This is a genomic window from Burkholderia anthina, assembly GCF_902498995.1.
Classification (GTDB): domain Bacteria; phylum Pseudomonadota; class Gammaproteobacteria; order Burkholderiales; family Burkholderiaceae; genus Burkholderia; species Burkholderia anthina.
Genome location: NZ_CABVLY010000007.1, coordinates 170,178 through 227,848 on the forward strand (window position 1 = coordinate 170,178; position 57,671 = coordinate 227,848).

At 67.4% G+C, this 57,671-nt stretch carries 45 protein-coding genes (2 of these 45 cut by a window edge); 15 read left to right on the top strand and 30 right to left on the bottom strand.

The genetic code is table 11. The features are described from left to right. A protein-coding gene (locus tag BME24068_RS11905; protein WP_174926171.1) for a peptidoglycan D,D-transpeptidase FtsI family protein crosses the window boundary here: on the top strand, window positions 1-487 show its 3' portion. It extends 1,409 nt beyond the left edge of the window; the window shows 487 of its 1,896 coding nt (coding positions 1,410-1,896); its start codon lies beyond the left edge, outside the window; the stop codon is at window positions 485-487. Between the two features lie 80 nt (window positions 488-567). On the opposite strand, the gene BME24068_RS11910 is transcribed toward BME24068_RS11905, so the two are convergent. The 5 genes from BME24068_RS11910 to BME24068_RS11930 form a co-directional block, all read right to left on the bottom strand. After that, complete coding sequence (locus BME24068_RS11910) at window positions 568-2,283, bottom strand: cation:proton antiporter domain-containing protein (protein WP_096498920.1); 1,716 nt, start codon at window positions 2,281-2,283, stop codon at window positions 568-570. A 154-nt stretch (window positions 2,284-2,437) separates the two neighbouring features. Next, window positions 2,438-3,844 (bottom strand): c-type cytochrome, encoded by a 1,407-nt coding sequence (locus tag BME24068_RS11915; protein WP_174926172.1) that lies wholly within the window; start codon window positions 3,842-3,844, stop codon window positions 2,438-2,440. Continuing rightward, the gene (locus BME24068_RS11920; protein ID WP_174926173.1) at window positions 3,841-5,619 is read right to left on the bottom strand and encodes a GMC family oxidoreductase; all 1,779 of its coding nucleotides are present in this window, start codon (window positions 5,617-5,619) and stop codon (window positions 3,841-3,843) included. Before BME24068_RS11920 ends, BME24068_RS11915 begins: the two co-directional genes overlap by 4 nt. Then, entirely contained in the window at window positions 5,619-6,359 is a 741-nt protein-coding gene (locus BME24068_RS11925) for a gluconate 2-dehydrogenase subunit 3 family protein (protein ID WP_096498926.1), read from the bottom strand. Before BME24068_RS11925 ends, BME24068_RS11920 begins: the two co-directional genes overlap by 1 nt. 601 nt (window positions 6,360-6,960) lie before the next feature. After that, on the bottom strand, window positions 6,961-7,377 hold the full coding sequence (locus BME24068_RS11930; RefSeq protein ID WP_096498928.1) for a DUF3995 domain-containing protein: 417 nt from the start codon (window positions 7,375-7,377) through the stop codon (window positions 6,961-6,963). A 362-nt stretch (window positions 7,378-7,739) separates the two neighbouring features. Here BME24068_RS11930 and ald point away from each other — a divergent pair, with 362 nt between their 5' ends. After that, window positions 7,740-8,855, top strand: coding sequence for an alanine dehydrogenase (gene ald / locus BME24068_RS11935; protein ID WP_174926174.1), 1,116 nt, complete (start codon window positions 7,740-7,742; stop codon window positions 8,853-8,855). A 21-nt stretch (window positions 8,856-8,876) separates the two neighbouring features. Here ald and polX read toward each other — a convergent pair whose 3' ends face one another. The 5 genes from polX to BME24068_RS11960 all read right to left on the bottom strand — a co-directional run bounded on the left by polX (window position 8,877) and on the right by BME24068_RS11960 (window position 15,034). Next, the gene (polX, locus tag BME24068_RS11940) at window positions 8,877-10,652 is read right to left on the bottom strand and encodes a DNA polymerase/3'-5' exonuclease PolX (RefSeq protein ID WP_174926175.1); all 1,776 of its coding nucleotides are present in this window, start codon (window positions 10,650-10,652) and stop codon (window positions 8,877-8,879) included. 164 nt (window positions 10,653-10,816) lie between these two features. Continuing rightward, on the bottom strand, window positions 10,817-11,209 hold the full coding sequence (locus BME24068_RS11945; RefSeq protein ID WP_096498932.1) for a TraR/DksA family transcriptional regulator: 393 nt from the start codon (window positions 11,207-11,209) through the stop codon (window positions 10,817-10,819). A 299-nt stretch (window positions 11,210-11,508) separates the two neighbouring features. Next, the gene (locus BME24068_RS11950; RefSeq protein ID WP_096498934.1) at window positions 11,509-12,681 is read right to left on the bottom strand and encodes a glycosyltransferase family 4 protein; all 1,173 of its coding nucleotides are present in this window, start codon (window positions 12,679-12,681) and stop codon (window positions 11,509-11,511) included. 146 nt (window positions 12,682-12,827) lie between these two features. After that, complete coding sequence (locus BME24068_RS11955) at window positions 12,828-14,219, bottom strand: undecaprenyl-phosphate glucose phosphotransferase (RefSeq protein ID WP_174926176.1); 1,392 nt, start codon at window positions 14,217-14,219, stop codon at window positions 12,828-12,830. Between the two features lie 32 nt (window positions 14,220-14,251). Next, window positions 14,252-15,034, bottom strand: a complete 783-nt coding sequence (locus tag BME24068_RS11960; RefSeq protein ID WP_096498936.1) for a Crp/Fnr family transcriptional regulator — start codon at window positions 15,032-15,034, stop codon at window positions 14,252-14,254. A 916-nt stretch (window positions 15,035-15,950) separates the two neighbouring features. Between BME24068_RS11960 and BME24068_RS11965 the strand changes: the two genes are divergently transcribed. The 6 genes from BME24068_RS11965 (at window position 15,951) to BME24068_RS11990 (ending at window position 22,844) form a co-directional block, all read left to right on the top strand. Further along, on the top strand, window positions 15,951-16,733 hold the full coding sequence (locus BME24068_RS11965) for a Crp/Fnr family transcriptional regulator (protein ID WP_174926177.1): 783 nt from the start codon (window positions 15,951-15,953) through the stop codon (window positions 16,731-16,733). Window positions 16,734-16,902: 169 nt separating this feature from the next. After that, the gene (locus BME24068_RS11970) at window positions 16,903-17,154 is read left to right on the top strand and encodes an acyl carrier protein (RefSeq protein WP_096498938.1); all 252 of its coding nucleotides are present in this window, start codon (window positions 16,903-16,905) and stop codon (window positions 17,152-17,154) included. Beyond that, window positions 17,151-18,347, top strand: a complete 1,197-nt coding sequence (locus BME24068_RS11975) for an acyl-CoA dehydrogenase family protein (protein ID WP_096498940.1) — start codon at window positions 17,151-17,153, stop codon at window positions 18,345-18,347. The genes BME24068_RS11970 and BME24068_RS11975 overlap by 4 nt, the downstream gene beginning before the upstream one ends. Further along, the gene (locus BME24068_RS11980; protein ID WP_096498942.1) at window positions 18,344-19,318 is read left to right on the top strand and encodes an amino acid--[acyl-carrier-protein] ligase; all 975 of its coding nucleotides are present in this window, start codon (window positions 18,344-18,346) and stop codon (window positions 19,316-19,318) included. The genes BME24068_RS11975 and BME24068_RS11980 overlap by 4 nt, the downstream gene beginning before the upstream one ends. Next, entirely contained in the window at window positions 19,315-20,370 is a 1,056-nt protein-coding gene (locus BME24068_RS11985; RefSeq protein WP_096499321.1) for a DUF1839 family protein, read from the top strand. Before BME24068_RS11980 ends, BME24068_RS11985 begins: the two co-directional genes overlap by 4 nt. Next, on the top strand, window positions 20,367-22,844 hold the full coding sequence (locus tag BME24068_RS11990) for a glycoside hydrolase family 2 protein (RefSeq protein ID WP_174926178.1): 2,478 nt from the start codon (window positions 20,367-20,369) through the stop codon (window positions 22,842-22,844). The genes BME24068_RS11985 and BME24068_RS11990 overlap by 4 nt, the downstream gene beginning before the upstream one ends. Window positions 22,845-22,895: 51 nt before the next feature. Here BME24068_RS11990 and BME24068_RS11995 read toward each other — a convergent pair whose 3' ends face one another. Together BME24068_RS11995 and BME24068_RS12000 are read right to left on the bottom strand one after the other, a co-directional pair. Beyond that, window positions 22,896-24,287 carry a sigma-54 dependent transcriptional regulator gene (locus tag BME24068_RS11995; protein ID WP_162826177.1) on the bottom strand — a complete coding sequence of 464 codons (1,392 nt, stop codon included), beginning with the start codon at window positions 24,285-24,287 and terminating at the stop codon, window positions 22,896-22,898. Window positions 24,288-24,977: 690 nt separating this feature from the next. Next, window positions 24,978-26,201 carry a glycosyltransferase family 4 protein gene (locus BME24068_RS12000; RefSeq protein WP_174926179.1) on the bottom strand — a complete coding sequence of 408 codons (1,224 nt, stop codon included), beginning with the start codon at window positions 26,199-26,201 and terminating at the stop codon, window positions 24,978-24,980. Window positions 26,202-26,425: 224 nt separating this feature from the next. On the opposite strand from BME24068_RS12000, the gene BME24068_RS12005 reads away from it, so the two are divergent. Together BME24068_RS12005 and BME24068_RS12010 are read left to right on the top strand one after the other, a co-directional pair. Then, window positions 26,426-27,088: a GNAT family protein gene (locus tag BME24068_RS12005; protein WP_338138582.1), complete on the top strand. Its 663-nt coding sequence runs from the start codon at window positions 26,426-26,428 to the stop codon at window positions 27,086-27,088. Further along, window positions 27,085-28,665: a mannose-1-phosphate guanylyltransferase/mannose-6-phosphate isomerase gene (locus BME24068_RS12010; RefSeq protein ID WP_096498952.1), complete on the top strand. Its 1,581-nt coding sequence runs from the start codon at window positions 27,085-27,087 to the stop codon at window positions 28,663-28,665. The genes BME24068_RS12005 and BME24068_RS12010 overlap by 4 nt, the downstream gene beginning before the upstream one ends. 49 nt (window positions 28,666-28,714) lie before the next feature. On the opposite strand, the gene BME24068_RS12015 is transcribed toward BME24068_RS12010, so the two are convergent. Then, window positions 28,715-29,977 (bottom strand): right-handed parallel beta-helix repeat-containing protein, encoded by a 1,263-nt coding sequence (locus BME24068_RS12015; protein ID WP_174926180.1) that lies wholly within the window; start codon window positions 29,975-29,977, stop codon window positions 28,715-28,717. A 598-nt stretch (window positions 29,978-30,575) separates the two neighbouring features. On the opposite strand from BME24068_RS12015, the gene BME24068_RS12020 reads away from it, so the two are divergent. Next, a complete protein-coding gene (locus tag BME24068_RS12020) occupies window positions 30,576-31,634 on the top strand; it encodes a glycosyltransferase family 2 protein (RefSeq protein ID WP_096498956.1) in 1,059 nt (352 codons plus the stop codon). Between the two features lie 58 nt (window positions 31,635-31,692). Here the strand turns inward: BME24068_RS12020 and BME24068_RS12025 are convergent, their stop codons facing one another. The 4 genes from BME24068_RS12025 to BME24068_RS12040 all read right to left on the bottom strand — a co-directional run bounded on the left by BME24068_RS12025 (window position 31,693) and on the right by BME24068_RS12040 (window position 37,838). Then, on the bottom strand, window positions 31,693-32,745 hold the full coding sequence (locus tag BME24068_RS12025) for an acyltransferase family protein (RefSeq protein WP_174926181.1): 1,053 nt from the start codon (window positions 32,743-32,745) through the stop codon (window positions 31,693-31,695). Between the two features lie 102 nt (window positions 32,746-32,847). Next, window positions 32,848-34,212: an oligosaccharide repeat unit polymerase gene (locus tag BME24068_RS12030; protein ID WP_174926182.1), complete on the bottom strand. Its 1,365-nt coding sequence runs from the start codon at window positions 34,210-34,212 to the stop codon at window positions 32,848-32,850. A gap of 64 nt (window positions 34,213-34,276) precedes the next feature. Then, window positions 34,277-36,541, bottom strand: a complete 2,265-nt coding sequence (locus BME24068_RS12035) for a polysaccharide biosynthesis tyrosine autokinase (protein WP_174926183.1) — start codon at window positions 36,539-36,541, stop codon at window positions 34,277-34,279. A gap of 58 nt (window positions 36,542-36,599) precedes the next feature. Then, window positions 36,600-37,838: a polysaccharide biosynthesis/export family protein gene (locus tag BME24068_RS12040; protein ID WP_174926184.1), complete on the bottom strand. Its 1,239-nt coding sequence runs from the start codon at window positions 37,836-37,838 to the stop codon at window positions 36,600-36,602. Window positions 37,839-37,897: 59 nt separating this feature from the next. Here BME24068_RS12040 and BME24068_RS12045 point away from each other — a divergent pair, with 59 nt between their 5' ends. Beyond that, window positions 37,898-38,392, top strand: a complete 495-nt coding sequence (locus tag BME24068_RS12045; protein WP_239007851.1) for a hypothetical protein — start codon at window positions 37,898-37,900, stop codon at window positions 38,390-38,392. 131 nt (window positions 38,393-38,523) lie between these two features. Here the strand turns inward: BME24068_RS12045 and BME24068_RS12050 are convergent, their stop codons facing one another. Continuing rightward, entirely contained in the window at window positions 38,524-40,380 is a 1,857-nt protein-coding gene (locus BME24068_RS12050) for an alpha/beta hydrolase (protein ID WP_174926185.1), read from the bottom strand. A gap of 594 nt (window positions 40,381-40,974) precedes the next feature. On the opposite strand from BME24068_RS12050, the gene BME24068_RS12055 reads away from it, so the two are divergent. Further along, window positions 40,975-42,234, top strand: a complete 1,260-nt coding sequence (locus BME24068_RS12055) for an oligosaccharide flippase family protein (RefSeq protein WP_096499323.1) — start codon at window positions 40,975-40,977, stop codon at window positions 42,232-42,234. A 492-nt stretch (window positions 42,235-42,726) separates the two neighbouring features. Then, entirely contained in the window at window positions 42,727-44,928 is a 2,202-nt protein-coding gene (locus BME24068_RS12060) for a glycoside hydrolase family 3 C-terminal domain-containing protein (RefSeq protein ID WP_174926186.1), read from the top strand. Between the two features lie 77 nt (window positions 44,929-45,005). Here BME24068_RS12060 and BME24068_RS12065 read toward each other — a convergent pair whose 3' ends face one another. Further along, window positions 45,006-46,253 carry an NAD(P)/FAD-dependent oxidoreductase gene (locus tag BME24068_RS12065; RefSeq protein ID WP_174926187.1) on the bottom strand — a complete coding sequence of 416 codons (1,248 nt, stop codon included), beginning with the start codon at window positions 46,251-46,253 and terminating at the stop codon, window positions 45,006-45,008. 110 nt (window positions 46,254-46,363) lie between these two features. On the opposite strand from BME24068_RS12065, the gene BME24068_RS12070 reads away from it, so the two are divergent. Further along, a complete protein-coding gene (locus BME24068_RS12070; protein ID WP_096498971.1) occupies window positions 46,364-47,083 on the top strand; it encodes a methyltransferase domain-containing protein in 720 nt (239 codons plus the stop codon). Window positions 47,084-47,127: 44 nt separating this feature from the next. On the opposite strand, the gene BME24068_RS12075 is transcribed toward BME24068_RS12070, so the two are convergent. The 11 genes in view from BME24068_RS12075 to BME24068_RS12125 are tightly spaced (at most 32 nt apart) and all read right to left on the bottom strand, a layout consistent with a single transcriptional unit that may run on beyond the window. Further along, window positions 47,128-47,562 (bottom strand): excinuclease ABC subunit A, encoded by a 435-nt coding sequence (locus tag BME24068_RS12075; RefSeq protein WP_096498973.1) that lies wholly within the window; start codon window positions 47,560-47,562, stop codon window positions 47,128-47,130. Between the two features lie 11 nt (window positions 47,563-47,573). Continuing rightward, a complete protein-coding gene (locus BME24068_RS12080) occupies window positions 47,574-47,996 on the bottom strand; it encodes a signal peptidase (RefSeq protein WP_096498975.1) in 423 nt (140 codons plus the stop codon). 32 nt (window positions 47,997-48,028) lie between these two features. After that, on the bottom strand, window positions 48,029-49,267 hold the full coding sequence (locus BME24068_RS12085) for a beta-ketoacyl-[acyl-carrier-protein] synthase family protein (RefSeq protein WP_174926188.1): 1,239 nt from the start codon (window positions 49,265-49,267) through the stop codon (window positions 48,029-48,031). Then, the gene (locus BME24068_RS12090; protein WP_096498979.1) at window positions 49,264-50,493 is read right to left on the bottom strand and encodes a beta-ketoacyl-ACP synthase; all 1,230 of its coding nucleotides are present in this window, start codon (window positions 50,491-50,493) and stop codon (window positions 49,264-49,266) included. Before BME24068_RS12090 ends, BME24068_RS12085 begins: the two co-directional genes overlap by 4 nt. Then, on the bottom strand, window positions 50,493-51,218 hold the full coding sequence (locus BME24068_RS12095) for a 3-ketoacyl-ACP reductase FabG2 (RefSeq protein WP_096498981.1): 726 nt from the start codon (window positions 51,216-51,218) through the stop codon (window positions 50,493-50,495). The genes BME24068_RS12090 and BME24068_RS12095 overlap by 1 nt, the downstream gene beginning before the upstream one ends. After that, window positions 51,215-51,718, bottom strand: a complete 504-nt coding sequence (locus BME24068_RS12100; RefSeq protein WP_096498983.1) for a hotdog family protein — start codon at window positions 51,716-51,718, stop codon at window positions 51,215-51,217. Before BME24068_RS12100 ends, BME24068_RS12095 begins: the two co-directional genes overlap by 4 nt. A gap of 1 nt (window position 51,719) precedes the next feature. Continuing rightward, entirely contained in the window at window positions 51,720-52,907 is a 1,188-nt protein-coding gene (locus BME24068_RS12105) for a beta-ketoacyl-[acyl-carrier-protein] synthase family protein (protein ID WP_174926225.1), read from the bottom strand. Further along, on the bottom strand, window positions 52,904-55,312 hold the full coding sequence (locus tag BME24068_RS12110) for an MMPL family transporter (RefSeq protein WP_174926226.1): 2,409 nt from the start codon (window positions 55,310-55,312) through the stop codon (window positions 52,904-52,906). Before BME24068_RS12110 ends, BME24068_RS12105 begins: the two co-directional genes overlap by 4 nt. Then, window positions 55,312-55,980: an outer membrane lipoprotein carrier protein LolA gene (locus tag BME24068_RS12115; protein WP_174926189.1), complete on the bottom strand. Its 669-nt coding sequence runs from the start codon at window positions 55,978-55,980 to the stop codon at window positions 55,312-55,314. Before BME24068_RS12115 ends, BME24068_RS12110 begins: the two co-directional genes overlap by 1 nt. Continuing rightward, window positions 55,971-56,399, bottom strand: a complete 429-nt coding sequence (locus BME24068_RS12120) for an acyl-CoA thioesterase (RefSeq protein ID WP_096498989.1) — start codon at window positions 56,397-56,399, stop codon at window positions 55,971-55,973. The genes BME24068_RS12115 and BME24068_RS12120 overlap by 10 nt, the downstream gene beginning before the upstream one ends. Further along, window positions 56,396-57,671: the 3' portion of an HAL/PAL/TAL family ammonia-lyase gene (locus tag BME24068_RS12125; protein ID WP_174926227.1), read on the bottom strand. It continues 335 nt past the right edge of the window; 1,276 of the gene's 1,611 nt are visible here — the last part of the coding sequence; its start codon lies beyond the right edge, outside the window — the gene reads right to left on this strand; the stop codon is at window positions 56,396-56,398. Before BME24068_RS12125 ends, BME24068_RS12120 begins: the two co-directional genes overlap by 4 nt.

Consider the following 57,671-nt stretch of genomic DNA (forward strand, 5'->3'; position numbering starts at 1 on the left):
GGCGGCGGCGATCCGCACGATGCTGGAGTCGGCAGTCGGCGAAGGCGGCACCGGGCGCCGGGCGCGCGTCGACGGCTACCGGATCGGCGGCAAGACGGGGACGGCGCGCAAGCAGGTCGGCGCGTCGTATGCGAAGGGCAAGTACCGCGCGCTGTTCGCGGGGATGGCGCCGATGAGCAATCCGCGCCTGATCGTCGCGGTGATGATCGACGAGCCGCGCGGCAAGGGCTACTACGGCGGCACGGTGGCCGGCCCGGTGTTCTCGTCGGTCACGAGCGGCTCGCTGCAGTTGCTCGGCGTGCCGCCCGATGCGCCGGTCGACCCCGAGCCGAACGCACAGGCCAAGGCAATCGTGCCGCACAAGACGGTCGCGGCGCCGAAGGCCGCCGTGCAACCGAAAACGGCAGCCGCGCAGAACGCGCCGGCTTCGATGAAGACGGCCGCGCAATCCGGCGCGGCCGTGCAGGCCAAGGCGGCGGCAAGCTGACGCCACCGGGCGGCGCTGCGCCATGCGCGTCATGTGCGCGGCGAAAGCATGCTGCGTTCGCCGCGCCGCCGCCCCGCCTGTCAGTGCGCAGCCGCCACCGGCTTCGCCATCCTGCCGAGCACGTGCTCGGTCATCCCGCGCGCGAGCTCGCTCTCGCCCGTGAACACGGTACCGACGCCCTCGCTCGACAGCAACGCGGCCTCGTCGCCGCTGTTCGTGCACAGCACGACCTCGAGCGCCGGATTCAGCGTGCGCGAGATCTCGACGATCTGCCGCACGTCGAATACATCCGGCAGCGTGACGACCAGCATCCCGGCGCGCGCGATATGCGCCTGGACCAGCACGATCGGCTCGATCGCATCGCCCGACACGGCCGCGACGCCGTCCGCGCGCAGCTTCTCGACGAGTTCGCGATTCTGCTCGACGACGACATAGGCGATCCCGCGCTCGTCCAGCGCGTGCGCGATCCGCGTGCCGACCTTCCCGTAACCGACGATCACGACCTGCCCCGTCAGGTGGGTCTGCGGCGTGGACATCGGCAGCGCGGCGAGCGGATCGTCGCGCGCCTCGAGCTTGCGCGCAAAGGCCGAATGCTTGCGAATCCAGGCGAGCGCCGGGTCGATCATCGCGAACAGCAGCGTGTTCATCGCGATCGAAATCAGCGCGACCGCGAGAATCAGGCTCTGCCCTTCGGCCGACAGCAGCCCGAGCGCGCGGCCGAGCCCCGCGAGGATGAACGAGAATTCGCCGATCTGCGCGAGGCCCGCGCCGACCGTCAGCGCGGTGTTCAGCGGGTAACGGAACGCGATCACGAGCGCGACCGCCGCAAGCGTCTTGCCGATCAGCACGATCGCCGCGACCTCGATCACGTGCAGCGGCTCGGTGAGCAGCACCTTCGGGTCGAACAGCATCCCGACCGAAATGAAGAACAGCACCGAGAACGCATCGCGCAGCGGCAGCGTCTCGTCGGCCGCGCGCCGGCTGAACTCCGACTCGCGCATCATCATCCCGGCGAAGAACGCGCCGAGCGCGAACGACACGTCGAACAATTTCGCCGCACCGAACGCGATGCCGACCGCGGCCGCGATCATGCACAGCGTGAACAGCTCGCGCGAGCCGGTGCGCGCGACGAGCCACAGGATCCGCGGAAACACGCGCTTGCCGACCACGAGCATCAGCGCGATGAACGCGGCGACCTTCAGCATCGTGATGCCGAGCGTGCTCCACACGCTGCCGCCGGCCGCGTGCACGTCGCCGGGCGGCGTGCCGCCGAGCAGCCCCGCGACGGGCGGCAGCAGCACGAGCACCAGCACCATCACGAGATCCTCGACGACGAGCCAGCCGACCGCGATGCGGCCGTTGACCGTCTCGACGAGCCCGCGCCCTTCGAGCGCGCGCAACAATACGACGGTGCTCGCGACCGACAGCGCGAGCCCGAACACGAGCGCCGCACCGAGGCTCCAGCCCCAGGTGAGCGCCAGCCCGCCGCCGAGCAGCGTCGCGACGGTAATCTGGACGATGGCGCCGGGCAGCGCGATCTTGCGCACGGCGAGCAGGTCGCCGAGCGAGAAATGCAGGCCCACGCCGAACATCAGCAGCATCACGCCGACTTCCGCGAGCTGCTGCGCGAGCGACAGATCGCCGACGAAACCGGGCGTGCCGGGGCCGATCACGATCCCGGCGAGCAGATAGCCGACCAGCGGCGGCATCTTCAGCAGCGACGCGAAGTAACCGAAAATCATCGCGAGACCGAAACCGGCCGCGAGCAGTGCAATCAGGCTGACGTCATGAGGCATCCCCCCTCCCGAGTTCTTGTAACTATTTAGTAAGGTTCAAGAAGCAAAGGATAAGGGATGACACGAAAAAAATGGCGCGCCGCCGCGAAAATTTCACGCGGTGGCGCGCCATTGCGGGGTGCAACCCCGGCCGGACGGGCAGCGCTGCGCGGCGTTAGCGCGCCGCCTGCGGGAACCGCGCGCCCGGCGGCGGCTCGGGCCGGGTCGACGGCACGCTCTTGCGCACCTTCGCGACCTGCGCGGCCGTAACCGGCGCGCCCGTGTTGCCCCAGCTCGTCCGCACGAAGTTCGACACGTCGGCGACTTCCTGGTCCGACAGGCGCCAGCCGAACGGCGGCATCGTGAAGGTCGACGGCGCCGTTCGCGTGCCCTCCAGCGCGCTGCCTTCCAGCACGACGTGGATCAGCGACGTGGGATCGCCCCCCTGCACGACCGGATTGCCCGCGAGCGCCGGGAACACGCGCGTGTAGCCGTGGCCGTCGCTGCGGTGGCAGGCCATGCAGTTGTCGCGATAGACGGCCGCGCCCGGCTTGCTCGCGTCGCCGCCTTGCAGCGCCTTCGCGGCGGCCGCGTCGTACACGTGCGGCTGTTCGCCCTGCACGCGCGGCGGCAACGTCTTCAGGTAGCGCGCGATCGCGGTCAGGTCCTCGTCATTCATGTGCTGCATGCTGTGGCCGACCACGTCCGTCATCCCGCCGAACGCGGCCGTGCGCAGCGTGCGGCCCGTCTTCAGGAACTGCACGATCTCGGTTTCGTTCCACGTGCCGAGCCCCGTGCGCTGTTCGCCGCGCAGGCTCGTCGGCACCCAGCCGTCGATCGCCGCGCCGCCCGCCAGGAAGTCGAGCCCGCCCGCGTCCGTCAGCGCGCGCTCCTGCATCGTCACCGCGCGCGGCGTGTGGCATGCGCCGCAATGGCCGAGACCCTGCACGAGATACGCGCCGCGTGCGATCACCGGGTCGCTGTACTGCGCCGCATCGAACGGCTTCGGCGTCGGCGCGAATAGCTTGCGCCAGAACGCCAGCGGCCAGCGCATCGACAGCGGCCACACGATGTCGACCTTGCGGTTCTCGTGCTCGACCGGCGCGACACCGTGCATGAAGTACGCGTACAGCGCCTTCACGTCGTCGTCGGACAGGCGCGCATAGGACGGGAACGGCATCGCCGGGTACATCGTGTCGCCGTTCTTGCGCACGCCCTCGCGCACCGCGCGGGTGAAGTCGTCGAGCGTCCAGCCGCCGAGGCCCGTCTTCGCGTCCGGTGTGATGTTGGTCGAGTAGATCGCGCCGATCGGCGTATCGAACTTCAGTCCGCCCGCGAACGGCTTGCCGCCGACCTCGGTGTGGCACGCGATGCAGTCGCCCGCGCGGGCGAGATATTCGCCGCGCTTGACGAGGTCCGCGTCGGCCGACCGGGCCGGTGCGGCCGCCGGGCCGGCCGCCGCCGGCGACGCCGGTTGCGCGAACGCCGACCCGCCGGCGAGACCGAACGCGGCCCATGCCGTACCGATCGCCAGTGCGCGCGACACGTGGCGCGCGGCGTAGTGGTTCACTGTCCTCTTCATGCGGTCACCAGCGGGGCGGGATTTTTCAGGTATTGCTCGCGAATCGCGCGGGCCGACCAGTAGGCCAGCGCCGCGACGATCCCGGTCGGGTTGTAGCCGATGCCCTGCGGCAGCGCCGAGGCGCCCATCACGAACACGTTGTGCACGTCCCAGCATTGCAGGTAGCGGTTCAGCACGCTCGTCTTCGGATCGGTGCCCATGATCGCGCCGCCGACCAGGTGAGTCGTCTGGTAGGCGCGCGAATCGAAATGCTTGCCGAACTCGCGCGTCGACACGCCGATCGACTTCGGCCCCATCGCCTCCGCGATCTTCTTCATCTGCCCCGTCACGTACTGCGCCATCTTGATGTCGTTGTCCTTCCAGTCGAAGGTCATCCGCAAGAGCGGCTGGCCGTACGAGTCGCGATAGGTCGGATCGAGATCGAGGTACACGTCGCGGTACGACATGTTCGAGCCGTGCGCGTCCATCGAGATCGTGTGCGCGTAGTTGTCCTTCACGGCCTTCTTCCACGCCGAACCCCACTGCGGCGTGCCGGCCGGCGTCGCGATGCCGCTGATCGGCTTCACGCCGGCCTGGTTCACCCACAGCGGCGAGCCGCCGACGAAGCCGAGCGGGCCGTGATCGAAGTTGTCGGCGTTGAAGTCGTCCACCGCGACGCCGTTGCCGCCCGCGCCGATGAACGGGTTCGTGAAGGTGTCCTTGTCGAAGAACGCCTTGATCGTCGACAGGTTCTGGTACGCGAAATTGCGGCCCACCACGCCTTCGCCCGAGATCGGGTCGTACGGCTTGCCGATGCCAGACAGCAGCAGCAGGTGCACGTTGTGATACTGGAACGCGGCGACGATCACGAGATCGGCCGGCTGATGCACTTCACGGCCGGCCGGGTCGACGTAAGTGACGCCCGTCGCGCGCTTCTTCGTATCGTCGAGATCGACGCGCAGCACGTGGCACTTCGAACGCAATTCGAAGTTCGGCACCTGCTTCAGCGCGGGCAGGATGTTCAGGTTCGGCGATGCCTTCGAATACATGTAGCACGCGTAGCCGCTGCAGTAGCCGCAGAAATTGCACGGCCCCATCTGCACGCCGTACGGGTTCGTGTACGGCCCCGACGTGTTCGCCGACGGCAGCCGGTACGGATGCAGCCCGAGCGATTGCGCGGCATCGAAGAAGCGCTGCGCCGAATACGTGTTGAGCTGCGCGGGCAGCGGGAAGTTGTCGCTGCGGTTCGCCTCGAACACGTTGCCGTCGCCGACCACCTTGCCGCCGACCTTGTATGCCTGGCCCGACGTGCCGAACACTTTCTCCGCGAAATCGAAATACGGCTCGAGCTCGTCGTAGCTGACGCCCGTGTCCTGAATCGTCATCCCGTCGGGGATGAACTTCTTGCCGTAGCGCTCTTCGTAGTGGCTGCGCAGGCGCAGTTCCTCCGGCGTGATCCGGAAGTGCACGCCCGACCAGTGCAGCCCGGCACCGCCGACGCCTTCGCCCGGCAGGAATGCCGCGAGCTGCCGGTACGGCAGCGCGGTGTCCTGCACGCCGTGGCGGATCGACACGGTCGTCTTCGACAGGTCGAGGAACAGCTTCTTGCGGATGTTGTAGGTCAGCTCGTCGATCGTGTTCGGATACGCGCCGTCCGGATAGGTGTCGCGATACTCGCCGCGCTCGAGCGCGACGACGTTCAAGCCCGCTTCGGTCAGTTCCTTCGCGAGAATCGCGCCGGTCCAGCCGAAGCCGACGATCACCGCATCGACATGCGGCTTCTTTTCTGCGGCCATCAGGTACGCTCCCCGTTGATCGAGACCGGGCCGTACGGATACGGCTTGCCACTCTGGTTGACGAAATCCATGAAGTCGGCGCGCGCGCCCGGGAACCCGATCATCTTCCACGCGGCCATGTCGTGATTGCCGCCGTGCACCGGATCGCAGAAGTAGCCTTCGCGCGTGTTCTGCAGCAACTGGCCGAAGAACACGGCGGACGGCACGTCGTCGATCTGCGCGCTGCCCTTCTCCAGCTCGCCGAGCACGGTGTCGCGGGTCGCGGCGTCGAGATCGGCGAACGCCTTGCCGTGGTTCTTTTCGCTATAGCGGTTGACCGCCGCGATGCCGAGCCGATAGATGTCGCGCGGCACGAGCTTCAGCTGATAGCCGAGCTCGGGCACGCCCTGCTGGAACGGCCCCTGCATGTACCAGGTCGCGCCGTTTGCGTACGGGGTTTCCATCTGGCGGTCGATGAATTCGGGCACGCCGGATTCGAGTGCGCCGGGGCCTTCGGCATCGGCCGGGATCAGCCGGTCGACGGCGGCCTGGACGAACGCCCACTCCTTCGCATCGAAGAAAGTCGGCTTGTACGGAGCGCGCTCGGCGCCGGCCGCCGCAGCCGATGCGTTGTCCGCCGTGGTGGCGGACGATGACGACGGGCGCAGATCGCAGCCGGCGACCGAAGCGATCGGCACGAGCGCGACCGACGTGCGCAGGAAGCGGCGACGCGAATTGGGTTTGTCTGGTGGCGTGGACATGTCGGATGTTGATCGTTGGGGAGCGTTCGAGCCCGCGCATTCCGGATGCGGCGTGCCCGCCACGATAGCCATGCCGCACGCGGCCGGCCGTCCTTGTTCTTGCTGTGCTGCGAACAACCTCGATACGGGCGCCGGCCGCGCGCTGCGCGGCCTAGCCGTCATGCAACCGCGCTGCGCCGGTTTCGGAGCGCCGCGCGGATCGACCTCTTCGCGGGTCTGAGCGGACAAATACGGCCTGTCGGCCCGTGCCCGCCCGCCTGACCCTGATTCAACTTAGACGCCGCGCGGGCCGACGGCAAGCGCAACGTGCACGACCCTCATTTCGGGCCCGGCGACGAGTGCCGCGAATTATAAATGGAACCGGTTCCAGTTCCAAAGGGCTGGATGCAATTCATTACATCGAAAATCGCAACAATCGGAAAGATGATTTGTGGAACGCACAAGAACGGTGCATTGGGCACGCCGGGCGCCGGGCGATTGAGCGCCGGTTTCGCGGCCCCGCGCTATTTCGCGGACGCGCGCGGCTTCACGTCACGGCACCGCGATGCCCGTTCCCGAGCCGCCCCGTTGCGTTACACGCCGACCGCGATCCGCGGGCCGCTCACCACGGCCACAGCATCGAGGCGATCGACAACGCGAGCGCCGCGCACAGCGGCGAGTAACAGAGGCTGTCCATCCGCGCGAAACGCGAGCCGCGAATCCGCTTGAAGAAGCCGACGTAGCGAAAATCGCCGACCGCGCGCACCGCGAAGATCAGTGCGAGCACAACGACCGCGAACGCGATCGCGCCGGGATACAGGTTCGGCCACAGCCAGCCGGCGCGCGACGCCACCGCGCATGCGCCGGCCAGCAATGCCGCCGCGACGGCGAGCGTGCCGGCCATGCTCGGCCGCAGCAGCGGCACGCCGTCCTGCTCCGGAACGGCCGCACGCTTGCCGAGCCGCCCGCCGAACGCCCAGTAGACGTGAACGAGTGCGATCGCGCAAAGCGTCGGCACGCTGAAATACGCGCCCATCATGTTGGTAAGGTCCGTTGTCTCATTGTGTCGCCGGGTCGTGGTGTGGCCGAGGTGTGGCCGACGAATGCCGGCGTGCGGCCCCGTTCCGCACGACACAAGACGATACCCAAACCCCACGCGACATGCATTGCGACGTCCGGTCGCAATACGCCATGCCACGTGTGGTGCGACGCAATGCGCGCGACCGTCGCGTCGGGCCGTCGCTTGACTTCGCTCCGCGCAACGCTACCCTTTTATTCCAGCACGGCAATCGATCCGTGCATGCGCCAGCGCCGCCCGCGTACCATCGTGCCGACATGCACGGTCGACCGATGGCAATGCGCATGCACGGCAACGATGACGAATACTCATGGAGGCGACTCATGCTGATCGGCGTGCCGAAAGAGATCAAGAATCACGAATATCGCGTCGGCCTCACCCCGGCCAGCGCACGCGAGCTCACGCGACATGGCCACCATGTGCTGGTGCAGCGCGGCGCGGGCACCGCGATCGGCCTGCTCGACGACGACTACACCGCCGCCGGTGCGGCCCTGTGCGACGATGCGAGCGAAATATTCGCGCGCGCCGACATGATCATCAAGGTCAAGGAGCCGCAGCCGGCCGAATGCGCGATGCTGCGGCGCGGGCAGATCCTCTATACGTACCTGCACCTCGCCCCCGATCCGGAGCAGGCAGCCGCGCTCGTGAAATCCGGCGCGGTCTGCATCGCATACGAAACCGTGACGGGGCCCGGCGGCGGCCTGCCGCTGCTCGCGCCGATGAGCGAGGTGGCCGGACGCATGTCGATCCAGGTTGCGGCAACGCATCTGGAAAGCCCGCGCGGCGGGCGCGGCGTGCTGATGGCCGGCGTGCCCGGCGTGCCGGCCGCGCACGTCGTGGTGCTGGGCGCCGGCGTGGTGGGCACCGGTGCGCTGCAGATGGCGGTCGGCCTCGGCGCGCGCGTCACCGCGCTCGACACGAACGTCGGACGGCTACGCCAGCTCGACCTGCTCTTCGCGAACCGCATCACGACCGTCTGCTCGAACGCGCACACGATCGACGAAGCCGTGCGCGACGCCGACGTCGTGATCGGCGCCGTGCTCGTGCCGGGCGCATCGGCGCCGCGCCTCGTCACGCGCGACATGATCGCGACGATGCGCACGGGCGCCGTGGTCGTAGACGTCGCGATCGACCAGGGCGGCTGCTTCGAAACCTCGCATGCGACGACCCACGCGCAGCCGACCTTCGTCGTCGACGGCGTCGTGCACTACTGCGTCGCGAACATGCCCGGCGCGGTCGCGCGCACGTCGACGTTCGCATTGAACAACGCGACGCTCGGCCACGCACTCGCGCTCGCCGACAAGGGCTGGAAACGCGCGATGAGCGACGATCCGCATCTGCGCGCGGGGCTGAACGTGTGCGACGGACACATCACGTACGAAGCCGTCGCGCTGGCGCTCGGCCTGCCGTACGTACCGGCCGAAGACGTGCTGCGCTGACATCGGCGCGCGTGCACGCCGTCACGTGCCCTTCGAGCGACTGTGCCTCGACGCGCCAGTCGCGCTGCTATCGCCCATCGTGCGTGCGAGCAGCGGCCGCAGTTGCGCGAGCGTGCGCGTGTTGAGCACGTCCTGCCGGGTCAGCCAGCCGCGCCGCGCCTGACCGATGCCGTAGGCAAGACGGTCGAGATCGTCCGCGCATCGCGCATCCGAGCCGATCGCCACTGCGACGCCGGCTTTTGCGGCCTCGCGACACCAGATGTCAGGAAGATCGAGCCGGCGCGGATCGCCGTCGAGTTCGACGAAGCAGCGGCGCGCGGCGGCCCCGGCGATCACGCGCGGCACGTCGAGTTCGCATGCGTCGCGCTCGCCGAGCAGCCGGCCGAGCGGATGCGCGAGAATCGTGAAATGCGGATGGTCCATCGCGCGCAGCATCCGCTCGGTCTGCGCATCGCCCGGCAAGTCGAAATGGTCATGCACCGCGCCGACGACGAGGTCGAGCCGGCCGAGCACGTCGTCGGGCACATCGAGGCTGCCGTCCTCGCGGATGCCAGCCTCGACGCCCTTCAGCAACACGAAGTCGTCGAACGATGCGTTGATGCGGTCGATCTCGTCGATCTGCCGCACGAGCCAGTCGCAACCGGCGCGGCCGCCCGCGGTGGCCGGCGCACGGTCGGTCACGGCCAGATAACCGAGCCCGCGCGAGCGCGCCGCCTCCGCCATCGTGCGCAGGGCGTCGCGACCGGCCGACGCGTCGGTATGCGCGTGCAGATCGCCATGAACGTGCTTGCGCTCGACGAGCGCGGGCAACGTGCCGGCGCGCGACACATCGATCTCGCCGCGATCCTCGCGCAGTTCGGGCGGCACCCAGTGCAGGCCGATCGCCTCGTACACGGATGCCTCCGTCGCGCCCGCAATCCGCTCGTCGCCGCGAAATACGCCGTATTCGTTGATCTTCAGCCCGCCGGCCTGCGCGAGCCGGCGCAGCGCGATGTTGTGCGCCTTCGATCCCGTGAAATAGACGAGCGCCGCACCGAACGCGTCGGCATCGACGACCCTCAGGTCGACCTGCAACCCGTTGCGCAGCACGACGCTCGAACGCGTCTTGCCGTTCGCGAGCACGCGCGCGACGTCGCCGTAGCCGGCGAACGCGTCCGCCACCGCGGCAGGATCGCGCGAGGTCACGAGGATGTCGAGATCGCCGACCGTTTCGCGGCCGCGCCGAAAACTGCCGGCCGGCACCGCTTCGCCGACACCGGGCACCGCACGCAACCGCTCGAGCAGCGGCATCAGCGATTGCGCGGCATCGGGCAGCAGGAATCGCTGCGGCTCGCGTTGCAGGCGGTCGTCGATCGCGTCGAGCAGATGCGCTTCGGTTTTCGCGCCGAAACCCGGCAGCGCGCGCACGTGCCCGCTTTTCGCTTCGGCGCGCAACTGTTCGAGCGAATCGACGTGCAATGCATCATGCAGCGCCTTCACGCGTTTCGCGCCGAGCCCCGGCACGTCGAGCAGTTCGACGATCGCGCCCGGCAAGGCATGGCGCAGCGTTTGCTGCAGTTCGCAGGTGCCCGTCGCCGCGATCTCGCGCAGCTTCGATGCGAGATCGGGGCCGATCGACGGAATCCGGCCGAGATCGCCGCCGTTCGCGATCAGCGTCGGGACGTCGCGCCCGTAGTCGGCGATCGTGCGGGCCGCGTTACGGTACGCGCGCACCCGGAACGGGTTGGCGCCCTGGATCTCGAGCATGTCGGCGATTTCGGCGAAGACGGCCGCGCACTCGGCATTGTGGATCGGCATGATCGGCGTGGCTCCCTTCCACGTGGATGGCGCCGTGCGCTGGCGCGACGACGTCTGCCCGCCCGGGGCCGCATGTCGACGGCGGCGGGCGCCCGTTGGTCATCCTGCACCGGCTCTGCGTATCGTGCGGCACGCGGCGCGCCGACATCGCGGCGCCGCCTGTGTCACAGCGACGCGCGCGGCGTCGTCGCGTAGCGACGCTCGTATACCGACTGGCAATGCGTGCAGCGCTCGGCGCTCGGTCGCGCGAGCAAACGCTCGTAGCCGACCGGCGCGTCGCAATCGATGCACTCGCCATAGCTGCCGTCGCGCATGCGCTGCTGCGCGCGCCCGATCGCGCGCAGCTCGGCCAGCTTCATCCCGATCAATGCGTGATCCATGTCGACGAACAGATCGGCGTTCGCCTCGTCGCCCTCGTCCGGCGCCGCGCCGGCGAGATCCGCGTAGGACTCCGACGCGCGCTGGTCCTCGCTGGTGCGAATCTCCGCGCGCAGCGCCTGCTCGCTTTCGGTCAGCCGCTGCTGCAGCGTCTGCCGTTGTTGTTGGTCGAGCGCCATCGCCGTCTCTCCTTTTCCGGGTTCCGCGCAATGAGGCATGCGGCGCGCGGTTGTCGCGCCGGTGTGCGGCGAGCACGCTTGATCCGCCTGTCGCACACCGGGGCGCCCGGCCGTACAGTGCAGCGGGCGCATTCGACGCAGGATAAACCCAATGGACCGGCGCGTGTTGATCGTCGTCAGCCGCATGAACGCCGACGGTGCGGTGCGGGATCCGGGGACGGACGCGAATACGCCATATACCGCCGCCGCGACGGCGCCGTCTTACAAACACCCGACCGGCTCGTCCGGTCGATGTGCCGTTACACGTCGGCGCGCACGATGTCGAGCAGCGCGCGCGCCGAGCGTTGCCAGCTGAAATGCTGCGCGCGCTCGCGGCCCGCCGTGCGCAGCCGCGCGCGCAGGTCGGCATCGTCCATCACGCGCGCGATCGCCGCGGCGATGTCCGGCGGCGAATACGCATCGCAAAAGAATGCGGCACCGCCACACACCTCCGGCAACGCGCCCTCGTGCGACACGATCACCGGGCAGCCGCACCGCATCGCTTCCAGCGGCGGCAGCCCGAAGCCTTCATAGAGCGACGGGAACACGAAGCAGCCGGCATGCTCGTACAGCGCCTTCAGTTCATGGTCGGTCACGTAGCCCGCCCACGTCACGTACGGATCGTCGGCGCGCAGGCCCGGCACGCTCCCGCCGAAGATCTTCGCATTGGCGCCCCCCGCGATCACGAAACGCAGCGTCGGATGCGACGCGCGCATCAATTGCATCGCTTCGAGTGCACGCACCAGGTTCTTGCCGGGCGCAAGCGAGCCGACGAACAGCACGTAGCCGTCCGTCTCGAGATTCAGGCGGGCGAGCACGCCGGGATCGGGATCGATCCTGTCGATATGGTCGACGGCCGCCGGGACGACCGTCAGGCGCGCAGGCGGTACGCCGAGCTTCGCGGCAAGGCGCGCGCGAGAGAAGTGCGAAATCGTGACGATGTGGCGAGCGCGTCGCTTGAGCACCGAGAACGCGAAGCGATACCACATCCGGAATACGACGGAGTAACCGGCGGGCAGATCGAAAATCGCCGCATCGTAGATCAGGACGAGTTGATCGCGCTTCGCGAGCGGCCCGACGTTGCACAGACTGAGCAGCATTCGACCGTGCGTCGCACGCGGCAGCGTCAACTGCTCCCAGAGCGAACCGCGCAAACCGCCGGCGACCTGCCTGCGCGCGCCGGCCGGCAACGCCGCCGGATCGTGATCCGCCGGCACGACCAGCGCCGGCGCATCGCCGGGGTTCGCGAGACGCGTGAGCTCGGCCGTCAGTTCATAGGCGACCCGCTGCACGCCCGTCATCCGCTGCGCGGTGAATTTTCCGTTGACCGCGATACCGCTCAGCCGCGCAACGCGCGCGGCCGCCCCGGCGCCCCGTTCCGCACGCCCGTCCTGCAGCGCGGTTTCACGACCTTCCCGAATCGACGTTGACATGATCACTCCGATGGCTGCGACGCAATCGCGCCGCCAGACACCCCGCGTCGCGGGATGCTCCTATGCCGTCAGTGTGTCGATCCGTGTCGATGCGGTCGGTACGTTCGACCGCACAATCTTTCGATTCGACGATCACTTCGTGATCCTCAGAATGCGTTGCGCCCGATGAAGCCGCGCACGATCGTCAGCAGGATGATCTTCATGTCGAACCAGAAGCTCCAGTTCTGCATGTAGAACAGATCGAACTTCACGCGCGCGGCCATCGCCTCGACCTTGCGCGTCTCGCCGCGATAACCGTTCACCTGCGCCCATCCCGTGATGCCCGGCCGCACGCGGTAGCGATACATGTAGCAGTCGATCAGTTGCCGATAGAAGTCGTCGTGTTCGATCGCATGCGGACGCGGGCCGACCACCGACATCTGGCCGAACAGCACGTTGAAGAACTGCGGCAGCTCATCGAGCGACGTGCGGCGCAGGAACGCGCCGACCGGCGTGATGCGCGCATCGTTGCGCGACGCCTGCCGCACGACGCCAGGTTGCGCGCGATGCGCGTGCATCGTCCTGAACTTGAGGATATGGAATTCGCGTCCGTCCGCGCCCTTGCGCCGCTGCCTGAACAACACGGGCCCCGGCGACGACAGCTTCACCGCGATCGCCAGCACCGCAAGCAACGGCAGCAGCGGAATCAGCACGGCGGTCGCGAACAGCCGGTCGAACGCGAACTTCGCCCACAGCTCCGGCGCCGAGCGCGGCGTGGTCGCGAGGTTGATCGCCGGCATGCCGAGCACGTCGGTCGCCGAGCGTTCGACGACGGCCATCTGCCGCACGTCGGGCAACAGCCGCAGCTCGACGAACTCGTCGCGCAACTCGCGCACGATGCGCTGGATACGCCACTCGTGCGACATCGGCAACGTGAGCCAGACTTCATCGATCTCGCCGCCGCGAATCATGCGGCGCAACTCGGCCCAGTCGCCGATCACCGGCACGCCGCCGATCGCGTCCGACGCAGTCGCGGCCGGCGCATCGTCGTCGAATACGCAGGCCGCCGCGAACGCGCCGTCCGGTTCGAACTGCATCCGTTCGATCGCCACGCGCCCGTATGCCGTCGCACCGACGACAGCGACCCGCCGCTGCCGTGCGCGCGGATCGCCGCGCCTCGACGTGAGCGCGCACAGCGCCAGCCTGCCGATCAGCAGCGCCGCGTCGCCGGACAGCACCGTGCGGGCAATCCAGCGTGTGGTCATCGTGCCGCCTCGATTCATGATCCACGTCGCACCGGCCGCCGTCAGCGTGCTCGCGCATACGATCGCCACCACCGTGCGCGTCAGCACGGGCTCGACGCGATACGTCGACGCCCCGCCGCGCACCGCTCGCAAGCCCCGCGGCAACAACCCGACCGTCAGCACGCACAGCAATGCGATCGCACCGCGCTGCGCATCCGACAAGTCGCGCCACGCCAACCCCATCGCGACCTGTGCGGCGAGTGCGCCGGCCAGCACCAGCACACCGTCGGCCGCGGCAATCGCGGCGCGACGCATTGCATTCGTTCCTCCGGACATCGAATGCATCGTCATGCACCGCGCGCGGAAAATCCGCCATGCATTTCAGGCATCCGGGACAGTACCGGCATCAGCCTCGCACTCTCGCGCGGGCCGAGCAAGCGGCGATAGTCCGCACGAATCAGCTCGTAGCACTCGCACGAATTGCGCTCGAGGCCCTCGCGATCGAGCACCGTGATGCGGCCGCGACGCTGCCGGATCAGCCCGGCTTCCTGCAGATTGCCGGCCGCTTCCGTCACGCCTTCGCGACGCACGCCGAGCATGTTCGCGATCGTCTGCTGCGTCACGGCCAGCTCGTCGCCGTCGATCCGGTCGTGCGCGAGCAGCAGCCAGCGGCTCAGTTGCTCGCTGACCGAGTGATGCCGGTTGCACAGCGCGCTGCGCGAAATCTGCGCCATCATCGCCTGGCAGTAGTTCAGCAGCAGCCGGTACGTCGCGGGCGAACGTTCGAACTCGGAGCGCATCACGCAGGCCGGCACGCGATAGGCCATGCCGCCGATGCGGACCTCGACCCGGTTCGATACCGTGGCGCCGCCGACGAGCGTCGCCAGGCCGACCGCGCCTTCCCGGCCGACCACCGCCACCTCGACCATCGCACCGTCCTCCATCAGGTGCTGCACCGACATCATGGCGGTGGTCGGGAAATGCAGGTGGCGCATGGGTTCACCGACCCGGTCCAGCATGCCGGCCTTGATCCTGACCAGTTCGAGGTGCGGTGCGATGGCGCGGACGCTGTCCTCCGGAAGTGCGGCAAGGATGGCGTTCGCCGAATAGCTCGAGTGAAGATGTAGCATGTCTGTATCCCTCTTTATTGTCCGCGGCGCAGGCGCCGCGTCTGTGGAACGCGTTATCGCGATGCGCGTCCTCAAGGTGATGCGGGTTGCGGCCACAACCCTGAATCCGATCGACCTTCGGCGTCTCGCCGCCGGATCGAATCGATCGCCTCGTTTCGACTCGCCGGCCCGAATAAGCGATTTACGTGCCAATACCTGCCTGTCCTTAATATATAAACGGCTTCCGTTTTAGAACGCTGAATAGCCGGCGGGAAACCGGCAAAAAACGTCTCATTTCCGGACACTCACCGATGCGGCGGACACCGCAGGTGAATCAACTGAACAATGCCGACATGCCCGGCGGCAGGCGCCTGTAGCGGCCTGCGAGTCTTATCGTTCAACGACTTACAGGATGTTTTCAATTGTTTCCGTGACGTTCCGCACGACGTCCGACGGCCATCTTGCATCTCGAATGAGCGTTTGAAACTGTCTCAAATTTGGATCGCGACATTAATTCACCGCTCTGTAATCAAACGCACACATCGCTTGCAGAGCACTGATTTCATTGAGAAATTGAGTCGCGATATCTCAAATGTCAAAGAATGTTCAATGCGCCCGGGATTTTTTCCTTGTACGATGCACGTCGCTGGCCATTGATTCCAGATCGCAGTCGAATTGCCGATCGGCACGCGATTATTTTCAGGATGTTTAATGCCTGAAAACAGGAACTTTAAATCCGGATAACGTTTGCTTACATTCCAAACCGTCAAACTTTGTGAAGTGACGTAATACGCAATTGACTCGATTCAACTGCGTGCTAGCCTTTTCCCGGCTATCTGCATTCGAATTTTGTTGAACACAATATTCGCACGTACGTGCTAAATCCCGTCGGGATGACATCGCGCGATGTGCGACCGCCACGCTACGAGGATGCGCCGTGACTCAACAGGCCAACGACGCCGTCGCCCACGCGACCGGCATGATCGAACTTTCCCACAGCTTCGACGCCAACCGGTTTCTCGCGGCGCTCGACCGCGACGAGCGCGCCACGCTGATCGCCAATCTCCAGCTCGTCCACCTGAAATCGGGGCAGGTGCTCTGCGAACCCGGCGAAATGCTGGCCGCGGTCTACCTGCCCGTGACGACGGCGATTTCGCTGCAGTACGTGTCGTCCGGCGGCATGACGCTGGAGGTTGCCGAAATCGGCAGCGAAAGCATCGTGTGCGACGACGTGATCGGCGGCAGCGGCCGAATGCCCTGCCGCGCCGTCGCCTGTCGCGACGGCTTCGTCTATCGGCTCGACCGGCGCGTGTTCGCCACGGCCTTCGACGCGTCGCCGGTGATTCGACATCTCGTGTTCGTGTGCGTGCGGCTGCTGATGGCGCAGGTTTCGCAGATCACGTTCTGCAGCCGCCATCACGTGCTCAAACATCAGTTATGCAGATGGTTCCTGCTCGCCTACGATCGTTCGCGCAGCATCGAGATCCAGGTCACCCACAGCATGCTCGCGCAGATGCTCGGCGTGCGGCGCGAAACGGTCACGGACGCGGCGGGGGAAATCCAGAAGCTCGGGTTGATCCGGCAGTACCGCAGCTCGATCGAGCTCGCCGATCTCGATGGTCTCGAGAAGCTGTCGTGCGGTTGCCGCGCGATCGTGCGCGACGACATGAAGCGCATCCTGTCGGCGGACTCCGGCGTGACGGCTGCCGCGCGCGCGTGATTCACGCGGCATTCCGGCGTGCCGATGCGGGGCCGGGTCAGCAGATTGTAGGGTGGCGAACAGAACACAGTGCCCGCGAATGGTCTACTGATGCCGGACTGCCGGGGGGATGTCAGCGCGTTGTGCGCGTCCGCCCGCGCGGACGACACCACACACGCCGGAGCCGCACGTGAAAAACGAAATCAGAACCATCCTCAAGCACGTCGCCCATCTCGAAGCCACGATCGATTCGATCGGTGACGGGGACGACCTTTACGAAGCGGGCCTTTCGTCGCTCGATACGATCCAGCTGATGCTCGCGATCGAAAAGCAGTTCAACATCGAGATTCCCGACGAGATGCTGAACCGCAATCTGTTCCGCAGCGTCGATGCGCTCGCCGAAACGATCGCCACCCTGCAACGCGCCGAGCATTCCGCATGAGCGCGCTGCTTCCCGAACTCGCGGCCGACGACGAAGCGCATCGGCTCGACGAGGCCGCGCGCGCCGTCGCGCAAATCGCCGCCCAGCACGCGGATGCGGTTGATCGCGACGCGCGCTGCCCGGTCGAGGCGATCGAAGCGATGCGCGCCCGCCGCTTGCTGAGCGCGATGGTGCCGACCCACCTCGGCGGTGCCGGCGCGTCGCTTGCCGATGTCGCATCGGCATGCTCGATTCTCGGCCAGGCCTGTGCGTCGTCGGCGATGGTGTTCGCGATGCACCAGATCCAGGTCGCCTGCATCGTCGATCACGCGGCCGACCAGGGCTGGCACAAGCTGTTCCTGCAACAACTCGTGCGGCACCAGTGGCTGCTCGCCTCGGCGACGTCCGAAGACGGCGTCGGCGGCAACCTGCGCGCGAGCCAGTGCGCGATCGAAAGCAACGGCGGTGAATTCCGGCTGCACAAGTCCGCACCGACGATCTCGTACGGCGACTACGCCGACGGCATCCTCGCGACCGCGCGACGCGACGCCGACGCGCCTGCATCGGAGCAGGTGCTCGTCACGCTGCTGCGCGACGGCTATACGCTCACGCGCCGCGGCGAATGGGACACGCTCGGCATGCGCGGCACGTGCAGCAACGGCTTCGTGCTCGACGCGCAGGGCGCGACCGTGCAATGCCTGCCGGTGCCGTTCGCGCAGATCGCCGAACAGACCATGGTGCCGGTTTCGCACATCCTGTGGGCCGCCGTATGGATCGGTGTCGCCGGCGATGCCTTCCATCGCGCGCACCAGTTCTTCCGCGCGCAGGCGCGCCAGACCGACGGCGCGCCGTCGCCCGCGTCGCGCCGCATCGCCGAATCGCTCGCGCTGATGCAGGCGATGCAGGCCCGCGTCGACAACGTGCTGCGCCTCCATGCCGGCGCATCGGCCCGCTCGTGGTCGGCCGGCATGGCCTGGGCCGCCGAAATCAACACGTTGAAGACCTATGTGTCGTCGACCGCGCTCGAGGTCGTGCAGCAGGCGATGATGATCTGCGGGATGGCCGGCTACAAGCACGGCACGCCGTTCAGCATCGGTCGTCACCTGCGCGACCTGCACGCGGCGCCGCTGATGATCAGCAACGACCGCATCGCCGCCAACACTTCGAGCCTGCTGCTCGCACTGCGTCCCGCGACGCTGGAGAAACACTCGTGAACGATCGCCTCTCCGTGCCCTCCACCGCTTCCGCGCCGTCCGACGCACCGCTCGACCGCGCGGGCGTCAACCCGCTGCGCGACGAACTGATCGACGCCGGCCTGCTCGTGTCGACCGGCATCCAGGGCCTGTTCGGCCGCAGCGAACGGTTCGAGCGCGTCGTCGAAGCGCTCGACGCCTTCGTCACGCGTCTCGGCGCCGACCAGCAGGCCGAAGTCCTGCGCTTCCCGCCGGCGATGAGCCGCACCGAGTTCGAGCGCAGCGAGTACATGAAGAGCTTCCCGCAACTCGCGGGCAGCGTGCATGCGTTCTGCGGCGACGAGCAGCGGCATCAGCGGGTGCTGCAGTGCCTCGATCGCGGCGAGGACTGGACCGAAAACCAGAAGCCGACCTACGTCGTGATGACGCCGGCCGCGTGCTATCCGGTCTACCCGGTCGTCGCGCGCGCGGGTGCGCTGCCCGACGACGGCCGGATCTTCGACGTGTTCTCGTACTGCTTCCGCCATGAACCGTCGCTCGATCCGACCCGCATGCAGCTGTTCCGGATGCGCGAATACGTTCGCATCGGCACGCCCGAACAGATCGTCGCGTTCCGCGAAACGTGGATGGAGCGCGGCACGCACATGATCGAGGCGCTGCGCCTGCCGAACACGATCGATCTCGCGAACGATCCGTTCTTCGGACGCGGCGGCAAGATCGTCGCGAACAGCCAGCGCGAACAGAACCTGAAGTTCGAGCTGCTGATCCCGATCGAGCACGACGGCCGCCAGACCGCGTGCCTGAGCTTCAACTACCACATGGATCACTTCGGGCTGCTGTGGGACATCCGCACCGCGACGAACGATGTCGCGCACACCGGCTGCGTCGGCTTCGGTCTCGAACGGTTGACGCTCGCGCTGTTCCGCCACCACGGCTTCGACATCGAAGCGTGGCCGGCCGACGTGCGCGACGTGCTGTGGGGAACGCGATGAAATTCGTGTCCCGCGACGGCGAGGAAGCGTCGTTCGAGGACGTGCGCCACCGCGCACGCCACTACCGGCCGCACCCGCTGCACAGTCAGGAGATGGTCTGGAAACAGACCAACTGCTACGTCGACATGTGGCTCGAGGTGCTCCGGTGGTGGGGCCTCAATCCGTACGCGGCGCTGCCGTTTACGGTGGCGCTCGATTTCGAGGGCGACCAGTTCACGTTCTTCAAGTTTCCGCACGACGAACTGGAGCGGCTCTACGGGATCGTCGTGCAGGAACACTCGATCTACGAACCGCTCGAACAGCACGTCGAGACGCAGGTTGCGCGCGGTCATCTGATGATCGTCGAAGTCGACGCGTGGTTCCTGCCCGACACGCGCGGCAGCGCGTACCGCACGCAGCATACGAAGACGACCATCGGCATCGACGCGATCGACCGCACCCGGCGCCAGATCGGCTACTTCCACAACAGCGGCTATTACGTCGCCGAGGACTTCGACTACAACGGGCTCGTCGGCGGCAGTTCGCCGATGCCGCTGCCGCCGTACGTCGAGTGCGCGAAACGGCGCTTCACGCCGCTCGACGAACGCTCGCTGTGCGAAGCGTCGCTCGCCTCGCTGCAGCGGCACCTGCGCCGCCTGCCGATCGTCAATCCGATCGCGGCGTTCCGGCGGCAGCTGCGGATCGACACGAAATCGCTCGCCGATTCGCCGCTCGAACGCTTCCACGCGTACTCGTTCAATTCGGTGCGCCAGCTCGGCGCGAACTTCGAACTGTTCGGCCACTACGCGCGCTGGCTGCAGGCGAGCGGCTGCGTCGGCCCGTTCGCCGACATCCGCGCCGCGTGCGATCGCATTGCGTCCGAGGCGATGGTGCTGGAGTTCCGGCTCGCGCGAGCCTGCTCGCGCGGCAAGGAGGAGCGCGGCGATGCCACGCTCGACGCGATCGAAGCGGCTTATGCCGATCTGGTCGACGGCGCACGGCAGATCGCCCCGCCGCTGCAGCCGGCGGCGCCCGTTCGCGCCAACGCGGCACCCGTGCCGATGATGCGGTGACGCGCACGCGCGCCGTGCCCGCGTGGACGATGGTCGCAACGGCCGCGGGCGCCGCCCACGGGCCGCGCGACCTCCCCGCCGCCGCCGAGTGGATCGCGGCGCCGGTGCCCGGCACGGTCGCGCAGGCGCTCACGCTGGCCGGCCGCCCCGACGACGCGGCATCGCACGACGAGCGCGACCACTGGTATCGCGTCGAACTGCGCGGACACGGGCCGCGCGTGCTGCGCTTTCACGGTCTCGCGACGCTGGCGGAAGCGTGGCTCGACGACACGCCGATCCTGCGATCGGACAACATGTTCGTCACGCACGACGTGTCCGTGTCGCTCGACGGCACGCACCGGTTGCTGGTCTGCTTCCGCGCCCTCGCACCGCACCTGCGCGACGCGCGTGCGCCGCGCCGCGCGCGCTGGCGCACGCGGCTTGCCGAGCCGGCGACGCTGCGCACCGTGCGCACATCGCTGCTCGGGCACATGCCGGGCTGGTTTCCGCGTTGCGTGCCGACCGGCCCGTGGCGTCCGGTCGACGTACTGGATCCGGCCCACGGCCCCGTGCTCGTCCATTGCGACCTGCATGCGCGCATCGACGGCGACACCGGCTGGCTCGACGCGGAGCTCGCGTTCGCCGCGCCGCTGCCCGACGCGTTCACGGCCCGGCTGTCGTGCGGCGAACATCACGCGACGCTCGAACGCTGCGGCACCGACCGGCTGCATGCCACCGTCGCGGTGCCCAATGTGCGCCGCTGGTGGCCGCACACGCACGGCGAACCGGTGCTCTACGACGTCGCGCTGCACATCGGCGCCGAACGGCGGCCGCTCGGCGCGACGGGCTTCCGCACGATCGAGCACGACGCCGGCGACGACGGCAAGGGATTCGGATTGCGCGTGAACGGCGTGCCGATCTTCGCGCGCGGCGCGTGCTGGAGCAGCGCCGCACCGCTCGCGCTGCATGCGGACGACGCGACCTACGGCCACCTGCTCGGGCTGGCGCGCGACGCGGGCTTCAACATGATTCGCGTCGGCGGCACGATGACCTACGAGGCCGATGCGTTCCATGCGTGGTGCGACCGTCTCGGGTTGCTGGTCTGGCAGGACTTCATGTTTGCGAACTTCGACTATGCGCTGGCCGATCGCGCATTCGCCGATGCCGTCGACCGTGAAGCCGAACAGTTCCTCACGCGTCACCGGGCGTCGCCGTCGCTCGCGGTGCTGTGCGGCGGCAGCGAAATCGCGCAGCAGGCGGCGATGTCGGGCCTCGGCCCCAAGCAGCGCTTCGTCGAACTGACCGCCGAGCGCCTTGCCGGACACGCGGCGGCACGGCGGCCCGACGCAATTTACATGGCCGACACGCCCGACGGCGGCGTGCTGCCGTTCATGCCGCGCGAGCGCGTATCGCACTACTACGGCGTCGGTGCGTACCTGCGCCCGCTCGACGACGCGCGCCGCGCCGACGTGCGCTTCGCGAGCGAATGCCTCGCGTTCGCGAACGTGCCGGACAACGCGATGCTCGACAGTCTCGGCTGGCCGGGCATCCACGAGCCGCGCTGGAAGGCGGCCGTGCCGCGCGACCCCGGCACGTCGTGGGATTTCGAGGACATTCGCGACCACTACCTGCAGACGCTGTACGACGTGTCGCCCGACCGCCTGCGGCGCGAGGACCCGTCGCGCTACTTCGAGCTGTCGCGCGCAGTGATCGCGGACGTGATGCGCGACACGTTCTCCGAATGGCGGCGTGCCGGTTCGCGCTGCGCCGGCGCGCTCGTCTGGCAGTTCCAGGACGTGATGCCGGGCGCGGGATGGGGCTTGATCGATGCGACGCATCGGCCGAAATCGGTTTGGCATGCGCTGCGCCAGGTGCTTCAGCCGGTGCAGGTGCTGCTCGTCGACGAAGGGCTGAACGGACTCGACGTGCACGTGCTCAACGAACGGCCGGCGCCGCTGTCGGCCACCGTCGAGCTGGTCGCGCTGCGCGACGGCCGCACGCCGGTCGCGCGTGCCGGCTGCCCGGTCCGGATCGCCGCGCACGATGCGGTGCGGCTCGGCTCGGCCGAATTGCTCGGCCGCTTCTTCGACTGGACCTACGCGTATCGATTCGGGCCGTGCGAGCACGACACCGTCGTCGCGACACTGCGCGCCGAGGACGACACGCTGCTGTCGCAGGCGTTCTACTTCCCGTCCCGCACGCATCCTGCCGTGTTCGTGCGGCGCGAGCTGGGGATCGAAGCGTGCGTCTCGCGCACCGGCGATACGTGGCATGTGGATATCGACACGCGTCACGTCGCGCGCCATGTGCAGATCGATGCACCGGGATTCGTCCCGCACGACGACTGGTTCCATCTCGCGCCCGGCACGCCGGCACGCGTCGCGCTGGTGCCGCTGGAAAACGCCGGTGCCCAGGTGGCGGCCGGCACGCCGCCGGTCGTCGAGATCCGCGCGCTCAACGCGGCGCGAACCGTGCGCGCCGCACCGGCCGACTGACGCGGCCGCTCCGGCGCCTGCGACAGCCGCGGCCGCGCGGCGGCATGCCCGTCAGTCCGACGAGCCCGTGCCGCGCGGCCGTTCGATTCCGTAGGCTTCCATCCAGCGATACAGCGTCGCGCGCGACACGCCGAGTTCGCGGGCGGAAGCCGCGACGCGCCCGCGGGTACGCAGCAGGGCCGTCTCGATCGCTTCGCGCTCGATCGACTTGCGGATGTCCGCAACGGATGGCGACGCAGCGTCGAGACAGTATTCGAGCTCGAGATCCTGCGCGGTGATCAGGCGTCCTTCCGTCATCACGACCGCACGACGCACGCGGTTGATCAGTTCCCGCACGTTGCCGGGCCAGTCGTGCTTGTAGAGCGCGGTGATCGCATCCGTCGAGAAGCCGCGCACGCGATGACGCGCGTCGCCGCGAAAGCGCTCGAGCATGTGATGCGCGAGCAGCTCGATGTCCTTGCCGCGTGCGCGCAGCGGCGGCTGATCGATGCGCATCACGCAAAGCCGGTGAAACAGGTCCGCGCGGAACCGCCCTTCTTCCATCGCTTCGCGCAGATCGACGTGCGTCGCCGAGACGATCCGCACGTCGACCGGCACCGGATCGCTGCCGCCCAGCCGATGGATCGAGCGCTCCTGCAGGAAGCGCAGCAGGCTCGCCTGGCTCTCGTGCGGGAGATCCCCGATTTCGTCGAGCAGCAGCGTGCCGCCGTTCGCGGCCTCGACGTAGCCGATCTTGCGTGCGTTCGCGCCGGTAAAGGCGCCGCGCTCGTAGCCGAACAGTTCCGATTGCAGCAGGTGCGACGGAATCGCACCGCAGTTGACCGCGACGAACGGGCCGTTGCGTCGCTCCGAATGCCGGTGGATCGCGACGGCGGTCAGTTCCTTGCCGGTTCCGGTTTCGCCGAACACGAACACCGGTGCATCGGTGCGCGCGAAGCGGCGCACCGTATCGAACAGCCGCAGCATCGCGCTGCAGGTGCCGACGATGCCGTGTTCCTCGGATTCGAGCCGCTCCCGGTCGCGCGCGAACAGGCATTCCATTCCATACGCATGACCGACCGTATCGGCGATCCGCTGGTGCGACGCGGGCAACGTGATGTAGTCGAAGCAGTAGTCGCGCAACAGCGCGCGCACGTTCGGAGAAGCGGTCTGGCCGGCCTCGACGAGCGCGACCCAGACGACGTCGCGCATCGATGCGCAGGTGGACGCGATGCTGCCGATCGCATCGGCGTGGCCGCCGCTCAGGTCGAGGATGCCGCAGGTGATTTCACCGGAGGTGTCGCGCAACTCGCTGGCATGCGCGACGATCGACACTTTCCAGTCGCGTCGCGCCAGTTCCTTGCGAAGCATGACGGACGGCGTCTGCGTCCAGTAAATCAGTGGACGCTGCCCGCTAGTTCTCCCCTCGCCGGCGCTCTTATCGCGCGTTATTGGCATATTCATAACGAACCATCACTTTCTCCACTACGCGAACCGTTCGCGCACGGTGCCGGCGGTGCATGGCCGCCTATCCGCGCTGCGTTTCTACAGCCTGGGCGAAGATCGAAATTACACACGGCGAAAAGCCCCCGGAGATCGAGACGGACGTCATCCGGTCTCGTATTCATCGAACTCGAAGGGAATGCGCGGCTGCAGGCGCCGCGGCATTCCGGCTTTGATGCGACGCACCTTCAAACCGGCACGCCGGCAAACGCGAATTCCGTCCGCATTTGCGTCGCGTCGTACACGACAGCCGCGCCCGATGCTGAACCGGATGGCCGCCAACCCGCGTTCGAAATGGCCGCCTCATTTCTTCCACTCCTGAACTTACACGTCGTTTGGAGTGGCTCTGTTACCGAAAAGTAAGCCCCGAATCATTCAATTACGCTGCCGACGAAATTCGCGAAACCGCCCTTTGAAGACTGTCGTTTGATTATCTACGACGATTCCCGTCCGTCGGTGGTAAATCTAACCTTTCCTCACGATTGGCGTCGCTCATTGCCAACATATGTCGCTTAAATATACACAAAACCCTACCGGCCATACCGTTTGGCGGGCAATGGCGCCCGGCCGGCCGCCCGGATATGGCGATGGTCGCATCCTCCGCCGCGCTGCCTGTTACATCGTCGTAACGATCTGGCCGGCAGCGACGGCTCAGGTACGCAGCGCGGCAGCGTCACGCCGGTCGTCCGGACGATCCGCTTCGCCTGCCTCGTCCGCATCGCCCCCGGGTTCGCAGTCCGCGGACATGGCCATCTCGTTCTGCAATGCGGCATAACCTTCGGTCACGAAGCGCGTGAGCTCGTCGCGAAAGCGCGCGGCCCCGAAGCGCACGGCATTGCCGCGACACGCGTGCGGATCGAAGGTACCGCGCGGCAGCGCCTCGAAGCGCGCGAGCGCGTCGAGCAACGCGTCGGCCGTCTGCGTGCGGTAGAACAGCCCCGTCGCGCGCTCGCCCGGCCATGCGCGCACCGTCTCGCACACACCGCCCTTCCCGTATGCGATCACCGGCGTCCCGCAGGCCTGCGCTTCGAGCGGCGAGATGCCGAAGTCCTCTTCCGCCGCGAACACGAACGCGCGCGCGCGCTGCAGGTGATCGTGCAGCACGTCGAACGGTTGATAGCCGAGCAAGCTGACGTTCGGCCCCGCGAGCGCGCGAATCTTCTCCATGTCGGGCCCGTCGCCGATCACGACGAGACGGCGCTCGGGCGTGCGCGAAAACGCGTCGACGATCATGTCGATCCGCTTGTACGGCACGAGCCGCGACGCGGTCAGGTAGAACGGCTCCTTGTCGGTGCGCAGCGACAGGTGGTCGACGTCGACCGGCGGGTAGATCACCGTCGAGTCGCGCCGGTAGACCTTGCGGATGCGTCGCGCGATGAAGCGCGAGTTCGCGATCACGCGATCGACGCCATTGGCCGAACGCGCATCCCAGTTGCGGATGTAGTGCAGTAGTGCACGCGCGAGCACCGATTTCGGCCCGCGCGCAAGGCCCGCCTCGTCCAGATACTGATGCTGCAGATCCCACGCATAGCGCACCGGCGAGTGCACGTAGCTCGCATGAAACTGGTCGGGGCCGCTCAGCACGCCCTTCGCGACCGCATACGAACTCGACAGCACGACGTCGTAGGCCGACAGGTCGAACTGCTCGATCGCCAGCGGAAAGAGCGGCAGATAGCTGCGGTAGCGCTTGCGCGCAAACGGCAGCTTCTGGATGAAGGAGGTGTGGACGTCGTGACCGCGCAGACACGCGCGATCCTCTAGAAAATCGACAAGACTGTAGACATCCGCCTGCGGAAAGCAGTCGATCATCTGCGCGAGCACGCGTTCGGCGCCGCCCTGCACGACCAGCCAGTCGTGAACGATCGCAATCTTCAAGTACCGCCTCCCCGGATTTTCATTCACGTTCGCGTCGGGCAGGCCGTGCGTCGCGCCGGCTGCTCCAACCCGCTCATTATGAAAAAGCGGTCGCGGCGCCGATGTGTGCTACCACACATTGTCCGGCTCTTGCCCGACGTGCATCGCATGCGCTGCTGCAGCGCACGCATGACCGAAAGCCTGAGTACGCTTTCGAACAGACCGGCGAGCGGCTTGTAAGCATCATGTCTTCAGCCGTGACGTCCGGGACGAACGCGTCCATGCGACACGGCCTGCTGAGGGCATCACGCGAGGACGGCATCATGGAATGGCATTGTTGTGAATTCGAACATCTGAGCTCGGTCGATCTCTATGCGATCCTGCGCGCGCGCAACGCGGTGCTGGTCGTCGAGGACGCCCACACGCATCTCGACATCGACGGCAAGGACGCCGACGCACTGCACGTCTTCGCGCGCGTACGCGACGGCAGCACGGTGGAAATCGCGGCCTACGCACGTCTCCTGCCGGGCGACGACATCGATCCGGAAATCGTGATCGACAAGGTTCTCACGAGCGAGGCCCGTCGCGACGACGATACGCTCGAGCGGTTGATCGAACGCGCGCTCACCGCCGCGCACGCGGCATGGCCCGACGTCGCCGTGCGCACGCACGTTCCGGCGCCGCGCCATGCGTTCTATAAACGCTTCGGATTCCGCAAGGCCTACGGCCCGTATCTGGAACAGGGCACGCCGTTCATCGGCCTGATCCGGCCGGTCGACCGTACCGCCGGAGCCCTGCGCAACCTGCTGTCCCGGGTCGCGTCGGCGCCGCACGCGCCCGACTCCGACGCCCGCACCGACAGCCGCGCGCACAACCGACTTCCCACCGATACCGGAGTCAATCGATGACCCCCACCCTTCTCCCGGTTCCGGAGCCCGACCTGCCGCGCATCCTGCCCGTGATCCTCGCCGGCGGCTCGGGCACGCGGCTCTGGCCGCTGTCGCGCGAGTGCCATCCGAAGCAGTTGATCGAACTGATCTCGAACGAATCGCCGCTGTCGGCAACGGCGCGCCGCCTGAACGGCATCAGCAATGCATCGCTCGGCGATACGCTGCTGCTGGTGTGCGGCGAACAGCATCGCATCATGAGCGCCGCACAGGTCGTCGGCCGCGCGGCGCCGCCGCGCATCCTGCTCGAGCCGGCCGCGCGCAACACCGCGCCGGCACTCACGCTCGCCGCGCTCGATACGAGCGCGCTCGACGAAGATCCGGTGCTCGCGGTGATGCCGGCCGACCACATCATCAGCGATGTCGCGGCCTTCCAGGACGCGATCGGGCGCGCGGCGCACTACGCACAGGAAGGCGCGATCGTCACGCTCGGCGTGCTGCCGCGTCGCGCGGAAACGGGCTACGGCTACATCCAGGTCGGTGCGCAGCGCACCGGCCGCCTCGGCGGACAAGGGGGCTATTCGATCGGCCGCTTCGTCGAGAAGCCTGACGTCGCGCTCGCCGAGCGCTACCTGCATTCGGGCGATTACTGGTGGAACAGCGGGATCTTCGTCACGCGCGCGTCGGTCTGGCTGAAGGCGATCCGTACGCTCGCGCCGGCCATCCACGCCGCGTGCGAGGCGGCCTGGCGCGCGGGCGTCGCGGAGGAATCGTTCTTCCGGGTCGATGCGGCGGCATTCGACGCATGCCCGTCCGACTCGATCGACTACGCCGTGATGGAACGCCTGACCGAACACCCCGAGCTCGGCATCGAGGGCATCGTGGTGCCGCTCGCGGCCGGCTGGTCGGACATCGGCACCTGGGACGCGATCTGGGAAATCATGCCGAAGGACGATCAGGGCAACGTCGCGCGCGGCCCGATCGTGTTCGAGGACACGCAGGACAGTTTCGTCCGCTCCGAAGGCCGGCTCGTCGCCTGCGTCGGCATGAAGGACGTCGTCGTGATCGAGACGGCCGATGCCGTGCTGGTCGCGAACAAGCACGACGTGCAGCGCGTGAAGAACATCGTCGAGCGCCTGAAGATCGACCGGCTCCCGCAGGCCAGCGAACATCGCAAGGTCCAGCGGCCGTGGGGGCATTACGATTCGATCGATCTCGGCGAGCGCTTCCAGGTGAAGCGGATCGTCGTCGAACCGGGCAGGCAGTTGTCGCTGCAGATGCACTACCACCGCGCCGAGCACTGGATCGTCGTGCGCGGCACGGCGAAGGTGACGCGCGGCGACGAGACGTTCCTGCTCAGCGAGAACGAATCGACGTACATCGCGGTCGGCGAAGTGCATCGACTCGAGAACCCGGGCAAGATTCCGCTCGAAATCATCGAAGTGCAATCGGGCAACTATCTCGGCGAGGACGACATCGTCCGCTTCGACGATCAGTACGGCCGCACCGTCGTCCAGACGCTGCCGCCGAAACCGGCAACCGCACGCGCCGCGCGCGAACCGCGCGACGAAGCCGTGGAGCGCACGGCCGCCCGGTGAGCATGCGCCGGGCACGCTCGCGTGCCCGGCAAGCCATCGCACTGCCCGGTCACTCGATCCCGCCCTGCGACCACCGCGGCCGCCTGAGCGACTCGCGTACACGCGGCAGCAACGACGCATCCGCGCCGACCGCATCGGCTGCAACCGACAGCGGCTGGCGCGCCCCGGCACACAGTGCGCCCTTCTCCGGGTCGGCCGCGCACCCTGGCGCGGGACCGATGCGCACCGGCAATCCGCCGATCTCCGATAGCTGATTGTGTTCGAGCCGGACGTCCGACACGTTTCCCCACAAGCGAATGCCATCGAAACGCGCATGCGACACGCGGTTGCCGATCACGGCCACGCGCGTGACCGAGCCGGACCACGTGCTGACGTCGATCGCGGCCTGCTGCGTGAGCGGACGAGGATCGACCCGGCCCGGCGCGGTCTGGATGTCCGTAATCACGTTGTTCTCGACCCGGACGTCGGATGCGCCGAAAGTCCGGCTGCTGTCCTCCTGCGCGACGAGAATCCCGGCGCTCACCTGCACGTTGCGCACGATGTTCTTCGAAATGGTGACGTTCTCGCCGCCGACCACCGTGATGCCGCGCCCCCACGGGTTGCCCTCCAGCGAGTTGCCGGTAATCAGCACGTTGCCGCTCAGCGCGCCGTCCTGGCGATAGCTCACCACGGCGATCATGTCGTCGCCGGTGCCGCGCACGACATTGCCGCGCACGAGCACGTTGCGCGAACCGTGCGTGATGTGGATGCCGTCGGCCAGCGTCGACATCACCTCGTTGCCGACGATCGCGACGTCCGTTGCGCCGAACACGAAGATGCCGCCGCCACCGCCGTCTATCACGTTGTCGAGCACCTGCACGTCGCGCCCCGTCACTTCGATCTTCGTCGACTCCGGATTCATGAGGCGCGTCGTGCCGGTTCCCGTCAGCCGGAATCCCACGATCGTCGTGCCGTCGCCGCGCATTTCGATCGTCTGGTCGTCCGGGACGGTGGCGTTGAGCATCGCGCCATAGCCCGACAGGATGACGCGGGGCTGCCGCACGATCAGCGAACGGCTGACGGTGTACCGCCCCGGCGCGAACACGAGCCGCTGGCCCGGCTGCAACGCATCGAGCGCGCGTTGCAGTGCGTCGGTCTGATCGGCCGCGTCGGATGCCGGATGAACGGATGCGTCGGGGAGGTTCGCGGAAGGTGCGACCGGTGCGGACGCTCCGGATACGGCCGCGGCAATTCCCGGCCACGACACGCCGCCGGTCGCCAGCATGCCGACCAGCACCGCGCACGTAGCGGGCAGACATCGCAATCTGTGCATATCGAGTCGATCCCCCGGGTCTGAAGATGTCCGCCGCGACACGCCACGATTTCCGTGTTGCGTGATTCGACGACAGGTCCATCATGTCCGCCAGTCGCGGGGCAGCTCACGGCCCCGTTGGAACAAGCGAAGCGATGCATCCGATTAGAGCACCCGGTCCGGCAGGTTTCGGTGCGCCAGCAGACTTGCATCGCACGCGGCGGGCCGTTGCACCGGGCAAGACCCGCGAAGCCGCGAATGGTAGGTTCGCGAACAGAGCCTGCGCTGCCGCGCGCATATCATGAGCTGCTCTCTGACCTGATACGGATGGCGAAGGGTTTCGCGCCCGCATGCCGGGCGAATCGCCGCCGGCCGCCGATTCCGGCGTGTCGAGAGCGCACGTGCGTCGCCGTGTGCCGCTGGCCGGCGATCGCGCTCGCCGGCGCGTGCATGCCGAAGCCGATTGCGGAGACTTCGCCCATGCGGTCGAAGTCGTCGACGTGCCGGCCAGACGCGGCCCGCCGCCGCCGCCCGATATCACGCACGTTTCCGGGCGATGTCCCGTGCATGCTCCCGCCAGCAACCGGATCGCCCGAACCCAGCCCGCCCGAAGGTGCTCATGACAGACCTGACCATTGCCATCTGCAACTATAACCACGGCACATACCTGCGCACCGCGATCGATTCCGCGCTCGGACAAACGGCCGGTGGTATCCACGTACTGGTGATCGACGACGGTTCCACCGACGACTCGCGCGACATCATCCGCTCGTACGGCGAGCGCATCACGGCGATCTTCCAGACGAACGGCGGCCAGGTCGCCGCGTACAACCGCGCGATCGAGCAGGTTACGACGCCGTATGTGCTGCTACTGGACGCGGACGATCTGCTTTACGCCGATGCGGCCACCCGCGTGCTCGCCGCATTCGCATCCGGCGATTTCGTGAAGGTGCATTTCCGGCTCGATGTGGTCGCGCCCGACGGCGTGCCGACCGGCGCCACCGTGCCGCAATCGGTGGTCGACACGGATTGCGGGCGCCTGCTGCGCAAGGGCTGGCTGTATCCGTCGCCGCCGGCGTCGGGCAACGCATATCGGACCGACGCGCTCAAGCGCATCTTTCCCGTGCCCGTCACCGCGGACAACCTGCACGGCGCCGATTTCTACGCGATTTACGGCATTGCGTTGCTGGGCGACGTGCACATGATCGATGCGACGCTGGGCGGCTACCGCGTGCATCGGCCGGCCGCCGCGACGGCCGGCGACGCGAACCCGGGCGTGTCCGGTCTGGCGCTGGCCAATTCGGAAGATGCGGCCACGGGCGCGCTGAAGGCGCGACGTCGCTGGTCCACGCTGCGCACGCTCGCCGGCACGCGGCTGCACGAATCGCTGCCGATCGCGCCGTTCGATTTCGCGATCGAGAAGGCCCGCTTCGCGAGCACGCTCTATCGCGCGCCATTCGCGCGCCGCTGGCGCTGGTTCCTGTGCGAGTCGGCAGGCTACTGGCACACCGTGCTGCGCAATCCGTTCTGGCGTCCGTTCAAGAAGATCTCCGTCGCCGGGCTGTCGCTCGCGTGCCTGTTGCCGTCGACCACACTCAGCGACCGCGCGATCCGCTATCTCGCCAATCCACTCGCCCGGGTGCGCAGGCAGCCCGATCGACGGGCCACCGCACGTTGAGCATCGGCTTGCGCGTCGGATAACGTCAGGCGCGCATCGAGCCGGAGCGGCGGCGCCCTCACGTCGTCTGCGCGCGAATCGCCTGGTTGCGCCCGGGCCACGCAGGGAACCCGGCCATGCCGGCGATACCCATGCGCAACGCGACCAGATAGACAGCCATCGGGATCGTGACGCCGGCGAGCGTGCCAAGGACGAGGTGCGTCGCGAGATCGGTCATGCCGACGCGCACCAGCACGATGCGCACGCAGGCCATCACCAGAATATGCATCAGGTAGATCGGCATCGAAGCGTAGCCGACCATCGCCAGCCATCCGGTACGCGCGGGAAACGACGCGTGCCGGTATGCGAGCTGCAACAGCAGCGCGATGCCCGCGAATGCGGCGGGAATGGCCCAGACGCTCGTGGCGCTGCCCCGACCGTGCGCCAATGCGATCGCCACGACGAACAGCGCCGCCGTCACCGCACTCACCCATCGATGGCCGTAGCGCTCGAGCCAGCCCGGCAAAGCGCGGGAGGCAACGATGCCGGCCACGAAGAACGGCCAGTTCATCAGCGTCGTCGACAGGATGCCCCACTGCGTCGTCGCGCCGATCGCGAGCGCCAGCACCGCGCTGGCCACCAGCCCGCCACGCGTGTGCGCCGGCATCGGCACGCGTGCGAGCGTCGGCACATGGCGTGCGGCCAGCCACACCGCGAGCATGCAGAGCATCAACGCATACAGGAACCAGAACTGCGCGAACGGCCGCCAGCCGATCGCGAGCAGATCGTCCCGCGTGAACGGATGATTGCTGCCGTGCGACGACATCGCGATCTGCACGCCGCCTTGCAGAACGGACCAGAGCAGATACGGATACGCGATCGTCCTGATCTTCGCGCCGATGAACCGCTCCGGCGCGCGGCGCAGCGAGCTGCACACATGCAGCCCGGACAGGAAGAAGAACAGCGGCATGTGGAACGTATAGATCACGTAGTCGCTCCACGCGAGCAAGGTAGCGGGCAGGCCCGCCGGTACGAGATCCGATCCGATGACACCACGCAACACGTGGCCATAGACGACAAGAATGATCCCTGCGCCGCGTGCCGCGTCGAGGGTGGTTTCGCGTGCTGTCATGTCTGTTTGATGCGCGGCTTCGTCGAAGCCCGTGCGCGCCGCAAGTGGGAATCGCTACACTGTAGGCGCGCTTGCGCGGACGAACAGTGGGCTGGGCGACAGTCAGGCGCTATCGGAACCGGCCTGCACCGCCGCGACACGCGAGCGCGCCGGCGCAACGGGTCGCGCTCGCTTCGAGAACCACTGGAACACGACGATCAGCAGCACGACCGGCACGAAATTCCGCCCGCTGAACAGGTTCGGAATCCGCAGTATCTCCAGAAGCGACACATAGAGCACAGCGTGCGCGCAGCACCAGAAGCCGTTGCCGCTCCGCCAGCCCGCGTAGCCGCGGCCAAATACCCAGCCGGCAAACGCCGCATTCAGCAAGCCGAACCAGCCCCACTCGTAGAAATGGACGAAGATCCCCGACGGGTTGTTGAACTCCGGATCGGCATAGCTGTTCAGGAACAGGTCGAGCCGGTCGCCCGAGTCGAGCCACGGCTGCGCCATCGAGCCGATCACCGGAAAATGCAGCAGCCAGTCGAACGTGAACATCGGGTGCCCGCTGTCCCAGCCGAGCACGCTCAGGATCCCCGCGCCGTTGTTCAGCGACGTCGAGTAGTACAGGCCCAGGCGTTCGAGCGCGAAATCGAAGATGTTGTCGTAGATGTTGATGTAGTACGTTTCCCACGACCGGTTGTATTCGTTCGCGATGAACAGCCCGAGCAGCAGCGGAATCGCGGCATACGGCCCGAGCGTCAGCAGCCGCGATCGCGAGCCCGAACGGCCGAAGCGGAACCGGACCACCATCAGCGCGAACGGCAACACCACTTCGATGATCGCGAGCCGTTCCGCGAAGATGAAGCTGCGCAGCAGCGTCAGCACGGTGAGCACGGCCAGATAGATCTTGTAGCGGTTCAGCCCCTTGACCGGCGTCCTGAATACGTAGAAATAGAGCGCGACGAACGGCGCGGTCGCCTGCGTGAACGTGCTCAGGCCCGTCACGCGCCCTTTCAGGTCGATCAGCTCGAACGTGTTGGCCGTGCCGCGCAGATACGACAGCAGGATGGCGGGATGCATGAGAATGCCGCTCATCATGACGAGGTAGCCGAACAGCGCGAGCGCGAACACGAAATCGAGCACGCGCGGCGACAGTTCGACCGCTTCGTCCGCCGGCGCGCGCGGTGCCTGCGCGTCGTTGGACGCGAACCACGCGGCCGCCATCAGCACCAGCAGGAACAACGCGCCGACGATCGCGTAATAGCCGTCGAAATAGATGCGCGCGATCGACTTCTGGTCGCCCAGCAGGCCCATCGACAGCATCCCGTACAACGGCAGGATGAAGATCAGCACGAGCCGCGCAGGATCCTCCCACCAGTAAGCCTGGTATCCGGCCGCACGCGCGGCGCGCGCCGCCGCGGCCCGGCGGGCGGGCCCGGGCTGTCGTCGTTGCATGCGCACGCCGGCCGCCGGTCGATCGTTCATGATGCCCGTTCCATCCTTTCGATGCGCGAATCGCGCGAAGCCGCCGGAGCGACGCATGCGCCGCTCAGCGCGCCGGCGGTCGCGCCGCCATCGCGTCGGCGTAGCCCGACATCGCCTGATGCGTGCTCGTGTCGTTGTACCCGTAGCCGTACCGCCCCGGCACGCCCTTGAAGTCGTTCAGGATCACGCCGCGCACGGCGATATGCGCGTGCTCGAGCCGTCGTGCGCTTTCGTCGAGCTCCGTCAGCGTCGTCACGCCGCTGCGCGCGACGAGGAACACGGTGCCCGCCAGACGCCCGAGCAGCAGCGCATCGGCAACCGGCAGCAGCGGCGGCCCGTCGATCACGACCATGTCGTACTGCGACGCCGCGTGCTCGATCAGTTCCGCGAACGTCGGCTGCAGCAGCAGTTCGCCCGGATCCGGAACGACGCTGCCCATCGGCAGGAAATCCAGGCCGGGCGTCACGCCGTGCCGGATCGCCTCGTCGATTCCGTGCGTGCCGGCCACCACATCCGACAAGCCCGGCGCGCGGCTGTAGCGAAACCGTTCATGCAGCGATCCCTTGCGCAGATCCGCGTCGATCAGCAACGTCCGTCGCCGCGCCGCGCCCATCAACGCGGCGAGGTTGGCGGCAACGAACGACTTGCCGACGCCCGTCGTCGGCCCCGAGATCAGCACGACGGCGTTCGGCGCATCGCGCATCGACAATTGCAGCTCCGTGCGGAAATGGCGCAGGCTTTCCAGCGCGACGTCCTGCGCCGCGACGGGCGGCACCGGCGTGCGCGTGCCGCTCGCGCCACTCCTTGTGCGCGCACTGATTTGCGCGTGCGCCGGGCTGTGCGGCACCGTCGCGAACACGGGCAAGCCGGTCGACCATTCGATTTCGTCCACGTCGCCCACCGTGCCGGCGACGCGCTGGCGCGCGACCACGATCGCGGCGCCTGCCAGCAGGCCGACGATCAGCGACGCGACGACGATCATCCCGCGATGCGGCCCGATCGGCACCTCCGCCACCTTCGCGACGTCGACGATCCGCACGGTGCCGGTCTTGCTCGCCCGGGCCAGGATCATCTGCTGGCGCGTGTTGAGCAGGTTCGTGTACAGCGCGGTATCGACGGCCACGTCGCGCTGCAACTGCAGCACGCCCTGCTCGACGGTCGGCAGCTGCTGGATCTGCTTGCGCGTCGTGTCGAGCGAGCGCTGCGCGTCGGCGAGCTGCGCGTCCACCGCCACGACCGCCGGATGCTTCGGCATGAAGCGCGTCAGCAACTCCTCGCGGCGCTGCTGCAGCGTCTGCACGCGCGTCTCGATGTCGACCGACTGCTGGCGCAACGCCAGCGCCTCGTCGCTCGTATTGACCGTGCCATGCGACGCGCGGTACGCGTTGAAGCGGCTTTCGGCCGTTTCGAGTTGCGCCTTCAGTTGCGGCAGTTGCGCATCCATGAAGCGGATCAGCTTGTCGGCCGCTTCCGACTTGCGCTGCGTGTTCTGCGCGAGGTATGCATCGCCGATCGCATTCAGCACGCGGCTGTCGTGCGCGGGATCGGTGCCGTCGAGCGTCACGCCGATCATGTTCGACTGCTTGCCGCGCTCCGAAATCAGCGCGTTCTTCTGCAGCCAGGTCGTCGCTTCTTCGTCGCCGTAGCGCGTCAGGTCGAAGCGCGCACCGGGCTTGCCCGCCACGTCGCGCACGAACAGGTCGATCGTCCCCTGCGGCGTTTCGACGTGCAGCGGCTGGCCGACCCGGCCCTGCCATACCGGCCCCTTCCTGCCGAAGAAGCCGGTGCGCTGCAGCGTATACGCGCCGTCATCGCCCAGCGTCAGCGCGAAACGCTTGTCGAGCAGTCGCTTCGATACGTCGAAGGTCGGCACGTCGATGCGCTCCGTGCCATAGACGTACCCGCCCGGCAGCGGCGACGACAATCCGTCGGCGCCGCTCACGAGCCGCCATCCGATGATCGGCAGGTAGTGCGGCCGGACGTTCACGGGCAGGTTGGTACTGTCGACCGCGCGCGCCATCACCGCGCGGGATTTCAGCACCTCGATTTCCGTCGATGCGTCGGTCTTCAGGTCGAACACCGACGACGGATCGCCGGTCGGCGCCGTCGGTTTCGAATCGGTCGGACTCTGCTCGACCTGGAACAGGATGTCGGACCGGTAGACCGGCGCGGCGCACAGCGCATACACGGCGCCGACGACCGCACCGGCGAGTGCCGTGCAGAGAATCAGCCGCCGGCTGCCGTACAGCATGCGCCAGTAGCGGCGAACCGGGGAGGACGGGCGCAAGGCGGCCCCGTCGAACGGGTCGGGCAAGGTCGAAGAAGTCATACAGCATCAGTCCCGTAGGGCGCGACGCGCGGTCGCGATCACGAATTCGCCGCGAAGGTCACGGCGAAATCGCCTTGGCCGTCAGCGCGCCTTGCGCGGACGACGGAATCAGCAGGTTGACGACGCGGCTCCAGCGCACCAGCGACGACGAATCGACGAACACGACGTCGCGCCGCTCGAGCGGGAACTGGTCGGCCAGCGCGAACGACGCGGGCGAACTGCCGTCGAGGTGGTACACCTGCGGACGGTTGCCCGGGCCGCGACGCACGACGAACACCTGCCGCGCGTCCGACGTGTACTGGCTCACGCCGCCGGTGTCGCCGAGCGCTTCGCCGAGGCTCATCCGGCCGTCGGTCAATGTCAGCGTCGCCGGACGCGACACCTCGCCGAGCACGAACACCTTCGCGTCGCTCGCCGCGCGCACGCGCACGAGGTCGCCGTCGCGCAGCAGGATGTTCGACGGGTTCACGCCCGCGGCGATCAGTGCCGGCAGGCTCACGTTCACGGTCTTGTCGCCGCGCGTCACCGACACCTGCGAGCGGTCGGCCGTCGCGGTGAAGCCGCCCGCGCGGTCGATCGCCTCGGGCAGCGTCATCGGCAAGTCATTGACGATCTGCAGCCCCGGCGAGCGCACTTCGCCGTCGAGATACACACGCTTGCTGCGGTAGGCCTGCACGCGCAGCGAGAGCTGCGGCTTGCGCACGTATTCGCCGAGCCGCCTCGACATCAGCGCGCTCGCCTGTGCCTCGGTAAGCCCGGCCACGTGCACGAGGCCGGCATACGCGAACTGCACGTTGCCGTTTGCGTCGACCGTATAGCCCGTCGCGACCGAGCTGGCGCCGACGCCGTCGCCGCCCGCACCGCCGCCCGTCATCTGCGTCGTGGGCAGGTTCAGCTCCGGGTGATCCCACACGACGATGCCGAGCACGTCGCCGGGGCCGATCGTGTACGGATGCGGCTTGCCGAACAGCTGGCGGATTTCCGCATCGGCGTTGACGCCTTGCGGCGCGCCATGGTGCTGCGCGACGAGTGCCGGCGTGATCTCGATCAGATCCTCGCTCGACACATTCTGCACGCCGTCGAGGCCGCCGGAGCCCGATGCGTCGGCGCTCACGCGCGCATTCGCATCGCGTTCGGCCGGCCCCCGATACGTCATGCCCGGCGACAACGCACACGCACTCAATGCGCATGCAGCCGCGATGATCGCCATGCGCGACAGCCACGGCGCGCGACCGACGGCGGCCGTCTGCGGCCGTCGCGTCGCGAGCGTCGATCTCTTTTGCGTGGTGGTTGACATTCGTGCCCTTCCGAAACTGTGCGGTAACCCGCCGAACCCGACCGATTCCCGCATTACGCTTGGCAGCGCGGCTCGCATTGCAGTGCCGCGCCTCCCTCTTCACCGCACGTCATTCCGTACGATTCGCCATGAACTGTCCTTCGCCGCTTTCGTCGCTCGTCTGCATCGTGTCGGCCTGCCTTGCCTGTGCCGCCGCTGCGCAAACGCCGCCCGCCGCGCCGGCCGACGCGCCGGTCTCCGCATCGTCGACGCTGCCCGCGCCGCTCGTGCTGCAACGTTCGGCGCAAACTGCCGCGCCAGGCGCTGCCGTGGAATCCGACACACCTGCATCCGGTGTCGCGGCGCCCGGCTTCGCGTTTCCGCTTCCCGCCACCCGCGCCGCGGCACAATCCGAATCGCGCCCTCGCAGTGCACTGCGTCGACCGCTCGTGGCAGACCGACCGCACCGCCCGCAAGCGGCGAGCGCACCGGCCGGCGATGCATGGAGCAGCGACACGCTGTACGCGTCGCCCTACGCGAAATCCCCGTACGAGCAACCCGGCGATCCGGACTGACGCCCGTGGCGGTCATGCCCTCGCATGACCGCGCGTGCATCCATACCGGATTGGACACCACGCCGGCTCGCGCGTTTGTGAGCGACCCCACCGAACGCCCATCTCCATCCGAACCGGGATCGCGCCCGACATCACGACCGGCCGACCGGCACCCCTGCGTACGACCGCCCGGCCGCCTCCGGCGCGGCCTGATCGGCGATACGCGCGACCGGCCAGTCCGACTCGTGTGCCAGCGCCTGCATGCACAGATCGATCACGACGTCCGTGCCCACCGCGCCGTACACCGCGTGGTCGACCTGGGCATCGAGGTGCAGGCGCACGTGGCGTGAGCGCCGGAATGCGTGCTCGATCGCGCCGAAGTGACGCCGGACGTCGTCGATGCCGGGATCCAGTGCGCCGTACACGAGCATCGTCCATACGTTGCGCTGCGCGAGTTCGCGCATCACCCCGCGCGGCGTGTCGATGCGCGGCTTCCAGCCGACGCGCGCCGCGATTTCCATCACCGGCACGCTGACGCGCGCGACGGCATTCGCGGCCACCGCGCGCACGATCGGCCGCAGGTCGCGCCGCTCCAGCACGAATCGTTTCCACTTCCGCCAGTCGCGCACCGACAGCCAGTAACCGCGCACCGAGTTGTTCCGCTGTTTCTGCACCGCCTCGAGCGAGAGCCCGGCCGGCCATACGAAGCGGGCGAGATTGACCGCGATCACGCCGCCGAGCGACGGCGTCTTCACCGCCGCGTGCAGCGCCGCGTATGCGCCGGAACAGATGCCGGTCGCGACCACCTCCGGATAACCGAGCGCGCGCAGCCAGTCCGCGGCGGCGGCCACGTCGTCGACCGATTGCGTCGAGTACACGACCCCCGACTGATCGTCCAGCGCAATGCGCCCGCTGTCGCCGACGCCCTGCACGTCGATCCGCAGCGTCGTCACGCCGACGCGCGCGAGCGTGCGGGCGAGGCGCACGCTGAAACGCCCTTCGCCGCTGCGCGGATTCGTCGACGTGTTCGCGATCACGACCGCCGGGCCGACCGGCGCGGCCGGCCGCGTGTCCGCGGGACGGCACAGCACGCCGACCAGCCGGTCGGGACCGACCGCGACGACCTGCTCGGTCATGTCGTTCATGTCGAGCGCGACGGCCGACTCGCCGTTCCACGCCGGATCCGCGTGTGTGCGCGTTTCGTCGGCAGCCGGCGTGCTCAGCGAGCGTTCGACGATCCAGCTCACGACCGTGTCGATCGCCGTCAGCGGCAGGCGCGAGCGGGTGCCGTCGAGCATCGTCGTCGGCCACTCGCGAAACGGTTCGCTCGTCACGTTCACGCCGCGCGCGAGCAGCGCGTCATGCAACGCCGGCCCGTCGCCCTGGTCGGGCTGGATCAGCAGCATCGCGCCGGGCAGCGTCGGCGCATCGCGCACCACGTCACACAGATCGACCGCCTTCAGCGCATCGACCAGATCGTTCGGGAAGCGATGACCGAGCACGTTCATGCAGGGTTCGTCGCGATGCGCGGCGCGGATCGCGGGCGACGTGGTATCGAGCCACTGGCGATGCACGAACGACAGCTCGCGCAGGTAGGCGCGGCCGCGCACGACCGGCGACAGCGCGACCAGCCCGTCGACGCGCGGCGGCGGGCGCGGGCCCACGCCCGCGGCGGCCAGCATCGCGAACAGCGCGCCCGCGCGGACGCCGACGAGCGTGAGCCCGGTCACGCCGACCTCGTCGCGCAACAGGTCGATCGCATCGTGAATGCTGTCGAGGGTGGCGGCATGCCGGCCTGCATCGCGGTCGTCGCCCGCCGAGTCGCCGGTACACGGATAGTTGAATCGCATCACCGTGACGCCCTCGCGAGCCAGACGCTCGGCCATCGCCCGCATCAGCTTGTGCGTCCACGAAGCCTCGTGACCCAGCGATTCGCACAGGATCACGCCTTGTCTCGTCTGTCCTTCGTGCAGCCACCCTACGCAGCTGCCGAACGTTATCGGCTTCAATCGGTACTCCTCGGATCGGTATTTGTTATCGGATACGCGTACGCGTTCCGGCCCCATCGGAATGCGCGACACCGCCGCTCATGCGGCTGCCGGACGAACGCACGGCAGCACGGCGACGGATAGCCGCCGCGCCCCTGCGCGGCCCGCCTGCCCTGCTTCATGCGCTCGCCGTCCTGCTCATGCAGTGCGGAAGCGCTTGTCTTGCGCACTCGCGCGTGCCGGCCGTAGCCGTGCACGCTGTCCGTCATGAACGAAAACGGTGCGTTGATTAGATCATCCGGCCCGAGCGGGCTTCGGTGCGCCAGCTTACAAATGCATTCCCCACTGTCGCGACACAACGACATACTCGCCGGCACGATTGCCTCCGCGCGCGCGCACGGAATCGACGAACGGTAGGCTCGCGAACACAGGCGCATCCGTCGGCCCGTATCATGACCGCCAGACGATGTGGCCGTGCCCGGCGTCGCCGGACGAAAACCGGCGCCTGTCGGCGCGGGCCGCGAATCCACGCAGCCGCGTCAGGCCGGCCGGCCGCGCGAGCGCACGGCGGCCCCGATCCGCCGCCATGCGACACCCACGGCGCCGACCGAGCGAATGTCAAACCTCAAGAAGAACTTCCTGCTGCTGCTGACGCTGCAGATTTCGATGTATGCGGTGCCGCTGCTGATCGCACCGCTGCTCACGCACGCGCTGGGCCCGGAAGGCTACGGACAGCTCGCGTTCTCGCTTGCCGTCATCGCGTATCTCACCAACTGCACGAGCTACAGCTTCGACCTGACCGCCACGCCGCGCATCGCACTCGCCCGCGACAACCGCGCCGAACGCTCGCGCATTTTCTGGGCGACGCTGTACGCACAGATCGGCATCGCGGTGCTCTGTTTCATCGTACTGGTCGTGCTGACGCTCGTGGTCCGGCGCTTCGGCGACGATCGCGACCTGCTGCTGATCGGTTTCGGCATGGTGGCCGGCGTCGCGTTCACGCCGGGCTGGTATTTCCAGGGGATGGAGAAGCTGCGCGCGTTGAGCGTGATCCTGTTCGTCGGCCGCATCCTGAGCCTGCCCGCGATGTTCGCGCTCGTGCACAGCCCGGCCGACATCGACCGGGCGATGATCGTCAACGCCGCCGTGCCGACGCTCTCCGCGGTCGCGCTGGCCCTCTACCTGTTTTTCCATCGGGAAATCGACTTCGTTCGCGTCGGCTTCGACGACATCGCCGAATCGTTGAAGGGCGGCTGGCAGGTGTTTCTCGCATCGACGTCGATCGCGTTCTACGCGTCGACCAACACCGTGCTGCTCGGCTTCGTGTCGGGCAACGTCGCGGCCGGCTACTTCGCCGCCGGCGACAAGCTGATTCGCGCGGCGCTCAGCATGCTTCAGCCGCTGAAGGCCGCCACTTATCCGCGCATCAACTATCTGATGCGGCATGCGCGCAACGACGCGTTCTCGTTCCTGCGCAAGCTGTTCGTCGTGCAGGTCGTGATGGTGCTCGGCATCTCGCTCGCGATCTTCTTCGGCGCGCCGCTCGCCGTGCGCATCCTGTACGGCCCGTCGTACGAGCCGACGGTCCAGGTGCTGCGCTGGATGGCGTTCATCCCGTTCATGGCCGGCATGACCGATCTGTTCGGCGTGCAGACGATGCTGCCGCTCGGCATGAAGTCGGCATTCACGCGCATCCTGATGTCGTCCGGCGTCGTGAACATCGTGCTGGTGCCGGTGCTCGCAAAGTACTTCGCCGAACTGGGCGCGGCCGCCGCCGTGTTGCTGGCCGAGGCCGCGGTCGCCGCCGCGCTCGCGACCGTCGTCTACCGCGCCGGCATTCCGCTGCCCGGCAGTCCCGCCGCGCGACGCGCGTAGCCGCCGGCCGGCTGCCCACATCCCGCCGGCCCGCATTCGATGCGCACGCAACGAGCGTGGCATGCGGATATGCTCGCCCGTGGCCTGCCGCTCCTCTCGTCGCCCGCTTCCGAACGCTTGCGCGCAGGTACTTCTTACTCTGCTGCGCACGCACATCGGGAACGATGACCGCGTTTTTCCCGCGTCGCGCCACCCCGTCGAATAAAGATCGTACGTATCAGTAGAAACACCGATGCTGTAGTCAAACTACATTCGTACGATTAGTCGCTGCAGAGAATCGCTACATCCGATTCGGCAGTGTCGGGCGGTCCGCGTCGCCGTCCTGCATGGTTCGATCGGGCCCAACCGGCCGTAACGATTCCCCGCCTGGCCTGGCATGCCGACGCGCAACCACCCTGCATCGCCAGCCGAATGCGTTCGATGCGAATCCATCGGACCTGCGCAGCTCCAGACATCATTCGAACAACCGGCAATACGATCATGGAGAGCAACATGCGGGACACACTCTGGCCGGCCGCCGTGCTGGCAGCGACCCTCTGCACCAGCGTCTATGCGGGCAACGCCGATTTCAATTCACCGGGCGACGCCGCCGACGCGTTCGCGTCGTCCGCCGCGCAGCGGCGCGCCGACCTGCTCGTGCGCAAGATGACGCTCGACGAGAAACTTCAGTTTATCCATTCGCAATACGAAATGTCTCAAGTGCCGGGCGGCGGTGCCGGCTATATCCAGGGTGTGCCGCGGCTCGGCATTCCCGACCTGAACATGGCCGACTCGTCGACCGGCTCCGGCAGCACGTCGCTCGCCAGCACGACCTTCCCCGCGACGATCGCGGTGGCCGCGAGCTGGGATCGCCGGCTGTCGTACGACTACGGCAAGCAGATCGCGATCCAGTTGCGCGCGCAAGGATTCGGCATGGGTCTGGGCGGCGGCACCAACCTCGCGCGCGAGCCGCGCGGCGGCCGGCTGTTCGAGTATCTCGGCGAGGATCCGCTGCTTGCCGGCGATCTGCTCGCCGAACGCACGCTCGGCACGCAGCGGCAGAAGGTCATCGCGACCATCAAGCACTACGCGGGCAACGAGCAGGAACATGGCCGGATGGGCGGCAACAGCCAGATCGACGAACGCACGCTGCGCGAGCTCTACCTGCTGCCGTTCGAGATCGCCGCGAAGCGCGGGCAACCCGGCAGCGTGATGTGCAGCTACAACCGCCTGAACGGCGCGTATGCATGCGAGAACAATCACCTGCTCAACGACGTGCTGAAGAACGACTGGGGCTTCCAGGGCCAGGTGCAGTCCGACTGGGGGGCGACGCACAGCACCGCCGCCGCGATCAACGCGGGACTCGACGAGGAAGAGGACGTCGGCCCGACCGTCTACCTGACGCCGGCCGCCGTCAAGCAGGCAATTGCGAACGGCTCGGTATCGACCGCGCGCCTCGACGACATGGTGCGCCGCAAGCTCGCCGTGATGATCCGCGTCGGCGTGATGGACGATCCGGCCAAGGGCGGCGGCACCATCGATTTCGCGGCCGCGAACCGGTTCGCGCAGGGCGTCGCCGAGCAGTCGATCGTGCTGCTGAAGAACGACGGCAACCAGTTGCCGCTTGCGGCTTCCGCGCTGTCGCGCATCGCGGTGATCGGTGGTCATGCCGACGCCGCCGTGCTGTCCGGCGGCGGCTCGGGCAATACGCGCGATCCGGTCACCGGGTCGTTCGCGGGCTGCGGCGGCCTCACGTTCGGGTCGTCGGCGGGCTGCAGCTGGTGGCGCAATCCGTGGCTCAAGGTCGACGTGCCGATCGTCGCGGCGATCCGCGCGCTCGCCCCTGCCGCACAGGTCACGTTCGCCGGCAACAGCGATCAGCAGTCGCCGTTTCGCGCGTACACCCAGCAGGAGATCGACCAGGCCGCGGCGCTTGCCGGCCGCTCGGACGTCGCGATCGTCGTGGTCGCGCAGCCGGCCGGCGAGGATTTCGGCGATCTGCAGAGCCTGAGCCTCGCGAATCCGTCGAATCAGGACGCGCTCGTCGAAGCCGTGGCGCGTGCGAACCCGCACACGATCGTCGTCGTCGAGAGCGGCAATCCCGTGCTGATGCCGTGGAAGGACAACGTATCGGCGATCGTCGACGCGTGGTATCCGGGCGAAGCCGGCGGCAAGGCGATCGCGAACGTGCTGTTCGGCGCGGTCAATCCGTCCGGCAAGCTGCCCGTCACGTTCCCGGCGCGCGACCAGGACACGCCGACGTGGGGGCAAAACGGCACGTTCGAGAACGATCCCGTCTACGCGGAGAAGCTCGACATGGGGTACCGCTGGTACGATGCGCGCAACATCAAGCCGATGTTCGAATTCGGCTACGGGCTGTCGTACACGCACTTCGCGTATTCGGGGCTGTCGGTGTCGCGGCAACGGGACGGCTCGCTGAGCGTCGCGTTTACCGTGCGCAATGACGGCCGTGTCGCGGGCGCGGAAACGCCGCAGGTCTATCTCGGCGTGCCGTACAAGGACGAACCGCCGAAGCGGCTGGTCGGCTGGGACAAGGTCCGGCTGAATCCGGGCGAGGCGCGGCACGTGCACGTGAGCGTGTCGCCGCGGATGCAGAGCGTGTGGGACACGTCGCGCAACGGCTGGAAGGTCGTGCCGGGCGGGACGGTGTATGTCGGCGCGTCGTCGCGCGATATCCGGCTGCAGGGTCGCTGAGCAAGCGGTAGGTGAGCGGGTAAGCCAATGGTGGGCGCCGGGCGAGACATCGCTCGGCGCCCACCCTGACGCGTCGATTACCCGAGGCCGCCGGAGCGACAGAATTCGGCGAGCACGTCGAGGCCGCGCGCCGGCTCCCTGACGAACGGATTCGACTCGTCCCACGCATAGCCGGCCAGAATCGAGCAGACCATGCGCTTCACGTCGGATGCCTTGTCCTCGTGAAACACGACGTCCTGCAGCGCGCCGGAATACCAGCGCTCGACGAAGGCGCGGAACGTGTCGATGCCCTTGCGCAACGCGACGTCGTAATCGCGCACCCAGTCGACCGTCTCGCCACGCAACTGCCGTTCGAGCGCTGCGACAGCCAGATGGGCCGACCGCAGCGCGATCGTCACACCCGACGAGAAGATCGGATCAAGGAATTCGCCTGCGTTGCCGAGCAGCGCATACCCCGGGCCGTGCAGGCGCTCGACATTCGCCGCATAGCCCGCGATGCGGCGTACCGGCATCACGAACGGCTTGCTACCGATCAGCCGCGACAACGTCGGCTCGCTCCGGAGCAATTCGCGCAAGCACGCTTCCTGCTGCGCTTGCGGCACGTCCAGAAAAGCGGCATCGGCCACGCAGCCGACCGACGAACGCCCGTTCGTCAGCGGAATCATCCAGAACCACACGTCGCGTCGCTCCGGATGGACGGCAATGCAGATCTTGTCGCGATCAGTCGCCCCGGCCGGCAGGCTGTCTTCCACGTGCGAAAAAATGGCTGCGCGTGTCGGCAAGCCGGTTGGCGCCTCGAGATCCAGCAACCGCGGCAACACGCGTCCGAATCCGCTCGCATCGAGCACGAACGACGCGTGAACGGAATATTCATGGCCGGCTTCATCGACGACATCGAGCCGCGGCGTGTCGCCGGGCTGGAAAGCGTGCACGGCATGGCCAAATCGAACGTCCGCGCCCTGCTCCGCCGCGCGACGGATCAGCAGATCGTCGAACGCTGCGCGTTCCACCTGATAGGCTGTTCCCCAGCCTTCGGAAAACTTCTCGCGGAAATCGAATGACGATATCCGGTCGCGATAAACGAAATACGCACCATTCTTGAACTGGAAGCCGGCCTCGACAACCGCCTGCAGCATGCCCGCCTCTTCGAGATACTGCATGCTCTGAGGCAACAGGCTTTCTCCGATCGAGAAGCGCGGAAAATGCTGGCGCTCGAGCACCAGCACGGAACGGCCCGCCCGGCGCAGTAGCGCGGCCGCGACCGCGCCAGACGGTCCCGCCCCGATAATCGCGACGTCAATGGAATTCGATTTCATTTCACTCATGCTTGCCAACCCATATCGATCGACTGGTTATCTTGCGTTTCTCGCGCCACGATCTGGCGTTGCAAACTACAATAGCCGCTCAACAAATCCAACATTCCGACGAGAGGCCCATGACGTCCTGCCGCACGCACGCCCCCGCCTATGTTCCCGAAACCCGCTTCGGCATCTGGTTTCTTCGCACGCATACCTGGGAGCATCACGTGCTTAGGGTCGCCATCAACGATCTGATACAGCTCATCGCCGCGCCGCTGCCGAAGGCCCCCGTCATCCTCGATGCGGGATGCGGACAGGGTAAGTCGTTCCGCCTGCTCGGCGAAGCGTTCTCGCCCGGCAAGATCGTTGGCATCGATTGCCACGAAGACTCGCTCGTGCATGCGTCGGAAGCGGCGCGGCGCTGCACGGCGCCCGTCGAACTGCATCATGCGGACTGCACGCAGATCCCGCTCGCCGATGCGAGCGTCGACATCGTGTTCTGCCATCAGACCTTTCATCATCTCGTCGACCAGGAGCATGCGCTGGCCGACTTTCACCGCGTGCTGAAACCCGGCGGGCTGCTGCTGTTCGCCGAATCGACCGACGCGTACATCAAGTCGTGGGTGATCCGGCTGCTGTTCCGTCATCCGATGGACGTGCAGAAAAGCGCCGACGGCTACCTTGCGATGCTCCGCGATGGCGGATTCGCGTTCGATGCCCGCAACGTATCGTTTCCGTACCTGTGGTGGAGCCGTGCGAAAGACTTCGGACTCCTCGAACGCATGGGCCTGTACACACCGAAACCCGGCAAGCGCCGCGAAACGCTCGTCAACGTTGCCGCGCGCAAGCCTGCCTGAACAACGGAGGCCGCCGTTCGGCGGCCCCTTGCGCCACGCGCCAGTTACGGTTCCAACGTGACGACCTCGCCCGTGAGCGCCGCACCCGCCACGATCGCACCGGCCCCGCACGTGTACTCGGTCGTGCTGGAGCGCGACACGTTGCGATAGTTGCTCCTGATGCCAACGACAGCGTTGCCGCCTTCCTTGCGTGCGCGCGCCTGAAGCTCGATCACGGCCGACAGGAACACGTGCTCGCACGCTGCCTCGTCGCTCTTGCCGAACGCGTTGGTCTTCTTGTTGGTCGCAAACGATCCGTACGACTTGATCACGCGCGGATGCGGCTGGTCGCCGAAATAGAGCACAACGCCGTCATCAAGCTTGCCCGCCTCGCTCTTCAGCGCGGCCGCGATCGGATAATCTCTGATCGTATCCCGTGCGTGCGCGATCGAGGTTGTAAGCGTCGCGCCGAGCAGCACGAGTGCAATGCGGTATTTCACATGTGCCCCCGTTATTGCGCGTTCAATTGCACGACCTCGCCCGACACGGCGATCGCGCCTGCGCTACCGCTCACGCCGCACGTATATTCGGTCGTCGAGTCCGAGCGCTTCTCATGAAAACGCGTCGTCACGTTGATGACCGCATTCCCGCCGTGATTCTTCGCATAGATGCGAAGACGGTTCAGCGCTTCGGCCAGCGCCTGATCGCAAGTCGGCTGCTCGCTTTCCAGGCGGCGCACGCGCACCGATTCCGAACGAGGACCGATGCTGGTCTTGACGTCAGGGTGCGGCTGCGCACCGAAATAGATTGCGACGCCGTTCGTGTCCGGCGCCGTTGCCGTCGCCGGCAGAGGCAGCGAACGCACCACGGTACCACAGCCCGTCAGCAGCGATGCGGCGACCAGCATGCCGGCCAGGTGTCCTTTATGCTTCATTGTTATCGTCCCCTCAGTTCAGTAGGTTCACTTCAATCGCCCTTCCAGGCGTCCAACAACACACTTGCGCAACTGCCGCCGAACCCGAACGACACCGACAGCGCGCGTTCGACCACGAATTCGCGTGCAGCGCGCACAAGTGGCAGGCCCGCGAGCGCAGGATCCGGTTCATGACCAACGTCCGTACCCGCGACGAAACCGTCGCGCATCATCAGTAGCGTATAGATCGCTTCATGCGCACCGCTCGCGCCGAGCGGATGCCCCGTCATGCCTTTCGTCGACGAGAATGCCGGCACATCGCCGCCGAATACGTCACCGAGCGCCTTCAGCTCCTCGAGGTCGCCGAGCGGCGTCGACGGTGCGTGCGTATTGACGTAGTCGGGCCGCCGTCCACCGCCGGCGAGCGCGGCGCGCATCGCGCGCGCGATCCCCGGCGCATGAGGCGTCGCCATGCCAGCGTTGTCCGTGCATTGGCCGAACCCGCCGACCTCCGCGTAGATGCGTGCGCCGCGCGCACGCGCATGCTCGAGCGACTCGAGCACGAGCATGCCCGCACCCGATGCGATCACGAAGCCGTCGCGACCGAGCGTATACGGGCGCGACGCGCGGTCCGGCATGTCGTTGAATCCGCTGGACAACGCCCCCATCGCGTCGAACATCAGCGTCATGTTGTCGTGCAGCGCCTCGCTCCCGCCGGCCAGCACGATGTCCTGGCACCCTGCGCGAATCAATTGCGCCGCCTGCCCGATCGCCAGTGCCGCGCTCGTGCAGGCGGACGACGGCGTATAGGACACGCCCTCGATACCGAACAACTGCGCAACGCATGCCGACGCCGTGCTGCCCATCGCCTTCGGGACGACGTAGGGCGGCGTCTTGTCGATGCCGCGATGGTGCGCGATCGCCATCGCATCATCGTAATCGGCTATCGATCCGATGCCCGATCCCACGATCGTGCCCGCGCGCGGCGAATGCAACATGCCGGCGTCGAGGCCCGCATCGTCGAGCGCCGACGCGGTCGCATGCGCGGCAAAACGCGCCGTATCGCCCATGAAGCGCTCGTGCTTGCGTGCGAATCGCGGCGCCACTCCGACGGACGCAACCCCGGCGATCTGACTGCGGAAGCCGCGCTCGCGCCACGCGTCGACGCGGCTGATGCCCGAGCGGCCGGTACGCAGCGCGTCCGATACTTCGCCGAGCGAATTACCGAGGCACGATACGATCCCGATCCCCGTGATCACCACGCGCGCCGCCGCTCTACCGGGCGCCGTCACGCGACGACCCGCCGAAAGATCAGCGACGTGTTGATGCCGCCGAATGCAAAATTGTTGCTCATCACGAATTCCGCATCGATACGGCGGGCATCGCCGATGATGTAGTCGAGCTGCGCACAGGCCGGATCGACCGTATCGAGATTGAGCGTCGGCGCATACCAGTTGCGCTTCATCATCTCGATCGTCCACCACGCCTCGAGCGCGCCGCACGCGCCGAGCGTGTGGCCCACGTAGCTTTTCAGTGAACTGATCGCCATGCGCTCGCCGAATACCGACGCCGTTGCATGACTCTCAGCGACGTCGCCCCGATCAGTCGACGTGCCGTGCGCGTTCACGTAGGCAATCGCGCCGGCGCCGAGCGTCGCATCGCTCAGCGCGAGACGCATCGCAATCGCCATCGTCTCCGCGGTCGGCTGGGTGATGTGCGCACCGTCCGAATTGCAGCCGAAGCCGACGATCTCCGCATGAATCGTCGCGCCGCGCGCGACCGCATGCTCGTACTCCTCGAGCACCAGCGTCGCCGCGCCCTCGCCGACGACCAGACCGTCACGCGCGGCATCGAACGGGCGTGGCGTCAGGTTCGCGGCATCGTTGCGCGTGCTGGTCGCATACAGCGTATCGAACACCGCGACCGCCGGGCCGGACAACTCCTCCGCGCCGCCGGCCAGCATCAGCACCTGCTTGCCCGTCGCGATCGCCTCGTACGCATAGCCGATCGCCTGGCTGCCGGACGCGCACGCGGACGATGTCGGCACGATCCGGCCTTTCAGATCCCAGAACAGGCTGACGTTGACTGCCGTGGTATGCGGCATCATCTGCACATAGCTGTTCGACGTGACGTCCCGCATCGAGCCCGTCTCAATCATCGTGCCGAATGCGCGGATCGGCTCGACCGATCCCGACGACGAGCCGTACGCGACGCCCATCCGGCCGTCCCGAATCGACGCATCGTCGGACAGTCCCGCATCCTGCAACGCCAACTCGCTCGCACGCACCGCATACATCGACACGGGCCCCATCGAACGCGTCTTCTTGCGCGGATACGTGCGCGGCAGCTCGAATGCCGGCAACGGACACGCGAGCCGCGTATGCAGTGCCTCGTAGCAGTCCCATTCAGGCATGCGCCGCACCGCGTTGCGCCCTTCGCGCAAACGCACGTCGATTTCAGGCCAGCTTTGACCGAAGGCGGTTACACCGCCCATCCCCGTCACGACCACTCGCTTCATCACACCATCCCGCCGTTGACGCCGATCACCTGTCGGGTGACGTAAGTCGCCGCATCCGACATCAGGAAGCCGACCACCGCCGCGACTTCGTCGGGCTGGCCGACGCGGCCCATCGGCACGGTCTTCAATGCATGGTCGAGCGGCACGTCGTCGAGCATGCCTGTGTCGATCAACCCGGGCGCGACGCAATTGACCGTGATCCTTCGTGACGCCAGTTCGACCGCCAGCGCCTTGGTCGCGCCGATCAACCCGGCCTTCGCGGCGCTGTAGTTGACCTGGCCGCGATTGCCCATCACGCCCGACACGGACGCGATCGTCACGATGCGGCCGCCGCCACGCAGGCGCACCATCGGCATGGTCAGCGGATGGACGACGTTGTAGAAACCGTCCAGGCCAGTCTCGATCACGATGTCCCAGTCCTCGCCGGACAGCGCCGGAAACGCGCCATCGCGCGTCACGCCCGCGCTGCAGACGATCCCGTAGTACGCGCCGTTCGTGTCGACGTCGGCCTCCAGCTCGCGCCGGCACGCAGCGCGGTCGCGCACATCGAACTGCAGCACGCTTGCCGTGCCGCCCCGCTCGCGAATCGTCGTGGCCACCGCTTCGGCGGCATCGCGGCCGGTGCGGCAGTGCACCGTCACGGCGAAGCCGTCGGATGCCATCCGCAGCGCCACGGCGCGGCCGATGCCGCGGCTCGCGCCTGTCACGAGAACTCGCCGAGTCATGAATTGAAGCTCCCTTCGATAAAAGATTGAAAATCGTTCGGCTGGTACACCTTGACGACGGCCTCCGCACAACACCGGCCTTCGGCATGAATCGCGCATTCGTATGCGCCATGTCCCTCGTCGCCGCGCAGCAGTTCCCGCGCGCCGATGCGCAGCACCGTGCCGGCGTCGAACGCCGCGCGATGCGCGACATAGCGGTTCGCGCCGAGCAACACACCCGGCTTCGCACGACCGCCCGCCTGCGCGGCAAGCAGGCCGACATGCGCGGCGATCGCCTGCGCCATCAGCTCGATGCCGATCCAGGCCGGCATCGCGCCGTTACCGTCGGCGTACCACGCATCGCGGCATGCACGCGCACTCACCTCGATACCGGTTTCCGAGCAGCGTTCGATCGCGTCGAGCAGCAGCATCGTGCCGCGATGCGGCAACACGTCCCGCACGTTGCCGACGGGAATGTCCGCACCGCCGTGCAGCGCGTCGGTCAATGGTCTGGCGTGCATGTCAGCCTCCCAGAATCAGGCTGGCATTGCTGCCGCCGAAAGCAAACGAATTGCTCATCACATAACGTCCAGTTGCATCGCCAGTCAGATGGCGCTCGCTGTCGACAAGATCCAGTGGGGGTAGCGCCGGGTCGTTCTCACCGTCCCATACGTGCATCGGCAGCGCGATCCCGCGAGCCAGCGCCAGCCAGCCGAACCCCAACTCGGTCGCACCCGCCGCGCCGAGCATGTGACCCGTCAACGGTTTGGTCCCGCTCGCCGGCACGCCGTGCGGAAACACCCGCGCCGTCACGTTCGCTTCCATCTCGTCATTCAGGCGCGTCGCCGTCGCGTGCAGGTTTACGTAGCTGATCGCGGACGACGCGACGCCGGCGTCCGCGAGCGCGGCGCGCAGCGCGTCCTCCGCGCCGTGGCCCACCGGGTCCGGTGCCGAGATGTGGTGCGCATCGCTCGACTCGCCGACGCCGGCCAGCCGGACCTCCTCCTCGTCGCGACTCATCACGAACAGCGCGGCGCCTTCGCCGATATTGATGCCGTCACGGTTCCGGCTCATCGGATTGGTCCGGTCCGGGCTGACCGATTCGAGCGATGCAAAACCCTGCAACGTCAGCTCGCACAGAGAATCCGCACCGCCGACGACAACCGCGTCGCATAGCTTCAACCGCAGCAGTCGCCGTGCGGCCGCGAACGCCTTAGCACTCGACGTGCAGGCGGTCGACAGCGTGTAGGCCGGGCCGGTCACACCGAGTACCGCGCGCACGAACGGCGCGGCCGTGCCGATTTCCATTTGTCGATAATCGAATCCGGCGGGCATCACGCCCGTCGCGGCGCGCTGCGCAAACGCCCGCTCCGCCGCCTGGATACCGGACGTACTCGTGCCCATCACGACGCCGATCCGCCGCGGACCGTAACGCGCGATCGCCGCATCGACGCGGGATCCGATCTGCGCCAGCGCGGCCAGCAACAGCCGATTGTTCCTGCAGTCGAAATGCGCGAGTGATACAGGCGGCGCGACCTCGAGCATCGACCGCACGCGCCCGACCCAGCCGCCACCGGCGACATCGGTGCGCGGAGCCATGCCCGCTGCGACGCCGATGCGTAGTGCGTCGACAATCTCGTCGGTCGTCGCGCCAAGCGCATTGATCATGCCGGGCGCGGACAGATAAACCGGCGTCTGTTTCGAATTCATGCGCGACACTCCTTCCCGGATGGCGTGGCGAGCGGCGCGAACAGCACCGAGAATACGATGCCCATCGCGAGCGTCGTGCCGAAGCTGCGCAGCGCGGGCATCGCGCTCGCCCCGAGCATGCCGAACGACAGCAACGTCGTGGCCGCCGACAGCAGCACGCCGGTCCATACGGCGCCGAGACCGGCCATGTCCCGCATGCAGCCTTCGCGAAGGAACACCGCATAGTTGGCGCCCACGCCAAGCACCAGCATCAGCGCGAGCCAGTTGAACAGCGTGAGCGGCACCCGTGCATAGCCGAACGCCGCAAGCGTCAGTGCAATGGCGAACACGACCGGCAGTGTCGTCGCGATGCCGCCGCGCACACCGTATCGCCACATCAGCAGCGCGGCGACCACGACGAGCGCGCCGGCCAGCCACAGGCCGCTGTCGACCCGGTAGGCGCCGAACAGACGCGACACGCTCGCGGCCTTGTCGACCCACGACACACCCGGCAGCGTGCGCGCGAGCGCGGCGAACGTCGCCGCATTCGTCGCGTCGACCCGCTCCGGAATCGCCAATGCCGCATCGACGGGACCGGCGCCGCCGTCGATTCGACCGAGCCACAGATGTCGGAACGGGGCGGACCAGCGTGCTGCCAGCCACGTGTCGACGGACAGCGTCGCAGGCGTCTGGCGAGAAAACGCGTGAATCCACTCGTCGACAACCTCGTCACGGAAGCCCGCGTGCACGAGTGCCGCGCGCAGCGTCGCGGCATCGCCAAACACGCGCTTGTCCAGCACGGCCCGATCGCGGGCCTGTCGTTGCGCCGAAGGCACGAACGTCGCGATCGACTGGACGCGGCCGGCCTGCTGCCGGTCGAGCGCCGCGATCAATGCTTCCGAACGTTCGAGCACTTCTTCCTGCGACGCGCCCTGGACGACGAAGAACTGCGCGGTGTTCGCCAGCCCGACCGCCGCACGGATATCGTTTTCCTGTCGCGCCAGGCTCGCATCGCGCTGGATCAGCAGATGAATGTCGTCGTCGCTTTTCAACACGGCCCATCCCGGAATCGCGACCAGCGCAACCAGCACGGCGACGGCCACCGCGCGCCGACCGGCCAGCAGCGACTGCCATCCGCCCAGCAAGCGGGCGGCACCCGAGAAAACGCGGGACGGCACGCGCCGCGGGCCTTGCGTCAGCACGAGCGGCAAAAAGCCCGTTACGGCCGCGAACGCACAGAGGATCCCGACGATAGCAAAGCATGCGATCTGCTTGAGCGCGGGGAACGGCACCCACATCAAAATCGCGTAGCCGAGCAAGCTGGTCGCCAGCGCCACCGCGAGCGCAGGCCGCACCGCCGCCGCGCCGCGCCGCGCATCCCATTGCCGCCCGGCCGACAGGTACGCGACGAAATACTGGATCGAGTAATCGACGGCCTCGCCGATCAGGCTCACGCCGAACACCAGCGTCAGCAGATGCAGCTTGCCGAACACGAGCAGCGTCGCCGCCAGCGCGCACACGATGCCGAACGCCGTCGATGCGAACGCGAGCACCAGCAGGCGCGGTGAACGGAATACGCTCATCAGTAGCAGCGCAATACCAGCCAGCGACGCCGCACCGATCACGTGCACGTCGCGCTCGGCGCTGGCGCGCGCCGCTTCCGCATAAAACACCGCACCGGCCCGGTCGACGCGAACGCCCGGGAAATCCGCCGCGAGCGCGCGCTCGGCATCGAGCGTCGCGACGCGAACCGCGTGCTGGATCTTCGTTTCGTAGGCCGATCCCGGCAGCGACGTCATCACGAGCACGCCCGTTGCCCCATCGCGATGCGACACCAGCATGCCGTCTTCGAGCGACAGGCTCGACGCCGCGAGCGGCAGTTCGCCGAGCCAGTGCTGCAGCCAGCCGAACGGATCGTCCGCCACGCTGGTCTGCAGGCCGTCGACGGGCGGCGCATAGAGCCGCCGGACGAGCCGGTCGCCGAGCGTGGCGTCGCCCTGTTCGAGCGACCGGCGATCCGTGCCCGTCAGCAGACCGAAGCGGGCCGGCATGTAGGTGGCTGCGATCTGCGACAGATCGAACGGTGGCACCTCGACCGTCACCGAGCGAAATGCGCCGCTGGCGTCGAGCCGCGCGCCGAGCTGCTTTGCGGCCGCCTTGGCGCGAGCGGCGTCGCGGTCGGTCACCAGATAGACGGTGCGATTGCCGAGCGCATCGCCGAGCATGTCGACGGCGCGTTCTGCAACCGGATTCGCTTCCGTCGCCGGCAACAACGCAAGCAGGTTCGTCTGCAACGGCGCGGACCCGCTGAAGCGCCACAGGATGTACGCGATCGCAACCAGCGCGACGGCGAGCCATGCCGCGTACAGCGCGCGCCGGCGAGCACGCTCTCCGGATGCTGCGATCACGTCGCGCGCCGTATTCATCATCGGGCCTCCAGCCACCCGCGCTCGACCGGCGCGAGCGCGTCGACCGGCGTCGGCCGGGCGAACTCGAGCACGGTCACGTTGCCGTTCGCGAACGTCATGTCGAGCTTGCCGAGATACGCGCCGCCGCTCATTTCGAGCACGCGGATCGCCTGTGCGAGCTGCGGCTGATTCGGCCGCAACACCATCCGCCACCGCTCCGGCGCGCCGCTCGCCGCAACGTCGAATTGCGCATACAGTGCCGACAGATCACCGCCGAGCATGTCGCGCATCATGCGCGACACTTGCGCGACGCCACGTCCGCCGCCGCCAGGCGCGACGAGACGACCGTCCGTGCCGACCTCGCGCACGCCGCCGTCGGTAATCACATAAGTGGCTTTGTAGGGCGTTTCGATTCGCCAGATGACACCCGAGTTACGATCGAACAACATCGAACCGGTGCTGACGAGCGGCTGCTTCATCGCCGACAGCGTCTGGGTCTGCCGAAAATCCGCGCGAATCGCGCCGATTCGCGCCAGCCGCGTCGCGATATCGGAAACGAGCGCGGCATTTCCCTGCCGCACAGTCGCGGCAGGCGCCGGCGCGGCCATCGCGTCGCCGCCGGCGAGCATCACGCACGCGACGAGCATCATCGTCGCAAGCCGTCCGCCGTTCAACTTTACGCCCATTGCGCGCACACCCTTTCGATCAGGGCCGGCGGCGACACGAACTGCAGTTCGCGTGTCGTCGCGTCGATCGCCAGTTGCACCGTGTAACCCTTCGTCAAACGCTCGCCGGAAGCGGCATCGACGATTTCGTAACCGATCTTCAGCCGGTTCTCGAATTCGAGCAGTGTCGCGCGCACGTCGAGCTGCTGGCTGTAATGTGCGGGGCGGACGTACTTCAGATGCGCTTCCACCACCGGCCACATGTAGCCCGACGCCAGCATCGCCGGATAGTCGTAGTCGATCATCCGCAGCAACGCCGCGCGGCTGCTTTCGAAGTACTTCAGGTAATGGCCGTGCCAGCAGACGTTCATCGCATCGACATCGTGAAACAGCACCTCGACGCGTGCGGTCGCGGTCAGCAGCGGATGCGTCTCGCTCATGCGGCCTCCCCGTGAAGGCATCCGCCAAGCGGATCGCCGATCGGCCCGCATGCCGCAAGTCGCGCGGTCAGCGCGCGCAACTCCGCCTCGAGCGGCCGGTCCTCGACCACCGGCGGCGATTGTCGGCCCACGTCGTCTATGAACGCGCGAAGCGCGGGCGAAAGCTGCGTCCGCGGGTCGTCGCGCAGCCGCAGCCGCACGGCCTGCACGGTCGCGAGCACGTGCGCCGAGGCAACCTGCTCGGTCAGGGCCAGCACGCGCAGGCAGTCGCGCGCGGCGATCGTTCCCATGCTGACCTTGTCCTGATTGTGCGACTCCGTCGAGCGCGAAAACACGCTCGCCGGCATCGTGTGTTTCAGCGCCTCGGCCGTCCATGCGGACGACGATATCTGCACGGCCTTGAACCCGTGGTTGATCGGGGCCCGTTCCGGGGCAGCGCCCGTCAGGTTGCGCGGCAGTCCGTTACTGAACTTGTCGTCGACCAGCAGCGCGAGCTGACGATCCATCAGGTCCGCGAGATTGGCCACCGCCGTCTTCAGCGCATCCATCGCGAACGCGATATGACCGCCGTAGAAATTGCCGCCATGCAGGACGCATCCTTCGTCCGGATCGATTAGCGGATTGTCGTTCGCACTGTTCAGCTCGTTCTCGATATCGCGGCGCATCCACGACAATGCGTCGCGCGCCACGCCGATCACGTGCGGCGCGCACCGGACCGAATAGCGATCCTGCAGGCGACGCTCCGGCAATTCGTCGCGCCCGGCCAGATCTGCCCGTATCCATGCGGCCACCTCGGCCTGCCCCGCGTGCGGTTTCGCGTCGAACAGCCGCGCGTCGAAGTGCCCCGCCCGTCCGTCGAGCGCGACGGTCGTCAATGCCGTCAGGCGGGCCGCCATTCGCGTCAAGTGATCGGCGCGCGCAAACGCGAGGCATGCCAGCCCGGTCATGACCGCCGTGCCGTTCATCAGCGCCAGCCCTTCCTTCGGCGCGAGCGTCAACGGGATGCGATCGATCGCGCGCCATGCGTCCCCCGCGTCCCGCTCGTCGCCAGCAAACGATACGGTGCGCTCGCCGATCAGGGCCGCGGCGACGTAGGACAGCGGCGTCAGGTCGCCGCTTGCGCCAACCGAGCCTTCCGACGGAATGCGCGGCAGAATACGGTGATTCACCAGATCGGCCAACCGTTCAAGCAGCGTGAATCGCACGCCCGAGTAGCCGAACGCGAGCGAATTGAGCCGTGCGACGATGACGGACAACGTTTGCGTCGCGTCG

Excerpts from the sequence above, each read along its gene's own strand:
- BME24068_RS11975 (WP_096498940.1), top strand. The coding sequence starts at position 17,151 with ATGAGCGCGCTGCTTCCCGAACTCGCGGCCGACGACGAAGCGCATCGG.
- BME24068_RS12040 (WP_174926184.1), bottom strand. The coding sequence starts at position 37,838 with ATGTCAACCACCACGCAAAAGAGATCGACGCTCGCGACGCGACGGCCG.
- BME24068_RS11995 (WP_162826177.1), bottom strand. The coding sequence starts at position 24,287 with ATGAATATGCCAATAACGCGCGATAAGAGCGCCGGCGAGGGGAGAACT.
- BME24068_RS11915 (WP_174926172.1), bottom strand. The coding sequence starts at position 3,844 with ATGAAGAGGACAGTGAACCACTACGCCGCGCGCCACGTGTCGCGCGCA.
- BME24068_RS12080 (WP_096498975.1), bottom strand. The coding sequence starts at position 47,996 with ATGAAGCATAAAGGACACCTGGCCGGCATGCTGGTCGCCGCATCGCTG.
- BME24068_RS12110 (WP_174926226.1), bottom strand. The coding sequence starts at position 55,312 with ATGAATACGGCGCGCGACGTGATCGCAGCATCCGGAGAGCGTGCTCGC.
- BME24068_RS12010 (WP_096498952.1), top strand. The coding sequence starts at position 27,085 with ATGACCCCCACCCTTCTCCCGGTTCCGGAGCCCGACCTGCCGCGCATC.
- BME24068_RS12100 (WP_096498983.1), bottom strand. The coding sequence starts at position 51,718 with ATGCACGCCAGACCATTGACCGACGCGCTGCACGGCGGTGCGGACATT.
- BME24068_RS11930 (WP_096498928.1), bottom strand. The coding sequence starts at position 7,377 with ATGATGGGCGCGTATTTCAGCGTGCCGACGCTTTGCGCGATCGCACTC.
- BME24068_RS12030 (WP_174926182.1), bottom strand. The coding sequence starts at position 34,212 with ATGAACGATCGACCGGCGGCCGGCGTGCGCATGCAACGACGACAGCCC.
- BME24068_RS12095 (WP_096498981.1), bottom strand. The coding sequence starts at position 51,218 with ATGACTCGGCGAGTTCTCGTGACAGGCGCGAGCCGCGGCATCGGCCGC.
- BME24068_RS11945 (WP_096498932.1), bottom strand. The coding sequence starts at position 11,209 with ATGGCGCTCGACCAACAACAACGGCAGACGCTGCAGCAGCGGCTGACC.
- BME24068_RS12090 (WP_096498979.1), bottom strand. The coding sequence starts at position 50,493 with ATGAAGCGAGTGGTCGTGACGGGGATGGGCGGTGTAACCGCCTTCGGT.
- BME24068_RS12065 (WP_174926187.1), bottom strand. The coding sequence starts at position 46,253 with ATGAGTGAAATGAAATCGAATTCCATTGACGTCGCGATTATCGGGGCG.
- BME24068_RS11920 (WP_174926173.1), bottom strand. The coding sequence starts at position 5,619 with ATGGCCGCAGAAAAGAAGCCGCATGTCGATGCGGTGATCGTCGGCTTC.
- BME24068_RS12005 (WP_338138582.1), top strand. The coding sequence starts at position 26,426 with ATGTCTTCAGCCGTGACGTCCGGGACGAACGCGTCCATGCGACACGGC.
- BME24068_RS11955 (WP_174926176.1), bottom strand. The coding sequence starts at position 14,219 with ATGCGTCGCGCCGCGATTGCCGCGGCCGACGGTGTGCTGGTGCTGGCC.
- BME24068_RS11950 (WP_096498934.1), bottom strand. The coding sequence starts at position 12,681 with ATGTCAACGTCGATTCGGGAAGGTCGTGAAACCGCGCTGCAGGACGGG.
- BME24068_RS12070 (WP_096498971.1), top strand. The coding sequence starts at position 46,364 with ATGACGTCCTGCCGCACGCACGCCCCCGCCTATGTTCCCGAAACCCGC.
- BME24068_RS12055 (WP_096499323.1), top strand. The coding sequence starts at position 40,975 with ATGTCAAACCTCAAGAAGAACTTCCTGCTGCTGCTGACGCTGCAGATT.
- BME24068_RS12015 (WP_174926180.1), bottom strand. The coding sequence starts at position 29,977 with ATGCACAGATTGCGATGTCTGCCCGCTACGTGCGCGGTGCTGGTCGGC.
- BME24068_RS11960 (WP_096498936.1), bottom strand. The coding sequence starts at position 15,034 with ATGCTACATCTTCACTCGAGCTATTCGGCGAACGCCATCCTTGCCGCA.
- BME24068_RS11910 (WP_096498920.1), bottom strand. The coding sequence starts at position 2,283 with ATGCCTCATGACGTCAGCCTGATTGCACTGCTCGCGGCCGGTTTCGGT.
- BME24068_RS12060 (WP_174926186.1), top strand. The coding sequence starts at position 42,727 with ATGCGGGACACACTCTGGCCGGCCGCCGTGCTGGCAGCGACCCTCTGC.
- BME24068_RS11925 (WP_096498926.1), bottom strand. The coding sequence starts at position 6,359 with ATGTCCACGCCACCAGACAAACCCAATTCGCGTCGCCGCTTCCTGCGC.
- BME24068_RS12025 (WP_174926181.1), bottom strand. The coding sequence starts at position 32,745 with ATGACAGCACGCGAAACCACCCTCGACGCGGCACGCGGCGCAGGGATC.
- BME24068_RS12020 (WP_096498956.1), top strand. The coding sequence starts at position 30,576 with ATGACAGACCTGACCATTGCCATCTGCAACTATAACCACGGCACATAC.
- BME24068_RS12115 (WP_174926189.1), bottom strand. The coding sequence starts at position 55,980 with ATGGGCGTAAAGTTGAACGGCGGACGGCTTGCGACGATGATGCTCGTC.
- polX (WP_174926175.1), bottom strand. The coding sequence starts at position 10,652 with ATGCCGATCCACAATGCCGAGTGCGCGGCCGTCTTCGCCGAAATCGCC.
- BME24068_RS12120 (WP_096498989.1), bottom strand. The coding sequence starts at position 56,399 with ATGAGCGAGACGCATCCGCTGCTGACCGCGACCGCACGCGTCGAGGTG.
- BME24068_RS11985 (WP_096499321.1), top strand. The coding sequence starts at position 19,315 with ATGAAATTCGTGTCCCGCGACGGCGAGGAAGCGTCGTTCGAGGACGTG.
- BME24068_RS12035 (WP_174926183.1), bottom strand. The coding sequence starts at position 36,541 with ATGACTTCTTCGACCTTGCCCGACCCGTTCGACGGGGCCGCCTTGCGC.
- ald (WP_174926174.1), top strand. The coding sequence starts at position 7,740 with ATGCTGATCGGCGTGCCGAAAGAGATCAAGAATCACGAATATCGCGTC.
- BME24068_RS12105 (WP_174926225.1), bottom strand. The coding sequence starts at position 52,907 with ATGAATTCGAAACAGACGCCGGTTTATCTGTCCGCGCCCGGCATGATC.